The 56,768-nt window shown below is 73.1% G+C and carries 45 protein-coding genes (1 of these 45 running past the window's edge); 24 read left to right on the top strand and 21 right to left on the bottom strand.

The window, feature by feature from the left end; genetic code table 11:
• The 3 genes from JNO44_RS14805 to JNO44_RS14795 all read right to left on the bottom strand — a co-directional run.
• Positions 1-500, bottom strand: partial view of an RICIN domain-containing protein gene (locus JNO44_RS14805; RefSeq protein ID WP_205364546.1) — the 5' portion only. It extends 55 nt beyond the left edge of the window; 500 of the gene's 555 nt are visible here — the first part of the coding sequence; it begins with the start codon at positions 498-500; the stop codon falls past the left edge of the window.
• Positions 501-585: 85 nt separating this feature from the next.
• The gene (locus JNO44_RS14800; RefSeq protein WP_240167544.1) at positions 586-2,175 is read right to left on the bottom strand and encodes an AbfB domain-containing protein; all 1,590 of its coding nucleotides are present in this window, start codon (positions 2,173-2,175) and stop codon (positions 586-588) included.
• A 1,060-nt stretch (positions 2,176-3,235) separates the two neighbouring features.
• Entirely contained in the window at positions 3,236-4,228 is a 993-nt protein-coding gene (locus JNO44_RS14795; protein ID WP_205364545.1) for an FG-GAP repeat domain-containing protein, read from the bottom strand.
• A 508-nt stretch (positions 4,229-4,736) separates the two neighbouring features.
• Between JNO44_RS14795 and JNO44_RS14790 the strand changes: the two genes are divergently transcribed.
• Positions 4,737-5,894, top strand: a complete 1,158-nt coding sequence (locus tag JNO44_RS14790; RefSeq protein WP_205364544.1) for a PLL family lectin — start codon at positions 4,737-4,739, stop codon at positions 5,892-5,894.
• Between the two features lie 389 nt (positions 5,895-6,283).
• Here the strand turns inward: JNO44_RS14790 and JNO44_RS14785 are convergent, their stop codons facing one another.
• From JNO44_RS14785 to JNO44_RS14770, 4 genes are all read right to left on the bottom strand, one after another.
• On the bottom strand, positions 6,284-7,333 hold the full coding sequence (locus JNO44_RS14785; RefSeq protein WP_205364543.1) for an LCP family protein: 1,050 nt from the start codon (positions 7,331-7,333) through the stop codon (positions 6,284-6,286).
• Positions 7,334-7,400: 67 nt separating this feature from the next.
• Entirely contained in the window at positions 7,401-10,262 is a 2,862-nt protein-coding gene (locus tag JNO44_RS14780) for a stealth conserved region 3 domain-containing protein (protein ID WP_205364542.1), read from the bottom strand.
• Positions 10,259-11,263, bottom strand: coding sequence for a hypothetical protein (locus JNO44_RS14775; protein ID WP_205364541.1), 1,005 nt, complete (start codon positions 11,261-11,263; stop codon positions 10,259-10,261). The genes JNO44_RS14780 and JNO44_RS14775 overlap by 4 nt, the downstream gene beginning before the upstream one ends.
• Before the next feature lie 429 nt (positions 11,264-11,692).
• Positions 11,693-13,708, bottom strand: coding sequence for a DUF8189 domain-containing protein (locus JNO44_RS14770; protein ID WP_205364540.1), 2,016 nt, complete (start codon positions 13,706-13,708; stop codon positions 11,693-11,695).
• Between the two features lie 293 nt (positions 13,709-14,001).
• Between JNO44_RS14770 and JNO44_RS43425 the strand changes: the two genes are divergently transcribed.
• Entirely contained in the window at positions 14,002-14,586 is a 585-nt protein-coding gene (locus JNO44_RS43425; protein ID WP_240167543.1) for a hypothetical protein, read from the top strand.
• 393 nt (positions 14,587-14,979) lie between these two features.
• On the opposite strand, the gene JNO44_RS14760 is transcribed toward JNO44_RS43425, so the two are convergent.
• Entirely contained in the window at positions 14,980-15,702 is a 723-nt protein-coding gene (locus JNO44_RS14760) for a DUF4328 domain-containing protein (protein ID WP_205364538.1), read from the bottom strand.
• Positions 15,703-16,448: 746 nt separating this feature from the next.
• On the opposite strand from JNO44_RS14760, the gene JNO44_RS14755 reads away from it, so the two are divergent.
• Positions 16,449-17,642, top strand: coding sequence for an acyltransferase family protein (locus tag JNO44_RS14755; protein WP_240167542.1), 1,194 nt, complete (start codon positions 16,449-16,451; stop codon positions 17,640-17,642).
• Positions 17,643-17,701: 59 nt separating this feature from the next.
• Here the strand turns inward: JNO44_RS14755 and JNO44_RS14750 are convergent, their stop codons facing one another.
• Together JNO44_RS14750 and JNO44_RS14745 are read right to left on the bottom strand one after the other, a co-directional pair.
• Positions 17,702-20,533, bottom strand: coding sequence for a stealth conserved region 3 domain-containing protein (locus tag JNO44_RS14750; protein ID WP_205364536.1), 2,832 nt, complete (start codon positions 20,531-20,533; stop codon positions 17,702-17,704).
• Complete coding sequence (locus JNO44_RS14745) at positions 20,533-21,528, bottom strand: hypothetical protein (RefSeq protein WP_205364534.1); 996 nt, start codon at positions 21,526-21,528, stop codon at positions 20,533-20,535. Before JNO44_RS14745 ends, JNO44_RS14750 begins: the two co-directional genes overlap by 1 nt.
• A 437-nt stretch (positions 21,529-21,965) precedes the next feature.
• On the opposite strand from JNO44_RS14745, the gene JNO44_RS44425 reads away from it, so the two are divergent.
• The 4 genes from JNO44_RS44425 (at position 21,966) to JNO44_RS14725 (ending at position 27,060) form a co-directional block, all read left to right on the top strand.
• Positions 21,966-23,639, top strand: a complete 1,674-nt coding sequence (locus JNO44_RS44425; protein ID WP_275695805.1) for a stealth family protein — start codon at positions 21,966-21,968, stop codon at positions 23,637-23,639.
• A gap of 17 nt (positions 23,640-23,656) precedes the next feature.
• Positions 23,657-25,705: a PIG-L family deacetylase gene (locus JNO44_RS14735; RefSeq protein WP_205364532.1), complete on the top strand. Its 2,049-nt coding sequence runs from the start codon at positions 23,657-23,659 to the stop codon at positions 25,703-25,705.
• A gap of 190 nt (positions 25,706-25,895) precedes the next feature.
• Positions 25,896-26,429 (top strand): hypothetical protein, encoded by a 534-nt coding sequence (locus JNO44_RS14730; RefSeq protein WP_235093171.1) that lies wholly within the window; start codon positions 25,896-25,898, stop codon positions 26,427-26,429.
• Between the two features lie 229 nt (positions 26,430-26,658).
• A complete protein-coding gene (locus tag JNO44_RS14725) occupies positions 26,659-27,060 on the top strand; it encodes a hypothetical protein (RefSeq protein WP_205364531.1) in 402 nt (133 codons plus the stop codon).
• Between the two features lie 76 nt (positions 27,061-27,136).
• On the opposite strand, the gene JNO44_RS14720 is transcribed toward JNO44_RS14725, so the two are convergent.
• Together JNO44_RS14720 and JNO44_RS14715 are read right to left on the bottom strand one after the other, a co-directional pair.
• On the bottom strand, positions 27,137-28,039 hold the full coding sequence (locus tag JNO44_RS14720) for a PhzF family phenazine biosynthesis protein (RefSeq protein ID WP_205364530.1): 903 nt from the start codon (positions 28,037-28,039) through the stop codon (positions 27,137-27,139).
• A gap of 53 nt (positions 28,040-28,092) precedes the next feature.
• On the bottom strand, positions 28,093-29,025 hold the full coding sequence (locus JNO44_RS14715) for an SDR family oxidoreductase (RefSeq protein ID WP_235093169.1): 933 nt from the start codon (positions 29,023-29,025) through the stop codon (positions 28,093-28,095).
• A 154-nt stretch (positions 29,026-29,179) separates the two neighbouring features.
• Here JNO44_RS14715 and JNO44_RS14710 point away from each other — a divergent pair, with 154 nt between their 5' ends.
• From JNO44_RS14710 to JNO44_RS14690, 5 genes are all read left to right on the top strand, one after another.
• The gene (locus JNO44_RS14710; RefSeq protein ID WP_205364529.1) at positions 29,180-30,505 is read left to right on the top strand and encodes a multidrug effflux MFS transporter; all 1,326 of its coding nucleotides are present in this window, start codon (positions 29,180-29,182) and stop codon (positions 30,503-30,505) included.
• 65 nt (positions 30,506-30,570) lie between these two features.
• The gene (locus JNO44_RS14705) at positions 30,571-31,662 is read left to right on the top strand and encodes a serine hydrolase domain-containing protein (protein ID WP_240167541.1); all 1,092 of its coding nucleotides are present in this window, start codon (positions 30,571-30,573) and stop codon (positions 31,660-31,662) included.
• 53 nt (positions 31,663-31,715) lie between these two features.
• Positions 31,716-32,669 (top strand): small ribosomal subunit Rsm22 family protein, encoded by a 954-nt coding sequence (locus JNO44_RS14700; RefSeq protein WP_205364528.1) that lies wholly within the window; start codon positions 31,716-31,718, stop codon positions 32,667-32,669.
• A 107-nt stretch (positions 32,670-32,776) separates the two neighbouring features.
• Entirely contained in the window at positions 32,777-33,406 is a 630-nt protein-coding gene (locus JNO44_RS14695; RefSeq protein WP_039637077.1) for a TetR/AcrR family transcriptional regulator, read from the top strand.
• 140 nt (positions 33,407-33,546) lie between these two features.
• On the top strand, positions 33,547-34,287 hold the full coding sequence (locus JNO44_RS14690) for a bifunctional DNA primase/polymerase (RefSeq protein WP_205364527.1): 741 nt from the start codon (positions 33,547-33,549) through the stop codon (positions 34,285-34,287).
• 93 nt (positions 34,288-34,380) lie between these two features.
• Here the strand turns inward: JNO44_RS14690 and JNO44_RS14685 are convergent, their stop codons facing one another.
• Positions 34,381-35,364, bottom strand: a complete 984-nt coding sequence (locus JNO44_RS14685) for an SCO2278 family lipoprotein (RefSeq protein WP_235093164.1) — start codon at positions 35,362-35,364, stop codon at positions 34,381-34,383.
• Between the two features lie 192 nt (positions 35,365-35,556).
• Between JNO44_RS14685 and JNO44_RS14680 the strand changes: the two genes are divergently transcribed.
• Positions 35,557-36,327, top strand: a complete 771-nt coding sequence (locus tag JNO44_RS14680; RefSeq protein WP_240167540.1) for a PhzF family phenazine biosynthesis protein — start codon at positions 35,557-35,559, stop codon at positions 36,325-36,327.
• A 10-nt stretch (positions 36,328-36,337) separates the two neighbouring features.
• Here the strand turns inward: JNO44_RS14680 and JNO44_RS14675 are convergent, their stop codons facing one another.
• Complete coding sequence (locus tag JNO44_RS14675; RefSeq protein WP_205364526.1) at positions 36,338-37,003, bottom strand: biliverdin-producing heme oxygenase; 666 nt, start codon at positions 37,001-37,003, stop codon at positions 36,338-36,340.
• A gap of 174 nt (positions 37,004-37,177) precedes the next feature.
• On the bottom strand, positions 37,178-38,035 hold the full coding sequence (gene map / locus JNO44_RS14670) for a type I methionyl aminopeptidase (RefSeq protein ID WP_205364524.1): 858 nt from the start codon (positions 38,033-38,035) through the stop codon (positions 37,178-37,180).
• Positions 38,036-38,102: 67 nt separating this feature from the next.
• Here map and JNO44_RS14665 point away from each other — a divergent pair, with 67 nt between their 5' ends.
• Positions 38,103-38,354: a hypothetical protein gene (locus JNO44_RS14665; RefSeq protein ID WP_205364522.1), complete on the top strand. Its 252-nt coding sequence runs from the start codon at positions 38,103-38,105 to the stop codon at positions 38,352-38,354.
• A 60-nt stretch (positions 38,355-38,414) separates the two neighbouring features.
• Here the strand turns inward: JNO44_RS14665 and JNO44_RS14660 are convergent, their stop codons facing one another.
• Complete coding sequence (locus JNO44_RS14660) at positions 38,415-39,056, bottom strand: hypothetical protein (protein WP_205364520.1); 642 nt, start codon at positions 39,054-39,056, stop codon at positions 38,415-38,417.
• 115 nt (positions 39,057-39,171) lie between these two features.
• Positions 39,172-40,131: a dihydrodipicolinate synthase family protein gene (locus JNO44_RS14655; RefSeq protein ID WP_205364518.1), complete on the bottom strand. Its 960-nt coding sequence runs from the start codon at positions 40,129-40,131 to the stop codon at positions 39,172-39,174.
• Positions 40,132-40,304: 173 nt separating this feature from the next.
• On the opposite strand from JNO44_RS14655, the gene JNO44_RS14650 reads away from it, so the two are divergent.
• From JNO44_RS14650 to JNO44_RS14625, 6 genes are all read left to right on the top strand, one after another.
• Positions 40,305-40,988: a FadR/GntR family transcriptional regulator gene (locus JNO44_RS14650; protein WP_039641802.1), complete on the top strand. Its 684-nt coding sequence runs from the start codon at positions 40,305-40,307 to the stop codon at positions 40,986-40,988.
• A 220-nt stretch (positions 40,989-41,208) separates the two neighbouring features.
• Entirely contained in the window at positions 41,209-42,552 is a 1,344-nt protein-coding gene (locus tag JNO44_RS14645; RefSeq protein ID WP_205364516.1) for an ABC transporter substrate-binding protein, read from the top strand.
• Entirely contained in the window at positions 42,549-43,508 is a 960-nt protein-coding gene (locus tag JNO44_RS14640) for a carbohydrate ABC transporter permease (RefSeq protein WP_205364514.1), read from the top strand. The genes JNO44_RS14645 and JNO44_RS14640 overlap by 4 nt, the downstream gene beginning before the upstream one ends.
• On the top strand, positions 43,505-44,395 hold the full coding sequence (locus JNO44_RS14635) for a carbohydrate ABC transporter permease (protein ID WP_420882644.1): 891 nt from the start codon (positions 43,505-43,507) through the stop codon (positions 44,393-44,395). The genes JNO44_RS14640 and JNO44_RS14635 overlap by 4 nt, the downstream gene beginning before the upstream one ends.
• Positions 44,396-44,438: 43 nt before the next feature.
• Positions 44,439-45,206, top strand: a complete 768-nt coding sequence (gene npdG, locus JNO44_RS14630; RefSeq protein ID WP_205364513.1) for an NADPH-dependent F420 reductase — start codon at positions 44,439-44,441, stop codon at positions 45,204-45,206.
• Positions 45,207-45,321: 115 nt separating this feature from the next.
• Entirely contained in the window at positions 45,322-45,540 is a 219-nt protein-coding gene (locus JNO44_RS14625) for a hypothetical protein (protein ID WP_073447868.1), read from the top strand.
• 15 nt (positions 45,541-45,555) lie between these two features.
• On the opposite strand, the gene JNO44_RS14620 is transcribed toward JNO44_RS14625, so the two are convergent.
• Positions 45,556-46,362: a site-2 protease family protein gene (locus JNO44_RS14620; RefSeq protein ID WP_205364512.1), complete on the bottom strand. Its 807-nt coding sequence runs from the start codon at positions 46,360-46,362 to the stop codon at positions 45,556-45,558.
• 178 nt (positions 46,363-46,540) lie between these two features.
• Between JNO44_RS14620 and JNO44_RS14615 the strand changes: the two genes are divergently transcribed.
• On the top strand, positions 46,541-49,945 hold the full coding sequence (locus tag JNO44_RS14615) for an AfsR/SARP family transcriptional regulator (RefSeq protein ID WP_205369814.1): 3,405 nt from the start codon (positions 46,541-46,543) through the stop codon (positions 49,943-49,945).
• A 54-nt stretch (positions 49,946-49,999) separates the two neighbouring features.
• Here JNO44_RS14615 and JNO44_RS14610 read toward each other — a convergent pair whose 3' ends face one another.
• The 3 genes from JNO44_RS14610 to panB all read right to left on the bottom strand — a co-directional run bounded on the left by JNO44_RS14610 (position 50,000) and on the right by panB (position 52,870).
• Positions 50,000-50,830: an ABC transporter permease gene (locus JNO44_RS14610; protein ID WP_205364511.1), complete on the bottom strand. Its 831-nt coding sequence runs from the start codon at positions 50,828-50,830 to the stop codon at positions 50,000-50,002.
• Positions 50,827-51,873: an ATP-binding cassette domain-containing protein gene (locus JNO44_RS14605; protein WP_205364510.1), complete on the bottom strand. Its 1,047-nt coding sequence runs from the start codon at positions 51,871-51,873 to the stop codon at positions 50,827-50,829. The genes JNO44_RS14610 and JNO44_RS14605 overlap by 4 nt, the downstream gene beginning before the upstream one ends.
• Before the next feature lie 91 nt (positions 51,874-51,964).
• Positions 51,965-52,870 (bottom strand): 3-methyl-2-oxobutanoate hydroxymethyltransferase, encoded by a 906-nt coding sequence (gene panB, locus JNO44_RS14600; protein ID WP_067352330.1) that lies wholly within the window; start codon positions 52,868-52,870, stop codon positions 51,965-51,967.
• A gap of 216 nt (positions 52,871-53,086) precedes the next feature.
• Here panB and JNO44_RS14595 point away from each other — a divergent pair, with 216 nt between their 5' ends.
• From JNO44_RS14595 to JNO44_RS14585, 3 genes are all read left to right on the top strand, one after another.
• A complete protein-coding gene (locus tag JNO44_RS14595; protein ID WP_205364509.1) occupies positions 53,087-54,718 on the top strand; it encodes an MFS transporter in 1,632 nt (543 codons plus the stop codon).
• Complete coding sequence (locus JNO44_RS14590) at positions 54,715-55,410, top strand: TetR/AcrR family transcriptional regulator (RefSeq protein ID WP_205364508.1); 696 nt, start codon at positions 54,715-54,717, stop codon at positions 55,408-55,410. The genes JNO44_RS14595 and JNO44_RS14590 overlap by 4 nt, the downstream gene beginning before the upstream one ends.
• Positions 55,411-55,749: 339 nt before the next feature.
• Positions 55,750-56,670 (top strand): endonuclease/exonuclease/phosphatase family protein, encoded by a 921-nt coding sequence (locus tag JNO44_RS14585; protein WP_420882748.1) that lies wholly within the window; start codon positions 55,750-55,752, stop codon positions 56,668-56,670.
• The last annotated feature ends 98 nt before the right edge of the window (positions 56,671-56,768 follow it).

Raw genomic sequence — 56,768 nt, 5'->3', positions numbered from 1 at the left:
CAGCTCTGCGCGTTGGCGCCTTCCTTGAGGCTGGCGCTCTTGATGTCCAGGCAGCGCAGGTCCGTGTGCAGGGGCCGCAGCTCGTAGAGCTCCTTGGCGACGTCGACCATCACCAGGCGCCAGCGCATCTGGTTGTTGCCGGTGCACCACCATTGCTGGACGTTGGCGCCGGCCTGGGTGCCGCTGTTCTCCACCTCAAGGCACTTGCCGCTGTGCTTGGCCCGCACCTCGAAGGTCGCCGAACCGGTGGAGACCAGCTCGAAGAGCTGACCGTCCGCCCCGTCGGCGCACTTCGACTGCACCGCGTTGGCGCCGTTGCGGAAGCTGCCGTCGGCGATGGCCAGGCACTGGCCGCTGTGGGCCGCCTGGAGTTGGACGACGGTCGGCGAAACGGCGGCGGCGCGGGGCTCGGCCCCGTCCGCGTGTGCCGTGGTGACGCTGCCGGCCAGCGCGGCGACGCCGGCGCCGATGGCCAGCGCGACTCGGGTGATCCGGGACATGGGGGTGTTCCGTCCTTCTTGCTTCGTGCTTCGTGAGGACTTGCTCGGTCGGGAGAGGCGTGGATGCGCCGGGAGAGGGGGAGCGTCAGCGCGCGAGCGGCGTGGAGATCTTCCAGGTGGCGTCCTGGGCGAAGTCCTTCTCGGCCTCGTAGCGCTGCTTGCCGCCCTTGTCGGCCGCGTAGAGGTCGCCCTGGAACTGCCGCAGCCACCGCCCCTGCTGGTTCGCCGACTCAAAAGACGTGCCGGAGCCGGCCAGGCCCTTGCGGGCGCACCAGGTGGCGTCCTTGCGGAACGCGCCGCTCTTGTCGTCGGCGCCCAGCCGGACCCGGCGGTCCTTCTGCGCCAGGTAGTAGCCGGGCTTGCGGGCCGACTCGAAGGAGTAGCAACCGGACTGGCCGGTGAGAGCGGGCGTGATGACCCAGGTGGCGTCCTCGCGGGCGGTCTGCTTGTCCTTGCTGCCGACGGGGGCGAGGAAGGCCTCTCCGTTGTCCGCGTCGGACTGGCGGACGTACCACCCGGCGAGTTGGGCACCGCTCGCCTGGAAGGACTGCCGCAGTGCGCGGTACTGGCCCTCCATGAGGAACCGCGCGACGTCCTGGTCGCTGCCCGCCAGCGCCTTCTTCGCCGCGGCGACCAGATGGGGGTGGACCCCGGTCTTCTCGGCGCGGGTCTGGATCTGCAGTGCCAGCCTGCGGTCCGCCTCGGCCCGCTTCTTGCGGAGGTTCTCGGCGTCGAGGTTGTTGGCCTCCATGGCGCCGGAGTGCAGGAACGCCTTCCAGTCCGCCGGGTTGGAGCTGAGCACGGCCCGCTGGGCCGCGGCGTACAGCTCGGTGCGCTGGCCGTCGGCGGGGGTGCGACGCAGCAGTTCGCGGATGAAGTTGTCGTCGCTGAGCTCGTAGACGGACTCGGGGAACGAGAGGTCGAAGCGCGTCTCGAACAGCGTCGCGGTGCCCTTGCGGTCCTTGAGCTCCTCGCGGCGCTTGAGTTCCTGGGCCTCCTTCTCCGCCTTCTCCTTGAGCTCGTTGGCCACGTCCCGGTCGCGCGCCTCACGCGCACCGGTGGCGATGAACTCCTGCCAGGAGGCGGCGTCACCGGCCAACGCGCGGGCAGCCGCGTCCCGGACCTCCGGCCCGGAGGCCGCGTCCTTCATGACGGCGCGGATGAAGTTGTCGTCACTGAGCCCCAGCAGTTCCGGGGTGACCGATATACCGATCTTGATCAGGACCTGCTGCTTGGCGGTCCGCGCCGCACGGTCGGCGGCGGCGTGGTCCTTCTCCCGCTGCTTGTCGACCTCGTACGCCTCGTGGATGCCGGTGGTGATGAACCGGACCTGGTCCTCGGCCGAGGTGCCGACCATCATGACCTCTTCGGCGGCCGTACGCACCGCTTGCAGGGACTCGCCGGCGTCCCTGGCCTTCTGCCACAGCGCGTGGATGAAGTCGCCGTCGCTGAGCAGCATCACGTCGGGGCTCGGGTCGAGGTGGACCACGGCCGCGGCGTCCACCCGCTGCTTGTCGTTGGTCCCGATCTCCGCTGCCCTGGCCACCGAGTCCGTCGGAGCGGCGAAGGAAACCGGTGCGGCCACGCCGGTGACCGCCGCGAGCGCGGTGGCGGTCACGATGCCCCGCTTGACGGCCCTCCGCATTCCCGCGTTGTGGGTACGGCTCTTGTCCATTCTGTGTTCAGTAACCCTTCCAGCGTCTCGTGGGCGCGGCCCGGAGTGTGCGGGCAGACGGAAACGCAACTCGGAGATTTCGATTGCCGTCGGTCGACGGACAGAGGGGAGGGAGCGGCGGTCTTTCCCCGCTCGTCCCGCTCAAGGTCCTTTGCGGACCGGGGTGTGCGGCGAGTTCGGGAATACCGGAGCCGGCCCGGAGTCCCCGGGGCCGGTCACGGCGCCCAGGGCCATTCCCTCGGGAACGGTGTGCCTTCCAGGGCGTGCCGTTCAGTCCCTGTGGTGCTTTTGCCGGCGCGTCGGCCCGCTCGTGGAACGGGGAATCCGACGTGTCGGTGACCGGTGACTTCCGGAGTGCTCACACATTCCCGAAGACCGGCCGGGACGGTGCCGCCGCACGGCGCCTGCGTCCGCAGTCCGGAACTGCCGACGCCTTCGCCGCGGCGCATCCGCCGGAGCGGTGCGGCGCCTTGCCGGCGCCCTGCGTGGTGTTTCTCCTGCCCGTTACTCCTCGCCCCCACGGAATCGGGACATGAGGCGGGACCGGCCCGATCGCTCCTGGTCGGTGCCCGGAGCGGGGGGTACTGGCACGGCCTCCGTGATCACGACTGGTCGAATCCCCCGCTGAGCGCCGCCCGTTGACGGCGGGCGGTATCCGTAAATGTCTGGTTAAGTAAGTACCAGGTCTGGACCAAGAGATTCAATGCCCCGCGTTGACGCGAAAGGGCCGCCCATCCCCCCGAAAGTTCCCTTCCGGCCTGTCGCCACAGGGGCTGGGGCAAACTGACGCTCAGTCACAAAAAGTTCCACTCTTTATCAAATCTTGATCAGGGTGGGGTGACATGTCGCCTATGTAGCCTCATGGCGGCGTCCCTCATGGGGAGATGCTTACCATTTCTTGGCGTTCGGGGATAGCCGTCGCCACGGCTCCGCCGACGACTCCGGCAGCGCGAGTGGCCCGGAGGCGCCGGGGCCGGTGGACGAGGGGTCGGTGGACGAGGGGCCGTACTCCTCGAAGGGAGCGCGACCCCCGGCGTCCACGGCGAGGGGTGGTGCGGCGTCAGAACATCAGTCGGTAGGTGTCGTAGTTCCAGCCGATCTTGACGGGCTTGTCGTGCACGCCCGCGGCCCTGCCGTTGCCCTTGTAGAGCATCAGGTCGCCGCTGGGGGTGCGGGCCAGCAGGTCGGCGTTGCCGTCGCCGTCCACGTCGCCGGTGGAGAGCAGGCGGTCGTACATGTTCCAGCCGCCGCCGATCTTCTCGCGCGGCTCGAAGGGGGCCCGCCAGTTTCCGGTGCCCTTGTAGAGCCACAGGATCCCCGACGTATCGCGGGCGACGATGTCGGCCTTGCCGTCGCCGGTGACGTCGCCCTGGCCGGCTATCTGGGTGTACTGGTCCCAGCCGCCGCCGATCGTGGCGCGCCCGGTCAGTCGGCCGTCGGAGTAGGCGAGGTAGACGTGCATCACGCCCGCCTTGTCGACGGCCATGATGTCGGGCTCCGTGCCGCCGCCGAGGTCGCCGGGCGAGAGGACCTTGTCGTAGATGTTCCAGCCGCCGCCGACGAGGCTGGTCTCGGTCTCGAACTCGTTCTTCGGGGCCGTGAAGCGCAGGTTGCCTTCGGTGTCCCAGGTGTAGAGCCCGTCGGCGAAACCGTCCTTGTCGCGGTCGACGTTCTGCGCCGCCTTGAAGATGCCCCAGCCGGGCGCCACGCGGGTGCGGGGTTCGAACCCGCTGCGGTTCGGCAACTGCTGGTAGAGGTCGCCGTTGTGGGCCACGCCCGAGAAGTGGAAGGACGGGGCGCTCACCGCGCCCGGGGTGGAGAGCGCGGGCGCCGCCATGCGGCTCTCCGGGGCGTCCGCGGCCTTGCCCTTGGCGGCCCAGGGGACGGTCAGTCCGAGCGTCTGGGGTGGGACGTTCTGCAGGGGCGCCGGAACGGGCGCGGGGCTGTCGGCGACCGCGGTGCCCCCGGCCGCGCCCAGCAGGGTCGTTGTGAGCGCCGCGGTGGCGATCTGGGTGAGTGCGCGGCCACGCTGACGGCCGAGACGGAAACCCACGTACTTCTCCACTTACTTGGACATTGGTTTCACCACGCCTGATAAGGCGTGATGACCCATTATTAACTCAATCTTTACGCAAGGAATCCACATGTCGACTGAGTCACTGGTCTGCTGAGGGTCGCCCTGTCGGCGCCGCTTGGCGGAAACGCCCTGGATTCCCGTAGGGCGGCCGACGCTGCTGTTTCTGAACGAACCGTCAATTTCCTTGTGAGAACGAGGCATTGTCAGGAAATGGAGGGCTTTCGGGGCAGGGATGTGCTTCTCGGGGGACGGGGCGCGACCGGCCGGCCGCGGGGTCACCCCGCCCCTGGAGCGGATCCGCCCCCAATGCCCCTTACCAGGCAAAATGGTATTGTCTGCGGCCTACAGGGAACGTTGGCGTGCCTGGGGCGTGTTCGGCGGATCAGGCGGACGTTCGTGTCGTTCGTGCCGTTCATGTCGTGCGTATCGCGGTGGCCGGTGCTTCCTCCCAGGGCACGGAAGTACGGAAGGTTGGCGGCGAGCGATGGGATTGCGGTCCGCGCGCAGGTCCGGCCGGAGGCGGGTGCCCCCGTCCGGCGCCCCGCGGCGCGCCGCCGACCGTCCCGCTCCCGTCCCGCGCCCGGCCGGCCCGTCCCCCGCCGCGGCTCGGCCTGCCGCCGGGCGCTGGCTGCTGCGGGGCAAGGACGACCGGCTCACCGCCTACGCCCTGGCCCCCGGCGCCGTGCTCCGCTGGACCGAGGTCCGTCCCGGCGGCCCTGAATGGAGCGGCCCGGACGTCTTCCCCCTCCCTGGCGCGGACCACCTCGCCGTCGCCCAAGGGAGCGACGGCTACGCGCACTTGGTGGCACGGTGCAGCCGGCCGGGTCCCGAGGGCGGCGCGGAGGTGGACCTCGCGCACGCCACCCAGTTCCAGTCCGGACGCCCGCTCGTCGCCTGGCGCCGCGTGGACAACCCGCACGAGGAGCCGGAGCTCGCCGCGCAACTCGGCGTCCCCACGGCCGCCGTGGGCGCCGACGGGGCGCTGCACGTGTTCGCCCGCAACGCCGGGGGAGGCGTGTTCGCACTGCGGCAGGGTGCCGCGGGGGAGTGGGCGCAGTGGGAGGACATCCGCGGCTGGCGGGTGCTGGGCGCGATGGCCGCGGTCGCCACGGGCGCAGGACGGGTCGAGCTGCTGGCGCCGGCCGAGACCTCGGTGCTGCGCTGGTGCCAGCCCACGCCGCGCGGCGCGTTCGAGCGGGCCGAGGACGTTCCGGCCGTGCCGCACGACGGCTCCGCGGTCGCGCTGGAGACCGGCCCGGACCGGCTCACGTACTACTGGAGCGACGCCGAGGCCGGGGGGCTCGTCGCCCATCGCCCGGGGGAGGGGACGTTCGCGCTCGGCGGCACGCCCGGCGGCGGGCCGCTCTCCGCGGTCCGTGCCGAGGTCGACGGCCATGACTGCACGGTCCTGGCCTACCGCGGCGCGGACGGCCGCCCGACGCTGGGTGCCTGCGTGACCGGCGCCGAGGCGGGAGGTCTGTGGTGGACGGCGACGGGCGAGGAGTGCGCGGGCCACCCCGCGCTGGCGGTGGACGCGTTCGGCCGCCTGGTGCTCGCGGCCCTCGGCGCGGACGGCGCACTCCGGGTGACCCGGCAACGTCCGGAACGGGGCCTGGCGCTGGAGGCGTGGCAGCGGGCGTAGGGCGTGCGCCGGTGCGTGCCGCCTGTGCCGTGATGACGCGCCACCGCCGCGGCCGGGGCCCGTCCGATGGGGTGGCGTTGCTCCATCACGGCATTGGGCGGGGTGGACGCCGAACGGCATTGGACGGGGTGGACGCCGAGATCGTCACCCGCCAAGCCCACCGCCAGGTGATCGAGTCGATCGTCGTCCGGACGGACTGGCCCACGACGGAATGGCCGACGACGGAATGGCCGACGCGGGAGCCGGGCCGGGCGGAGGCGTTCCCTGGCTTCCCGCGTACGGCGAAGTCCTGCGGGCGCTGGACGCGGCCGGGTGCCCATGGGAGCACTACGAGCCGCTGACCGATCCTGCGCCCAGGGGCGGTCCGATGGGGCAGGGTCGGACAGACCCTAACCCCCGTGCGCCGGCGACTTCTTGGAGCCGGCGGGGACGGGGCGGTCCTCGCGCAGGGCGTTCCACAGGTCGCGGGCCTGGGGTTCGGCGGCGACCACGCGGTTGGGGTCGGTGGTGTCGTAGTCGACCGGGAGCATCACCGTCTCCATCGTGGAGGTGTCCAGGCCCTTGAGGGACCTGGCGAAGTCGGCGAGCTTGGTGAGGGAGCCCAGTTCGGAGTCGGTGGTGAGCGCCTTGGTGGCGGCGTTGGCGGTGTTGTAGAGCTTGGCGGGGTTGCCGAGGACGTTCTGGCGCTTTATCTCGGACAGCAGCGCGAGGATGAACTTCTGCTGGAGGCCGATGCGTCCCAGGTCGCTGCCGTCCCCGATGCCGTGCCGGGTGCGGACGAACGCCAGCGCGCGGGTGCCGTCCAGCCGGTGCGTCCCGGCCGAGAGGTCCAGGCCGCTCTCCTTGTCGTGGATCGGCCGGTCGAGGGTGACGGGCACGCCGCCCAGGGCGTCCACCAGGCCCTTGAAGCCCGTGAAGTCCAGCTCGACGTAGTGGTCCATGCGCACGCCGGACATCGACTCCACGGTCTTGACCACGCAGGCCGGGCCGCCGCTGGTGTAGACCGAGTTGAACATCACGCGGTCCGCTGCGGGCAGGGCGGAGCCGCTCGCCGTGGTGCACGCGGGGCGGCTGACGAGGGTGTCGCGCGGGATGCTCACCGCGGTCGCCTTCTTCCGGCCCTGCGGGAGGTGGACGACCATCGCGGTGTCCGAGCGGGCCGTGCCGCCGGTGTCGCCGCCCGCCAGGTCCTTGTTGGCGCCCGAGCGGGAGTCCGATCCGAGGATCAGGATGTTGCGCGCGCCGTCGTCCACGTCCTTGGGGCGGTCCTTGCCCAGCGCCTGGTTGATGTCGACGGTGCTGAGGTTGTTGTTCAGGTGCGTGTACGCCCAGTAGCCCAGACCGCCGCCGGCGACCGCGAGGGCCAGGAAGGTCCAGCCCAGTATCCGGCGTATCCGTGCGCCGCGGGTGCGGGGCTTGCGGCGGGTGTGCTTGGTCATGCGGTCGGTGTCCTTAGGGGTGCGGCGAGGTGGCTGGTGTCCCGTGCTCAGGAGGGTCGGCGGGCCGTCAGGCGGCGCGGCCGTAGGCGTTGCCGAGGCGGGTGTTGCGGGCGCTGCCCCGCTCGAACTGGCTCGCGATGGGGAAGTAGCTGGGCAGGAACGCCGCCAGGATGGCGCTCTGTTCGTCGGCGGGGACGTCCCCGTCGTGGTAGTCGTTCAGGCAGAACACGTCGTGCGGGCGGCTGATGAGCAGCCGGTTGAGCCGGGTGTGGTGCTCGCGCAGACCGACGTTGACGAAGCCGCAGTTGACGCTGCCGGGCACGCTGCGCCCGGTGTGGTAGCCGAGGTAGTGGTGCAGCGAGGAGGCGACGGAGATGTCGGTGTGGCTGCGCAGCTGGTTCGCCGCGGTCCGGGCCCATGCCTGGGGGTAGTACGCCGCCACGTCCGCCAGGACGCTGCGCCGCAGCGGGTGCGGGGCGTGCAGGAAGGCGTGGGTGAGGGTGCGCCCGAAGCCCTGCTCCAGCAGGGCGCGGTTGTTCTTGGCCGCGCTGATGTTGAAGTCGTCGTCGGCGGAGACCGGGGTCATGGGGACGGGCGTGGGCGACAGGAAGTGCTTGGCGACGCCGTTGCCGTGGAAGAACAGGTGGGGCTGGAGCGCCCGGCCCAGGAACACGTCGTCGTTGAAGTAGAGGAAGTGCTCCGACAGGCCCGGGATGCGGTGCAGCTGGCTCTCGATCGCGTGCGAGTTGAACGTCGGGAGCGCACCGTCCTCGCCGAAGATCTCGCTGTGGTCCACGATGCGCACCCGCGGGTGGGTGAGGTCGAGCCACGGCGGCACCTGGCGGTCCGTCACGATGTAGATGGTGCGGATCCAGGGCGCGAACATGTCGAGGGAGCGCAGCGAGTAGCGCAGCTCGTCGCGGTTGCGGAAGCGCGCGGAGTCGGTGGCGGCCGCCGCGGGGGCCAGCCCGCGCGCGGTCAGCACCGCGTTCTTGCGCGCCAGCCAGCCGGGGTCGTTGCCGTCCACCCAGGTGTAGACCGCGTCGATGGGGAAGCCGATGTCGTCGGTGAGGGTGCGGGTGTAGGGCTCGATGGTGCTGTAGCTGCGGCCCGCCACCGTGGTCCGGGCCCGCACCAGGGCGTCGCGCGGCACGGTGTCCCCGATCCGGGTACGGGTCGGGGAGCGGAAGACCTCGGGGTCCTCGGGGTCGTCCTCCCAGAAGGCGATGTCGCAGCCGTACACCGCGCCGTAGCGCAGGGTCTGCGAGGGCGTGGTGACCGGCCGGTAGACGCGCACCAGCGGGTGCTGGGGGCCGACGGCCCGCTCGGCCAGGCCCGCCAGCGCGGTGCTCTGGACGGCCTGCCGGGCGTTGAGCGCCGCCACGTAGACCGCGGCGTCGCGGTGGTGCGCGGCGAGCGCGGTGAGCACCGCCTCGCGGTGGGAGGCGTGCACGGCCACGGTGTGGCGCAGTGCGTTGTCCCGTACGAGCAGATGGGCGATGCCCGCGGCCTCCAGGGCGCCCACGACCAGGTCGAGGTTGGCCTGCATGACGTCGAACGGTGTCGCGGTGTCGGTCAGCTGCGCCAACTGGCCTCCGCTGGCGACGAGTCCGGGATGCCGTCGGGCCACCCGCTCCTGGTGTGCACGCTGTTCGCGCGGTGCGACGCCGGTGGGGGTGACCGGCGCGCTCTGCGGCATCCCGCCCGCCCCGGCCGTGGCCGCCTGGAGCGCCTGCCGGTCGGTCTTGGCCGCGGCGCCCGGGCCGCGGCGGGCGGCCAGCAGTTCGCGGAAGAGCGCCTCCCAGCGCTCGGTGACGGCCGGTTCGGAGATCCGGTGGACGGCGACGGCGGCGGCCCGGCCCATCGCGTGCCGCAGCGGCGCGTCCTCGATCAGCCGCAGCAGCGCGGCGGCCAGGCCGTCGATGTCGCCCGGCGGCACCAGCAGACCGGTCTCGCCGTCGGCGATGATCTCCCGCGGGCCGTTGGGGCAGTCGTAGGACACCACGGGCACGGCGGCGGCCTGCGCCTCGCCGAGCACCAGCGGGTACGCCTCGTTGCGGGAGGTCAGCAGGGCGATCCCGGCCTTGGCCCACTCCTCGGCCAGATGGGGGGAGTTGCCGTTGAGCTGGACGCAGTCGTGCAGCCCGAGCTGGTCGATCTGGCGGCGCAGCAACCCGCTGCAGGGGCCGTCGCCGAAGATCCGCAGCGTCCAGAGCGGCTGCCGGCGCGCGACGACGGCCCATGCCTGGAGCGCGTGGTCGATCTGCTTCTCGGCGACGAGCCGGCCGGCGAGCACGACGGTGCGCGATTCGCGGCTGGACTGGGGGCGGTAGCCGGAGGGCAGCGCGTTGGGGATGACGTCCAGCCGCGGTGCCCACTGGCCCAGCACCTCGGCGAACCAGTCCTTGGTCCGGTGGGTGAGCAGCACCAGCGCGTCCAGCTGGGAGGAGAACCGCATCAGCGGTTCGCCGGAGCTGCCGCGCAGTTCGGAGACGCGGTGCTCCTGGTGGACGGTGACGACGTGGGGCGGTGCGAGCTGGACGGCCAGCGCCATCAGCGCCGGGGTGGTGGAGACCAGGATGTCGGTGTCGGTGTGGCGCAGCGCGTGCTGGAGCTCGAAGTCGGTGAGCCGGTTGAAGGCGGCCTCCCAACTGTGGTCGACGAGTTGGCTCGGCTGGGCGGCCAGCGCGGCGCATGCCTCGTCGGACAGCTGCGAGGGCCGCAGCACCCGCGGGGCGGCGCCGCTGGTGTCGACGAGGTGCTCGATGCGCACCCGCGGGTCGGCGTCGAAGAACCGCTCGGCGGAGGTCTTGAAGACGCTCAGCACGCGCACGTCGTGCCGGCCGGCCAGCGCGCCCGCCTGGTTGAGGATGGCCCGTTCGGTCCCGCCGATGGTGTCGGCCGATGTCAGAAGAAAGGTGATCTTCACCGTCGTACCTCGTGCATCTCGGGCATCTGCTCGCAGGTGAAGCGCAGCGTGCCGGCGGTCGTGTAGCGCGGCTGTACGCGCATGATCCGGCCCTCGCCGACCGCCATCACGATGTGCCGGATGGCGAAGACCCGCAGCGGGTTGCGGACGTCGTGCAGGCGGCGGCCGAGCGCGACGCGCGGCCCGCCCTTGACGGGCCGGGCGTAGAGCGTCCAGTTCTCCCTGGGCCGGCGCGGGAACATCTCCTCGACGGGCAGGCCGACGCGCAGCAGCCCGTCCCCGAGGTGGGCGGCGCGCCGGGTCAGGCTGCGGCCGCCCGAGACGAACTCCACCTCCCAGCGCGACCGTCGGGTGCCCAGCACCCGGAACTCCACGTCCGCACCGGTGTAGCGCAGTTCGGTACGGGCGACCTCGGCCTGTGCGGCGGGCGCCGCGCACACCAGCCGCAGCCGCCCGGTGACGGTGCGGCCCGCGCGGTGCCGCATGCCCGTCCTCGGGCAGGTCGTCATGGGGCGGGTGGGCCCGCCGTACGGGGTCGCCGGCACGGCGAACGCGAGGGGGATGCGCCTGCGCCCGCGCGGCCCGCGCAGCACCAGCGTGAGCCGCCAGCGCCCCGGCCGCACCGGTACGCCGTCGAGGTCGGAGCCCAGCAGCACCGTCGCGTCCATGGCCAGGCGGCTGTCGCGGTCGCGGTAGACCCGCACCGGTACCCGGTGGCGCTTCCCCCTTCGGGACACCGTCAGTTGGGCCGCGCGGCCCTCGGCGCCCTCGCGTACACCGGGCGGCAGCACGGCGTGCAGGCTGAGCGTGTGGCCGTCGAGCACGGCCGCGTACCGCACCGCGGCGGACCAGCGGGAGCGCACCGGGTAGCACACCTTCGCGATCAGGCGGGCGCGCGCCGGTGCGAGCGCGGCGATCAACTTGCGCCGGGCCGCGCGCGGCAGCGCCGACGGCTTTCTGAGGTGCTTGACGGCAGCCGTGGCACGGGACTTGGAACTCAATGGGCCGTATTCGTCGTGGGTGTGGGGGCGGATGAACAGTCGGGTGGAGCCGGCGACTCGGCGGCGCGCGGCGACGGCGACACCGCCATGGCAAGGGGCGCGGCGCGGGGCCGCGCCGGCGTGGAGCGGGGTGGACGGCGAACGAGCGATCAGTTGTCGATCAATGCCTCTAATGCATCCAACACGTCATCCATCGGTCAAGAAGTCTTCTGTTCTGCGTAAACTCGTGAAACCCTAACAAGGCCCTTATTGGCGCCTAATTCTCAATACAGGCAAATCGGACGCCCGTGTAGGTAACGAATGAGGATCAGGTGCATCAAGCCGGAGTGACCCTGTCATCGGTGATGAGGGGGGCAGAAGGGTCATAAGGGGGCGGACGGAGGCGGAAGGGCGGGGCGCGCCGGCCCCGTCCGCTGCCTCAGCCGACCTTCAGCCGACCCTCAGCCATGGCGAGAACACCGGTGCCGCCAGGGTGGTCTGGCGGGCGAGGTACAGATGGGCATCGGCGCCGATCGCGCCGACCATGCCCCGCCCCAGCGAGTCCGTGCTCACCGACGGTGCCCCGATCAGGCCGCCCGCGATGCCGTCCAGGTCGAGGTCGGCCCAGTTCGCCCCGTCGGGGGTGAGGACCGCGCAGCTGACCCCGCCGAAGTCGTTGCGGGTGGCGAGCAGCGCACAGTCCTCCATTCCACCGGTCGTCAGGGCGGTGGCCGCGACCGGGCCGTAACCGCCGCGCCCGCCCCGGCTCTGCGGACCGTGCGGCCAGCCGCCGCCCGGGTCGCCCTGCCGTCCGACGAGCGTCACCGCGCGCTCGGGCTTGCGGTAGACCGTGATCATCCGCCCGTTGGCCTGTACCGCGCTGCTCGTCGCCCCCGCGGGCGTGGACAGCTTGAAGCGCGGCGTCAGGCGCAGCAGCGGCCCGTCCTCGTCCTGGACCCAGTGGGCCACCCGGTCGCGGGCGGGGGCGAACAGCTCGATCCGCCCGTCGTGATTGACCGCCGCGCTCAGCCCCTCCTGGAGCTGCGAGCCGCGCAGATCGATCCACCCGCTCCACCCGCCCGCCGGTTCCCGCACCCGGGAGCTGACGCCCTTGCCCCAGTTGCGCGCGAACACATGCAGCCGGCCCTGCCCGTCCACCGCCGCCACCGGTGCCCCCAACTGCCGTACGCGGTCCGCGGAGTCGGCCGGGTTGCCCAGGTCCCGCCACGGCCCGAACGCGCCGCCGGGCTCGGTCTGCGCCAGATGGACGAGCTGGCGGTGGTGCGCGTCGGCGCCCGCCCCCAGGGCCGCGTACCGCAGGCCGACGACGTGCAGCCGCCCGTCCGGGGTGGCGCACACGGACAGCTGGGGTGCCAGCGGCCCGCCGCCCAGCCGCCACGGGCCGCCCCACTGCCCGGTGCCCGGCCCGGTCTCCTGCCACATCACGGCCTCGCCGCCCAGCACCCCGAACGCCGACAGCCGCCCGGCGGCGTCGCGCCGGAGCCAGTCGGTGCCCCCGGCGTACCGGTGCGTGGTGCTCTGCACCCAGCCAGTGCCCCGCGCGCCGAACCCGACCGAGTAGTCGCCGCTGCCGGCCGGGTCGCCGCAGTCGTAGCCGTCGGCGGCGCCGTAGACGTTGAGGTAGTGCTCCTTGCGCGAGCTCGCGTACACACCGAGGTTGTGCGGCCAGCGCTCGTTGTAGTAGCCGCGGTAGGACGTGACGGTGAACGGTCGGGCCGCCCCCGAGGAGCGGTGGCGCTCGATCGCCTCCAGCGAGAACAGCGCGGCGTAGGTGTGGTCCTGGTGGTCGGAGTGGTCCCCGTAGTCGTGCCGCTGCGGGAACTGCGCGTTGTGCTCCTGGTGGTCGGGGTCGGGATCCATGATGCGGACGGCCGTGGGGCGGAAGTGCTCCAGCAGCCCGGCCAGCACGTCGATGAGCGCCTCCCGGTCGTAGACGCACTCCGCCTCGACCGCGCCGCCCGTCGGCACGAGGGTGCGCACGGACGGGGCCTGCCCCGTCCACAGCGTGCGCAGTCGCACCTGGGGGTCCTCGGGCGCGTACTGGCGGAGGTTGAGGAAGACCAGCGTGATGTGCGGGGCGCGCTCCAGCCGGCACGTCTCCAGCACCGTCCCGTGCGGCCCGCGCAGCGTGGTGCGCGTCCACCGCGCGGCGCGGTCGGCCAGCGCCATCGCGGCGTACGCGCCCAGCAGGCCGTTCTGCCGCGCCCTGGCGTACGCCTCGCGGTCGGCCGGCACCTGGTCGCGCGGCTCCCATGGGCGCGGATTGCGCCCGTCGGACTCGCCGTTGGTGAGATAGACGCTGGTCGTGGGCGCCCCGGAGCGGATCGCCTGCAGGACCTCCGGGTTCATGAAGTACAGGTCGTCGTCGGGGTGGGCGAGGATGCTCAGGTGCGCCGCCCGCAGCGGGGGCCGGTGGTCGGGGTGCGCGTGCGGGTGCGAAGACATGGAGTGGAAGTCCTGGAGGTACGAGCCCGACGGCCCGCGGCACGACGGCGCACGGGGCGCGGGCCGCGCCCTTCGGTCGAGCGGTTGCTGGCGAATCGCAAATCATACAGAACGCCCTCCGAAGGTGAATTCGGATATATGGGGGTTCGCGTCCGTCGCTCGTCGCCGAGGTGCCCGGCGCGCCGGTGCGCGGACCCGGGGGCGGCGAGTGCGCCACCTGCCACAAACGCGGACAGAATGCATGAGTAGAACTACTCATGACCGGCATCCGCAATGCAGGACACGATGGCCGCATGGCCATGACCAGGAATACCGGAGCGCGGATCGGCCTCCTGTCGATAGCGGCGCTGTCCCTGCTCACCGCGGGATGCGGAACCGAGCGGCCCGGACACGACATCGCCGCCGGCGCCCCTTCGCGCGCCGCGGCGGCCGAGCCGAGCAGGCCGAGCGCGCCGGTGGACTTCCCCTGTCCCGGCGAAAGCCCCAGCACGGCTCCGGCGCACACCGCAGGCACGTCGGGACCCGCCACGCCCCCTTCCGACCACTACGCCGAAAACCACGGCTTTCGGGACCCGCTGCCCCTCCACGGCCAGCGCCGCTGCGACGGAATCGCCGCCGTCGAGCGCATCAAGAACGCGCTCGAACCCCTGCGCACGCACAACGACATCAGCGCGGACAGCACCCGCCGCGCACTCACCGCTCTCGGCTACCCCGCCGCAAAGGTGGAGTCCTACGCCGTTGATCCCGGCGTCGGATTCCTCGTCGACGGATCCGCGCTGTGTATCGAGGGCAAGGTCAACCCCCACTTCATCGAGGCGAACGCCTTCGCCGGTTACCCCGACGGCACCGACTGCAAGCCCCCCAGGGGAGGGCATTAGCGGCCCGCGCGCACCGCCCGCCTCCGTTACGAGCCGACGTGAAGTGTCGTGTGACGCCTGCGCAGGATCAGGCGGTACGCGACCCGGGCGACGCCGAGGGCGACCCCTGGGGGAGCCGAGGGCCCGCAGGCGGGGAGCGGTGGAGCCGTCCGTGCCGAATCCGATCCACAGCCCCGGCACATACGCGCAGCGCGCCGCACCCGTCGCGAGTGCCACCAGTTCCACACCGTTTCGGAGCCGGTTGCGGGAGAACCAGAGGCGGTGGGCCGCCAGCAGGTGCACCGCTTTCACCGTCAGCAGGAGCGCGGCCGGCGCGAGGGCCAGGTGCGCTGCGACGAAGAGGCTTTCGAAGGTGATCACGTGAGGACTTCCCGGTCGTGCGCACAGGGTGGGTCAGGCAGCCGGCCCCGGCCCCCGCAGTGCCTTCTCGTGCTGCATGCGGGTGAGGCGCAGCACGAAGAACACGGCGAGAACGGCCGCCGCGATGTCGACGAGGTCGCTCGCCATGAGCCCGGCGACCGCGCCCCTGATCTCCTCCAGGCCCTCGGCCCTCGCGTAGCGCCGACCTGCAACGCGTCCGAAGAGCAGATTCGCGATCCACAGCGCCCACCACCAGTTGAGCAGGGCCGTGGACCGGGAGCTCCGGTCGGCGCTGGCGTCCCAGATGTCGAGGGCTATCCGTCGGGGAAACCACAGGTTGACCACCGGCACGATCCAGCCCCAAATCGTCCAACCGCGCTTCTTCTCATGGCCGTCGGGGGCGAAGACCTCGGCGTTGACGCGGGTCCGGTGGAACCAGACGACGAAGAGCACGGCGGTCGCGAGGGACGCCGCGTCCTGCATGATCCCGGAAGCTCGGTACAGCGTGTCCGCTGCCGCGACCTCCCGTGAGGTGACGGAGCCGAAGTCCTGCATGAGTCTGCCGGCCAGCTGGTACCAGTGGTTGCCCTGCCACACCGCGAACACATCGGTCACGATGACGAGGCCGAGCAGGATCATCACGGCCTGGGAGAGCCTGACGGGCGAGCGGAGTACGGCCTGCGGGGCGGGTGGGGCGGACCAGCCGGGCGGCGGTGGCGATGACGACGGTGATGGCGCGCCGGGCAGGTGGGACATGCGAAATCCCCCGTGGATTCTGGTTCGTTGCGTTGCTGTGCGTGGGGGCCGCCCCCGAGGCGGCCCCTACGCATAAGGAACCTACGTGCCGTAATTGATCTTGTCCATTCAAAAAGGGGCAGATGTCATCGCGGTGCCTGCCATGCCTCAATCACCCCTGGATGGGGAGAGGTTGCCCCGCCCCGCCCTCCAGGGCCCTGGCGGCAACTGCACGGCGTCCGCCCCCGCCTCCCGTCGGGGAGTTCATGGGCGTGAGCGAGGGTGTGGGTGTGAGAACGGGAATGGGGGTGGAAACGGGAATGGAGACGGGAATGGAGGCGGGAATGGAGACGGGAATGGGAATGGGAATGGATGTGGGCGTCCGAGGAGATGTCCCTATTCCTGCCTCTGGGGGTGTGAGGCGGGGATTCGGTCGCCCTCGCGAGAGCGGAAATCCGTTGATTTCGGTCGACGATCCGTTTGCTCCGAGAATGTGAACCGATGGTCGTCCGGCTGGAGTTGGGTGGTCGTCCGGGCTGTGCGGTGGGTGCTGATCCGGTTAAGGCGTGAGGGAAAGGGGGGTGGAGTCCGGAACGCGCGTGTGCGTTCAGTATTCGTGCTGTGGTTTTTGCCACATGGAACAGGTGTTGGCTGTCCTGCGGTCTGTGAAAGCATGAAAAGTGGACAACTCGCTCACCGGTTGACCGGAAGTGGTGAGCTTCTTCGACCATGGGGCGCCCTGACCTGGGCGCTACGGGGGATACACAATGGCCGAGCGCCGCATAGGGAACAGGCTTGCCGTACTGGACGGGCTGCGGTTGCTTGCCGCGCTGATGGTGGTCTTCTACCACTACGTCGCCCTGGCCCGACCATGGGGCCACGGCACGGACACGATCTTTCCGACCGCCCACCGGCTGGCCCAGTACGGGTGGTTGGGCGTGGAGGTCTTCTTCCTGATCAGCGGCTTCGTCATTTGCATGAGCGTGTGGGGCCGCACGGTGGGCGAATTCGCCGTCTCCCGTCTGACCAGGCTGTTCCCCGCCTACTGGGTCGGGATTCTGCTCACCGTCCTGGTGGTGAAGATGTGGCCGGAGGTCGCTTCTCTCCGTGGCTGGGACACGGTGATCACCAATCTGACCATGCTGCAGGGCGGCAACAACACGCCGAATGTCGATCCGGTGTACTGGACGCTCTTCGTGGAGCTGAAGTTCTACCTGATCATGGTCGTGGTGGTGCTGTTCGGTGTCACCTACCGCAACTGCCTGATCCTGTGCGGCGTATGGACCGCGGCCGCCGCGCTCGCCCCGGTCATGAACACGCCGCTGCTCACCGCGTTCGCGATGCCGCAGTACGCGCCGTTCTTCATAGCCGGTATCGCCTTCTATTTGATGCGGCGCTTCCGGCCGAACGCGATCCTGTGGGCGATCGTGATCCTGCAACTGCTGCTCGCCCAGCGCTATATCGACTACCGCCTGGCCACCAACCTCGGCAAGGCCGCCGTGGACGCCCTGCCCACCTGGCCCGCCCGCTTCCTGATCACCGCGGCCTTCGCCGTCGTCGGCGCGATCGCGCTCGGCGCCTTCGACCGCATCCAGTGGAAGTGGCTCACCACCGCGGGAGCCCTCACCTACCCGCTCTACGTCATCCACATGAACATCGGCATGACCCTCATCCACCACTACCGGAACAGGATTCCCGCGCCGGTCCTGGTGGCCTCGGTGGTCGCACTCATGCTGGTGGCCGCCTGGCTCATCCACCGCTTCGTCGAACGCCCCCTCGGCAAGTGGCTGCGTACCACGATGCGTCGCGGCATCGACGACGTCCGTCGGAACGTCGCACCGCGCCGCCGGCACGCCCGGCCTGCCACCACCCCGCCCCCGCCCCCGCCGCCGCCCGCTGTGGCGCACGCCGCGCAGGACGAGCGGACACCGGAGCACGCCCGGGCGGCCGACTCGGCCTAGGGCCTGTCCGACGGGCCGACGGGCCGGCGGGCCGGCGGACGGACGGTCGGAGCGGCGGATCAGGACCGTTCGAACGGCGAACGCACCGGGAAGTACGCGCTGAGGAAGGCGCGCAGCACGCGGTCCTGCTCGTCGGCGGGCACCTCCGCGTCCGCCGACTCGCCTATGCAGAACACGCCGTGGCTGCGGGTGGCCAGCATGCGGCTGAGCCTGGTGTGGTGGGTGTAGTCGCCCGCGTTGACGAACGAGCAGGTCAGGGACGCCGGGGTGGAGCGCCCCGTCAGATAGCCGTAGTGGTGGTGCAGCGAGGACGCCACGGACAGGTCCGTGGTCGCGCGGAACCGGCTGGCCGCGGTGGCCGTGATCTCCTCCGGGAACTTCTCGGCGATCTCCGCCAGCACGCTGCGCCGCAGTGGGTGCGGGGCGTGCAGGAAGCCGTGGGTGGCGGTGCGTCCGTACTCCCGCTGGAGCAGGCCGCGGTTGTTCTTCGCCGCGGCGAAGTACCCCTCGTCGTCCTCGGCGAGCGGGCTGGGCGGGACGGCGGTGGGCGAACGGAAGAAGTGCGCCATGCCGTTGCTGTCGAAGAACGAGCGCGGGGTGAGCGGACGTCCGAGGAAGACGTCGTCGTTGAAGTAGAGGAAGTGTTCGGACAGGCCGTCGATGCGGTGGAGTTGGCTTTCGATGGCGTGGGAGTTGAAGGTGGGCAGCAGGGCGGGGTCGTCGAAGATCTCGCGGTGGCTGACGACCTTGATGCCGGGCCGGGAGGTGTCCAGCCAGGCGGGGGTCTGGTCGTCGGTGACGAGGTAGACGTTGCGCACCCACGGGGCGTACATCGCCAACGATCGCAGCGAGAACCGCAGTTCGTCGCGGTTGCGGAACCGCACGTCACCGCTGTCCGCGCCGCCGTCGGCGAGTCCCGCGGCGCGCTTGGCGGCGTCGCGGCGCGCGCGCCACTCCGGGTCGCTGTCGTCGACCCAGGTGTAGACCACGTCGATGGGGAAGGTGACGTCCCACATGAGGCGGTCGGTGAAGCCGGCCAGGGTGGGGTGGTCGCGCTCGCCGACGCGCAGGGTCGCGTCCGCCTCCAGCGAGGGCAGCCGGGGGCCGAGGAGGGTGGAGCCGCGGGGGGTGCTGCGCCAGCCGGGCATCTCCTCGTCCTCGGCGTTCTCGGTCCAGAACTCCACGGTGCAGCCGAACGCGGGCCCGTAGCGCAGCGTGCGGCTCTCGGTGGTCAGCGGCTTGAAGACGCGCAGGCCCGCCACGTCGCCGGCCTCGCGCAGCCGTTCGGCGAGCACGGCTCCGGGCGCCGCCCCGCGCGGAGTGATCAGTTCCGCGTAGACGGGTTTGCCGTGGAGCTCCGTGGCGAGGGCTTCGAGGACCTGCTCGCGACGCTCGACCTCGACGGCGACGCGGTAGGAGGTTCCGCCGTCGCGCAGCAGGACGTAGGGGATGCCGTGCGCGGTCAGCGCGGAGGTGGCGATCTCCAGGTTCCACTCGGCCATGCGCGGCGCGAGGACGTCGTCGCGCACCTCCGCCAGCCGGCCCGCGGAGCGCACCAGGGCGCCGGTGCGGTCCTGCGCCTGGAGCAGCACCTCGCGCGCCTTCTGCTCGTCCGCGGAGCCGGACAGCACGCTGATCGGCGCGGCCACGTTGAAGCTGCGGCTGCCGCCGGCCGCGATGCGGCGGGCGGTGCGGTCGGCGCGGTCGGCCAGCCGCCGGGGGTCCTCGCGACGGGCCACCAGGCGCGTGAAGAGCTCCTCCCAGCGCGCGGTGATCAGCTCGGCCGAGAAGCGCTCGTGGACGCCCTCGCGGGCGGCCCTGCCGTAGGCCCGTCGGGTCTCGTCGTCGCCCATCAGCTTGTCCATGGCGACGGCGAGGGAGTCCTTGTCGCCGGCCGGGACGAGCAGGCCGTCGACGCCGTGCCGGACGATCTCGGCCGGGCCGGTGACGATGTCGTAGGCGATGACCGGCACACCGGCGGCGAAGACCTCCAGCAGCACCAGCGGGAACGCCTCGTTGCGGGAGGGCAGCAGGGCCAGGCCGGCCTTGGCCCACTCCTGCTCCATCTCCGGTGAACGGCCCAGGAGCTCGACGCGGTCGTGCAGGGCCAGGCCGTCGATGATGCGCCGCAGCCGCACTTCCTGCGGCCCGTCGCCGAAGATGCGCATCGTCCAGTCGGGGTGCTGGTCGGCGAGGGTGGCGAACGCCTCGATGGCGTGGTCGAGTTGCTTCTCCGGCGTCATGCGGGCGGCCAGCACGACGGTCTTGCCGTCCAGGTCGGAGCGCGGCCGGAAGCCGCTGGGGACGGCGTTGGGGATGACCGCCAGCTCGGGAGCCGTGGCGCCGAGCGAATCGGCGAACCAGTCGTTGGTGCGCTCGGTCAGGGAGACCAGCGCGTCGATCCGGGGCGCGTACACCAGCAGCGGTTCGCCACTGACGCCGCGCAGTTGGGACGCGCGGTGCTCCTGGTGGACCGTGATGACGCGGGAGGGCACCAGCTCGGCCGCGGCGGCCATCAGCGCGGGTGTGGTGGTGACCAGTACATCGGTGTCCAGCGCGCCCAGCGCGGCGGTCATCTCGATGTCGGTGAGCCGGTCGAAGGTGGCCTCCCAGGCCGGCTTGATCAGTTCGCTGGGCAGCGAGGTGAGCGTGCGGCACGCCTGCTCGTCCAGGCCGCTGTCGCGCACCGGGCGGCCGTACGGGCCGGTGCGGTCGACCAGGTACCGGCGCGGGATCGCGCGCCCGGCGGTGAAGAAGGGTTCCTCCCGCGTCTTGAGGACGCTCAGGACCTCGACGTCGTGGCGCGGGGCCAGATGTGCCGCCTGGGTGTAGGTGGCCATCTCGGTGCCACCCATCTCGTCGCCCCAGGTGAGCAGGAACGTGATCTTCATCAGGCGGAATCCTCGGTGGTGGGGAAGGGGGCGCAGCTGACCGCGAAGGTGCCGGCCGCGGAGAGGTGGGCGTGGACGCGCAGGAGCGCGCCGTCCTCCGTCGCGATCGTCCGGAAGGGGGTGCGGAAGACCTTCTTGGGGCGGCGCACGTCGGTCAGTCGACGCGCGATCCTGAGGCGGGTCCGTCCGCGGCGCAGCTGGAAGTCCCACATGCGCTGGGTCGCGACGCCGCGGGTCATGGCGTCGAGCGGCACGTCGAAGACGAAGCGGTCGCCGTCCCAGGCGGGGGTGAGGGCGAGGACCGTTCCCGAGCCGCGGCGCACCGCCTCCACCGCGTAGTCGTCGGGCGGCGAGCCGGCGGCGATCAGGCGGCCGTGCACGGTGACCCGGTCCCAGCGCAGGTCGAAGCGGATCAGCTCGGCGTGCTCGCGCGGGCCGGTCACCTTGAGCATGGCGTGGCCGTCGACGGACCGCACGGGCCGGAAGGAGGCACCGCTGGTCGCGCTGGGCGGGGAGGGGAGCGTGGGGCCGTCCGAGGCCGGCACGTCAGGTGCGGCGATCCCGTAGTGGGTCTCCTGCCCGTCGGCGTCGGTCGCCGCGACGGTCAACCGCCAGATGCCGTCGTCGAGTCGGGGGCCGGGGGCGGTGGCGTCGTCGTGCCGTGCGTGGCGCAACGGCGCGGTGGCGGTGAGCAGGAGCCGGCCGTCCGGCTGCGGTTCCCGTTCCAGGGGGATGCTCTGCCGCCGGCCCCGGCGCTCCAGTACGAGGCGGGCCTCCGTCACGGCGGTGGCGCCCGGAGGCCAGGGCACCGCGAGGTTGAGGGTGCGGCCGAGGAGTACCGAGAGGTGCGCCGGGCGCAGGGCCGGTCGGGGGCGGGCGCGGGCGCCGAGCACCGGGACGGTGTTGATCTGCTCCACACGGCGTCGGACCCGGCCCGCGGTGCGGCGGGCGCGCTTGGCCGCCGCCACCGCATGGGACAGCAGGGCTTCACTCATGGCGCTTCGTCATCTCTCCTCTTGGCGCGGTGGCCGGCGCCCAGTGTCGGGCATGTGCATGGCGGCGGCAAAAAAATCACCTGATTCACCAGGATCACGTGATTCGAATCACTCACACCAGATGCATCCACATCGCCCGATTCGCCCTCTTCCGTGACGGTGAAGCAAGATCACCTTAACGTTCATTTACGTTTCGTGCTAAAGGTAGTGTACTTGTAAAGATTACGTCATTTGCCATAAAAACGGTCTTCGTGGCCGGGGGATTGCAAGAGGGAATGAAGCAGATCGAGAGCGTGCGGCCCACGGAGCAGCGCGCAGCAGCAGCCGGACGCCGGCCCGAGCCGCGCGCGACCGGCGCGGTCCCCGGCGGCGACGGCGGGGTCAACACCGAGGCGTCGCCCGTGGTCGCCGTCTACCGCAAGGTCGTTCCCCGGCGGATGCGGCGCGCGATAGCCGGCCGGTACTCCCCCGAAATGCGGCGCAGCGTCAAGCGGTTCGTCAGCGCCGCGGCCGTCGGCCGCAGCGTCCAGCGGGTGGGCTGCGCCGGCCACGCCATCCAGCACCGCGTCCTGGTCGAGGCTTCGGAAGGCGTCGTCCTGGCCGTGGACGGCCGCCCGCGGATCGCCTGTGTCGAGGAGCGGCTCTCGCCGGAGACGGCCCGCCGCGCCAACCTGGGCGCGATCACCGCCGCGTTGGAGGCCGCGGACATCGACCACTTCTGCGTGCGCGCCGAGTCCGGCGGGACCACGGTGGCGGTCTCCACCGAGGACCGGGGGCGCGTGCTGCGTGCCCTCGCCGACCTCTGCCGGACGCGCCCCGTGTACTTCGGCCCGCGCGGCGAGGACGGCGGGCGCGTCATGCCCGCGTACCGGCTGGCGAGTTGGCGGCGCTACGCCAAGGCCACGTCGCTGCGCCTGTTCTGGTACCGCACCGACCCGGCCCACCGCCTCGTGCTGGGCCCGGAGCACGGCTGCGACATCGAGTTCTGGAAGCGCGAGGGCGACCGGCTGACCGCCCCGCGGCGCAACGCGATCACCGACTCCGTGCCCGCCGAGGCCCCCTACCTCCGGGTCCCGATGACCGACTTCACCGCCCCCTTCGGGACGCGGGACACCTCACCGGTGCGGGTGCGCACCCGTCAGGAGTTCACCACGGCGGTGCCCCAGGACATCACCTTCCCCATCGACGTCGTCTACACCTGGGTCGACGGCGCCGACCCCGCGTGGCAGCGGCGCCGGGCCGGGTTCGCCGGCGCGGCGTACCACGAGGAGGCGGCCAACGCCGCGCGCTACGCCGACCACGAGGAACTGCGGTTCTCGCTGCGGTCGTTGGCGATGTACGCCCCGTGGGTGCGCAACGTCTACCTCGTCACCGACGACCAGACCCCCGCCTGGCTGGACACCTCCCGGCCCGGCATCAAGGTCGTCAGCCACCGCGAGATCTTCGACGACCCCGCCCTGCTGCCCACCTTCAACTCCCACGCCATCGAAAGCCAACTCCACCGCATCGACGGCCTGTCCGAGCACTTCCTCTACTTCAACGACGACGTCTTCCTCGGCGCCGAGCTGACCCCCAAGGACTTCTTCCTCGCCAACGGGCTGACCAAGTTCTTCCCCTCGCCCGCCCTCGTCCCGCTCGGCCCGCCCTCGCCGGAGGACGTACCGGTCTCCGTCGCGGGGAAGAACAACCGCGCGCTGATACAGGAGCGCTTCGGCACGACCCCGGTCCGCAAGATGCGCCATGTGCCGCACGCGCTGACCCGGAGCGTCCTGGGCGAGATCGAGCGGGAGTTCGGCGAGCAGCACCGCAGGACGGCCGCACAGCGGTTCCGCAGCGGGACGGACCTGTCCATCCCGTCGTCGCTGTACCACTACTACGCCTTCCACACCCGGCGGGCGCTGCCCGGCGACGTGGAGTACGTCTACCTGGACGTCGCCCACCCCAACACCGCCAACCGGCTCGACCGGCTCCTGCTCCGGCGCGACAAGGGGGTGTTCTGCCTCAACGACACCCTCTCCACGGAGGACGACCTGGAGCGGAGCACGGCTCTGCTGCGGCCCTTCCTGGAGTCGTACTTCCCGGTGCCCAGCCGCTACGAACTACCCCGCTGACCCACAAGAGAGCTCCTGTGCGACCACAGCCCACCCGCCGCACCCTCGTCGCCGGCCTTGTCGCCCTCACCGCGGCGGGGTGCAGCGGCGCCACGCGGACGGCCTCCCTGCCCTCCGCCGGACGCGGCGCGGTGGCGGCCGCCGACGACGGCCGGAGCGGCAGCCGGGTCATGCAGATACTCGCCCACCCGGACGACGACCTGTACTTCATGAACCCGGAGGTCCAGCAGACCATCGGGGCCAACGACCAACTCGTCAGCGTCTACCTGAACTGCGGCGAGACCGGCGGCGTCAACAAGGTGCCGGGCCGGCCGAAGCCCGAGCCCAACCTCGCGGCCTACGCGGGCGCCCGCCGCCAGGGCCTGCGCCAGGCGTACGCGCTCATGGCCACCGGCGACCCGCACGCGGGCTGGGGGATGCAGGCGCTGGCCCTGCCCGACGGCACGCTCATCGAGGTGAACACCCTCGCCGGCCACACCGGCGTCCAGCTGATCTTCCTGGGTGTGCACCAGCACTTCGCCGTCGGGCGCGGCCGCAAGCGCGGCCTGCCGGACCTGTGGGCGGACCCCGCGATGGTCACCAGCACCCTGGTCAGCACGGGCTCTCCCGTGCGCCGCTCCCAGAAGATCACCCGGTCCGGGCTGATCGACGTCCTCGTCCAGCTCCTCGACCGGTACCGGCCCACGCTGGTGCGGACCCTGGACCCCGACCCGGACATGCAGGTGCACGACGGAGCGCACCGGCGCCACCACGACCAGGCCGGCTACTCCGACCACCCCGACCACACGGCCGCCGCGCTGTTCACCTACGCCGCCCTGGCGCGCTACAAGGGCCCCGGCGAGGGCCGCCTGCACGCCGTCATGGCGTACCGCGGCTACTACAACGAGCGTTGGCCCGACAACCTTCCCGCGCAGCTCGTCCGCGACAAGGCCGTGGCGCTCAACGCCTATGGCGGAGCGCCGGATTCCTGCGACTTCCCCGCCGGCTGCGGAGACTACGACGTCGGCCGGAACCGCTCCTACCGCACCGGCTGGCTCCAGCGCACCAGCCTGCGCTATCCCACCGCCGCCCCACAGGTGCGGCAGGGCCCCGACGGTCGACTGACCGCCTTCGCCGTGCTCGCCGGACAGGCCGTCAGATGGCAGCAGACCGGCAAGGGCGACGGCAGCTGGACGACGCCCGAACCCCTGGGCGGCAACGGGCTGCTGCCGGGGCTGTCCGCCACCCTCACCGAGGACGGCCGCTGGCAGCTGTTCGCCGAACGCATCGCGGCCCTGGGCCCCAAGGCGGCGGACAACCGCCGCGAGATCGTCATGGCCGAACAGCCGCGCCCAGGCGGCCCGTTCCGCCCCTGGACCTCGCTCGGCACCCCCGACCGCACCCCCGATCACGGCCGCCGGGTCGGCGGTCCCGTCGTGGCCCGGGACGCCGACGGCACGACGTGGCTGTTCGCCCGCAACTGGGCCAAGGGCGTCTCCGCCCGTCAGCGGCGCGGCGACGGCACCTGGAGCGACTGGGCGGACCTGGAGCCCGCCGAGGTCCAGGAGGGCCTTTCCGCCGTCACCGACGGCAAGGGGTGCGTCCATGTCTTCGGGTCCGGGCACAACACCGTCCACCACTGGCAGCAGGAGCACCCCGGTGGGAGGTTCTTCCTCCGCCGTACCGGCCTGCCGAGCCCCGCCGACCCGCCCACCGCGCTGGCCCGGCCGGACGGTTCGCTCCTCCTCGCCTTCCGCGAGGCCAAGTCCGCCCGCCCGCTGGTCCATCGGCTGCCGGCCGGCGGCGCGACCTGGCAGGGCGAGCGCGTCGGTCTGGTCGCCCGCGGCTACGGGGTCCTCGCCCTGCATCCCGTGGCCGGCGACGTGCTCCTGGCCGCCGGCAACAACGACGGCACCACCAGCCTGGCCACCCTGGGCGCCGGGCACGCCCCGCGGTGGCAGACCCTCACCGGCGCGGTGGTCGGCGCCGCCGCCCTGGCCACCGATGCCGCCGGCCGTCCCGTCCTCGCCCGCCTGGCGCCGAACGCGACGCTGACGACCTCACTGGTACCGCAGAACCGCCGCTGACCAGGAGGTTCGTGGGGGAGGGGCGCGGCGTCGGGCGTTCGGGCGCACGCCCGGCCCGGTCCCGGCGTGTGCGCCGACGCGTCCGCCCCCTCGCCGTCCTGCGCGCCGCACCGGTGGGGATCGGGCGTGTCCGGGTGCGCAGCTCATCGTTCTCATCACACAAGCACATCTCATTCCTTGAGGAGCCTTGATGCGACGAGTTCTGACGGCAGTGGGCATGGCCGCGGCTGCGATGACGCTGGGGTCGGCTGCCGGAGCCCACGCCGCCGACGTACCGAAGACCCCCGACCTGGGCGGGCTGAGCAACGTGGACCCCGGGGCCCTGGGGAGCGTGGCGGACGGGGCCGCGCAGCAGGCCACGCAGGTCGCGGGCGGGGTCCAGGGCAAGGCCGTCGACAAGGTGGTGCCCGCGGAGACCGCGGCGGTCGGCGGGGCCGCGGCGAAGGTGACGCCGCCGGCGGCGGAGGCGGCGGGCGCGACGGCCGGTGCGGCCGGGGACCTGCTGGGACAGACGGCGAAGGCGGCCACCGCCGACGGCGGACTGCTCGGTGGACTGCCCACCGACGCGCTGCCCGGGAAGGGCGGGCAGGGGCTGACCGACGGGCTGCCGGGGAAGGCGGTGACGGACGCGCTGTCCGGGAAGGCGGCGACCGGCGCCCTGCCCACCAAGGGGCTGCCGTCCACGGACCAGCTGCCGCTCAAGGGGCTGCCCGGCCTCGGCTGACGGCGGGTGCCGTACCGGCCCCGTTCCGCCCCCGCCTGCTCAGGGGGTCGGAGCGGGGCCGTTCTCATGAGGAGGCCGGTCGCCGTCTCCGCGGCCGTGCCGACCGCCGGGCCGCCGGGTGTCCATCGGGGCGTGCGGGCGGGCCCGGTGCCGGCACGAGCGGGCGCCGGGGGCGCCGGCGGGCAGTACCCTCGTGGCTTCCCGGGCAGTCACACGAGGGGGAGCCGAGGTGCTGAAGCACTACTACCGGCTGGTGTATTGGAAGAGACGGATCGCGCGGGCGCTGGGACGGCACCGCGGTCCGGGGACGAGGACGCGGGCGGGGACGGCGCCGGGGAGGGCGCCGGGGAGGGCCGCGGGGGGCCGGACGGCGAACCGCGGCTCCGGGCGGGTGCGTCAACTGCTCGTACGGGCCCGGCCGTTGCTGATCTTCGTGGTGCTGGTGCTGATAGTGGTGGTGGCGTCGGCGCTGCTGGGGTGGCGGGACGACACCTTCGGCGCGGGGCACCGGGAGGGCGGGGCGGGCGTCCGGCCGGCCGGCGGCGCCGGGCAGGGCGTGATCACGGTGTCCTGCGCGCCGCGGGGCGGGGCGTGCGGGGGGCCGGGAGGGGACCTGCCGGGCGCCGGGTGAACGGGCGGCGGGGCCGCCGCGTCCACCCGCACCCGCACGCCCCGGCGCCGATCCGCGCCCCGAGGCCCCCGCGTCCTCAGGCGTCCGTCGCCGAGATCCGGGCGGCGGTGCCGCTGACGTGCGAGCGGGGGTCGCCGGACCGCAGCTCCACCGTCAACAGGCCCGGGCGGCCGAGGTCGTGGCCCTGGTGGAGGGTGAGCGTCACCGGGGCGGTGACCAGGCCCAGGGCGCGGGTGTAGGCGCCGAAGGCGGCGGCCGCGGCGCCCGTCGCGGGGTCCTCCACCACGCCGCCGACCGGGAACGGGTCGCGGACGTGGAAGACCGTGTCGCCCTCCCGCCACACCAGCTGAAGGGTCGTCAGATCGAGGCGGCGCATCAGGGCAGCCAGCCGGTCGAAGTCGTAGTCGAGCTTGCCCAGTCGAGCGCGGGTGGCGGCGCCGAGGACCAGGTGGCGCGCGCCGGCGTAGGCGATCCGGGGCGGCAGCGCCGGGTCGAGATCGGCGGCCGGCCAGTCCAGCGCGGCCAGCGCCTCGGTGAGGTCGGCCGGGGCGATCGGCTCGATGCGCGGTTCGACGCTGGTGAGGGTGGCCCGCAGGGCGCCGTCGTGCCGGGCGACGGTGACCGGGACCGGGCCGGCCTGGGTGGCGAAGACCAGGTCGCCGGGGCCCTGGCGCTCGGCCAGCGCGACCGCGGTGGCGACCGTGGCGTGGCCGCAGAAGGCGACCTCGGCGAGCGGGCTGAAGTACCGGATGGTGAACGCCCGACCGGGCTCGCCCAGCCCTTCCGGCGGCGCGGTGAGGAACGCGGTCTCGGAGTAGCCCAGTTCGGCGGCGATGGCGAGTTGGGCGGCGTCGTCCAGCCCGGTGGCGTCCAGGACGACCCCGGCCGGATTGCCGCCAGCGGGGTCGGCGGAGAACGCGGTGTAGCGCAGGATCTCGGGAGTGCGGGCCGGGCCCCCGGCGGCGGTGTCGAGTGTCATGGCCGGGGAACCATCCGTCACCGCCCGGCTATTCCCGGGCGGGCCGCGGTGCGTCAGCCCCGCCCGATGTAGGGCATCGCGGTCGCCATCACCGTCGCGAACTGCACATTGGCCTCCAACGGGAGCGCCGCCATGTGCGCGACCGTACGGGCGACGTCGGCGGCGTCCATCACCGGTTCGATCTCGGTGCGGCCGTTGGCCTGGAGGATCCCGGCCTGCATCCGGCCGGTCATCTCGGTGGCCGCGTTGCCGATGTCGATCTGGCCGCAGGCGATCCGGTACGGACGGCCGTCCAGGGACAGCGACTTGGTGAGGCCGGTCATCGCGTGCTTGGTGGCGGTGTACGCGATCGAGTGCGGCCGGGGCACATGGGCGGAGACGGAGCCGTTGTTGATGATCCGGCCGCCCTGCGGGTCCTGTTCCTTCATCGTCCGGAACGCGGCCTGGGCGCACAGGAAGGCGCCGCCGAGGTTGACGTCGACCACCGCCCGCCAGTCGTCGTAGGAGAGTTCCTCCACCGGGACCGGGGGGCCGAAGGCGCCCGCGTTGTTGAAGAGCAGGTCCAGCCGGCCGAACCGGTCGCGGATCGTGGTGAAGAGGGCGCCGACCTCCTCGGGGCGGGTGACGTCGGTCGGGACGGGCAGCACCGCGGGGCCCTCGATGCCCGCGTACCCGACCTGGCGGGCGGTCTCCTCCAGGGCGTCGGGTCGCCGGCCGGCCAGGACCACCGTCCAGTTGTCGGCGACCAGTGCCAGGGCGACCGCCCGGCCGATGCCCGAACCCGCGCCGGTGACCAGCGCCACCTTGCGGCCCGCCGCGCCGTCCTCCCTGGCCTCCTTCGGCAGCGCGGCCGTCCGCGGGGCCCGGCCCCGAGAGGAGGGCGCCGGGAGCGTCGGCCGGGCCGCGGTCGCGGTACTGCCCACCTGCCCGGCCCGTGCCACCGGTGTCGCCTGTGCCGACCCTGCCCGCTCTGTGTCATATGCCATGCCGGCAGAGTAACGGCGGACGGGGCGCGAACCGGGCGCGAACCGGGCGGCAGTTGACGGCGGGCTTAGGACCAAAGGACTGCGTCCTGGCGCCCCGGGCGGTGTCCGCCGCGTGCCACCATGGTGCCGCCATCACCGACTCATGGAGACGCTCATGACAGAGTCCGGCGCCCCCGCCGCCGAGACCCGGGACGACGCCCCCGGCCAGCCCGCCATATCCGGGCGGGACGCGCCCGCCGCTCCGGTCGCCGCCCGCCGCACCAGCTTGCTCGTCACCCTCGTCCTCGGCGGTCTCACCGCGGTCCCGCCGCTCTCCATGGACATGTACCTGCCGGCCCTGCCGCAGGTCACCGCCGCCCTGCACAGCCCGGCCGCCACCGTCCAACTCACCCTCACCACCTGCCTGGCGGGCATGGCCCTGGGGCAGATGATCGTCGGCCCGATGAGCGACAAGTGGGGCCGCCGCCGGCCGCTGCTCATCGGCATGGTCGTCTACGTGCTCGCCACCGCCCTGTGCGCGCTCGCCACCGACGCCGAACTCCTCATCGCCTTCCGCCTGCTGCAGGGGCTGGCCGGCGCGGCCGGCATCGTCATCGCGCGGGCGGTGGTGCGCGACCTGTACGACGGGGTGGCGATGGCCCGCTTCTTCGCCACGCTGATGCTGATCTCCGGGGTGGCGCCGGTGGTCGCCCCGCTGATCGGCGGCCAGATCCTCCGGGTCACCGACTGGCGCGGCGTCTTCGTCGTGCTGACCGTGGTCGGGGTGCTGCTCACCCTCCTCGTCTGGCGCCGGCTGGACGAGACGCTGCCGCCGGAGCGCCGACAGCCCGGCGGCCTCGGCCCGGCCCTGCGCACCATGCGCGACCTCCTCGCCGACCGGGTCTTCTCCGGCTACCTCCTGGTCGGCGCGTTCGCCTTCGCCGCGCTCTTCGCCTACATCTCCGCCTCGCCGTTCGTCGTCCAGGAGATCTACGGCGCCTCCCCGCAGACCTTCAGCCTGCTCTTCGGCCTGAACTCCGTCGGGCTGGTCGCGGTCGGCCAGGTCAACGGCAAGCTGCTGGTCGGCCGGGTCGGCCTGGACAAGGTCCTCGGCGTCGGCCTGGTGGCGATCGCGCTGGCCGGCGCGGCCCTGCTGCTGATGTCGTCCGGGACCTTCGGGAAGGTCGGGCTGGTGCCCATCGCCGCCGGGCTGTTCGTGCTGATGTCCGCCATGGGCCTGGTCATGCCGAGCACCAACACCCTGGCGCTGCTGCGCACCCCGCACGCGGCCGGCTCCGCCTCCGCGCTGCTGGGCACCTCGACGTTCCTGCTCGGTGCGGTGGCCTCGCCGCTGGTGGGCATCGCCGGCGAACGGACGGCCGTTCCGATGGCCGTCGTGCAACTGTCGTGCGCCGTTCTCGCGCTCGTGAGCTTCCTGGGAATGTGCCGTCCGTGGCAGCGTAAGGAGGAACGCACCGCCGGCGAGAGGAATGGGCTCTGAAAGCACCGAACGCCCCGAGACTGAAGCCCGGCACACCGGCCGCGGCGGGACTGCACCCCGCCTGGATGGATCGGCTGGTCAGCGGCGTGCGGGCACTGCCCGAAGGCCGTCCGCCATGGTGCGCCGGAGCGGTGGTGCTGGCCGGCCGGGGCCCGGTGGTCGCCGCCGAGGCCGCCGCCGGCTGGGCGGTGCGCTACCGCGGCTACGACCCCGAGCGGGACCGCGGCCTGGACCTGCCCCGCGACCTGTGGGAGCCGATGCGGGTGGGCACGGTCTTCGACCTCGCCTCGCTCAGCAAGCTCTTCACCGCGATCGCCGCGGTCCAGCAGGCCGAGCGGGGCCGGCTCGCCCTGGACGCGCCGGTCGCCGCCCACCTGCCGGCCTTCGTCCCCGGCATCACCGTCCGGGACCTGCTCCGGCACACCTCCGGCCTCGCCCCCGAGCTGCCCTTCCACGACCACCGGGGCCGCGCCGACCAACTGGCGCTGCTGTGGGCCGAGGCCGCGGCCCCCTCCGGCGGTCCGTACGGCGCGCACCGCTACTCCGACCTCAACCTCATCGCCCTCCAGCTGCTGCTGGAGCGGCTCACCGGCCGTCCCCTGGACGCCCTGGTCCGTGACGGCATCACCGGTCCGCTGGGCCTGACCAGCACCTGCTACGGCCCGCTGGCGCCGCAGGGGGTGGCCGCCACCGAGGACCAGCGGCGGCCGTGGGCCAAGGCGGACCGGGGCCTGCTGCGCGGCGAGGTGCACGACGAGAACGCCTGGGCGCTCGGCGGCGTCGCCGGGCACGCCGGGGTGTTCTCCACCGCCCAGGACCTGGCCGTGCTGTGCCGGACGCTGCTCAACGGCGGGGCGTACGGCACCGCACGGATCCTCGGCCCGGCCGCGGTCGCCGCCCTGCTCGACCCGCCCGGCCTCGGCTTCGCCGTCGACCAGCCGTACTTCATGGGCGAGCTGGCCGGCCGGGGCGCGGCCGGGCACACCGGGTTCACCGGCACCAGCCTGGTCCTGGACCGCGCCACCGACACCTTCCTGGTGCTGCTCGCCAACACCGTCCACCCCCGGCGCCGGTCGGGCGGCAGCGCGCCGCGGGCCGCGGCGGCCACCCACCTCGCCCGCGCGGTGGCGCACGCCGACCCCTCGGGCCGGTCCTGACCCCGTTCCGGCCCGGCGTGGCCCGGGCCCGGGACCCCCGTAGACTTTCCCGAATGCACGACGAACTGCGCGCCGCCCTGGCGGGCCTGCTCGACGGCCTGCCGCCCAAGCAGGCCGCGCAGGCCGTCGAGCGGCTGATCGCCAACTACCGTGGCCGCACCCCCACCGACGCCCCGGTGCTCCGGGACCGCGGCGATGTCGCCGCCTACGCCGCCTATCGGATGCCGGCCACCTTCGAGGCGGTGCGGGCCGCGCTGACCGCCTTCGCCGCCCGCGTCCCCGACTGGTCCCCGGCCACCCACGTCGACGTCGGCGGCGGGACCGGCGCGGCCACCTGGGCCACCGCCGCCACCTGGGACGGCCCGCGCAGCACGGTCCTGGACTGGGCGCAGCCCGCACTCGACCTGGGCCGCGAACTGGCCGGCGGGATCCTGCCGGACGTCACCTGGCGACGGCAGTCCCTCGGCGAGGGCCTCACCCTCCCCGAGGACACCGACCTGGTCACCGTCTCCTACGTGCTGGGCGAGCTGCGTCCGGAGGACCGTCGCGCGGTGGTCGGCGCGGCCGCTGCCGCCCGGTCCGTGGTCCTGATCGAACCGGGCACCCCCGAGGGCTATCTGCGGATCTGCGAAGCCCGTGAGCAGCTGGTCGCCGCCGGGCTGCGGATCGTCGCGCCGTGCCCGCACAGCGCCGCCTGCCCGGTCGTCCCGGGGGAAGACTGGTGTCACTTCTCCGCCCGGGTCAGCCGCTCCTCGCTGCACCGTCAGGTCAAGGGCGGCTCCCTGGCCTACGAGGACGAGAAGTTCAGCTATGTGGCCGCCACCCGCCTCCCGGCCGAGCCGGCCGCGGCGCGGGTCGTCCGCAGGCCGCAGATCCGCAAGGGCCAGGTGCTGCTGGACCTGTGCACCGCGGACGACGCCCTGCGCCGGGACACCGTCACCAAGCGGCACGGCGCCGCCTACCGCGAGGCCCGCGACGCGGCCTGGGGCGACGCCTGGCCGCACTGAACCGAGGTCGGCTGCGGGGGCGCGTCCGCCCGCCGCCCCCGGCTCGATCGAGACGACCCGTCTCGTTGAGACGATACGTCTCGCCTCTCCTCGTTACACTCCCGCCCATGGCCAACAAAGCAGCCCCCGACGCTCCCCCTGGCTCCGCCGGGGGCACCCCCACCCGCCGCTACAGCGAACGCTCCCGCCAGGCGATCTTCGAGGCCGCCCTCGCCCTGGTCGGCGAGGTCGGCTACGAGAAGCTCACCATCGAAGGCATCGCCGCCCGCGCCGGCGTCGGCAAGCAGACCATCTACCGCTGGTGGCCCTCCAAGGCCGCCGTCCTCCTCGACGCCTTCGGCTCCGCCGCCGACGCCTACGAGCACGAGGGACTCCCCGACACCGGCGACCTCGCCGCCGACCTCAAGGCCGTTCTGCGCGCCACCGTCGACGAGTTCAACGACGCGGCCTGGCAGGCCCCCTACCGTGCCCTGGTCGCGGCCGGCACCAACGACGAGGAGCTCTCCCGCAGCTTCGTCGGCCGCCTGATGGAACCGGGCATCCGCCTCTACGTCGAGCGGCTGCGCGCCGCCCGGGAGGCCGGCGAACTGGACCCGGACGTCGACCTCCGGATCGGCGCCGAGATGCTGCTGAGTCCCTTCTCACAGCGTTGGCTGATGCGCACCGGGGAGCTGACCCACGCCTTCGTCGACACCCTCGTCGACCAGGTGCTCCGCGGTCTGCGCCGGCGCGACTGACGCCCGGGGCGGCGGGCGGCGTTGGCGTGAAATGCCCTGTTCGCCCGTACCGCGTTCACCCCGGATCCGCACACCGGTCACCTGGCGCCCAGGATGGTGGCAGCATTGACCCCAGACCACCGCTCGAAGTGAGGGGATTGATGGAACGCAAGAGCAGGTTCTCCCAGTGGCTGCGCCGGCCGAGGAGCGGATCGGGCGGCGATACGGACACGGGATCGGCGGCCGCGCGCGGCCGCGAGGACCTGCTGATGGCGGCGGTGGACGCGGGTTTCCCGGTCGCCCCCGCCGCCCACCCCTCCGGCTACGGCTGTTCCTGTGAGCGCATCGGCTGTCCCACCCCCGGCCGCCACCCCGTCTCCTTCGGCTGGCAGACCGTCGCCACCACCGACCGCGACAAGGTCGCCGCCTGGGTCCGCACCCTCCCGCAGGCCAACTTCATCACCGCCACCGGCATGGCCCACGACGTCCTCGACGTCCCCGTCGAGGCCGGCCGCAGCGCCCTCGGCCGGCTGGAGGCGGCCGGCGTCGACGTCGGCCCGGTCAGCCTCAGCGGCGCCGGCTTCGGCGACGGCCGGATGCTGTTCTTCACCGCCACCCGCGGCACCCCCGACGACGAGGACGAGTGGTGGCCGTGCGAGCTGGACTGCCATCCCGAGACCCTCGACGAGCATCCCGGCTTCCGCTGGCACTGCCGCGGCAGCTACGTCCTCCTGCCGCCGTCCGCCCTCCCCGGCGACCAGCCGGCGGTGACCTGGCTGCGCGGCCCCGAGCTTCCGCTGCCGGACCCGCTGACGCTGCTGGAGACCCTCACCGACGCCTGCGCCGCGTTCGTCGACCACGAAGCGGACCACGAGACGGCGGCCTGGCCGATCGGCCGCTGACCCGCCCCCGGCAGCGGAAAAGGGCCGCCGGTCGCCCGACGGCCCCTCACTCCCGCGCACGCGCCGCTCGTCCGGCGGCGCCCGCCCCATCCTCTAGAGCGCCTTCGCCGCGGTCTTCGCCTCGATCCGGTTGAGCACCGTGATCTTGCCGCCGGCGCTCTTCGCCGGGACCGTGACCGCCTGGCCCGACACCGTCGTGAACGCCATCCGCATGGTCTTCTTCATCGGCCCCTCCACGATCCCGCGCAGCTCCGGCGGCACCGTGATCATCAGGCCCTGGGAGACCGTCTTCTGCTGGTGGTAGACGGTCGAGAAGAACACCAGCGCCCCGCCGTCGGTGGTCCGCAGTGCCACCGGCGGCAGATCCGACGCCTGGTCCTCCCACTGGATGCGCGCCCCGGGCTGGTTGGCGCCCTGGGCCCGCCGGGCCCGCCACTGGTCGGTCTCCTGGCCCGGCGCGAAGTCGCCCTTACCGGTGCTGAGATAGTCCACGTACGCCTGGCTCAGTTTGCCCGGATCGACGGTCAGCCCCGACGAGCCGTCCAGCGGCACCGGCTCCGCGTAGCCGCCGGTGACCTTCAGCTCCGGGGCGTTGTTGCCGGGGAACGTCGCGAGGTACGTCGCCCGCCACTTCGCGCGGATGCTGTCCCGGCTGAACACCAGGAACCAGCGGGTGTTCTCGCCGCTGCGGTCCCGGCGGTTGCTGAGCCCGTCCCCGATGAAGAACCGCGGCCAGCCCTTCTGCTTGGGCACGGTGAAGTGCGTGTCCGTGAACGAGAGCGGGTTGAAGTGGGGGTTGCCGTTGGGGCGGACGCCGTGTGCGGCCTTTATCTGCGCCTGGTCGATGGCGAGCAGCGCGCCGGACTCGATCGAGGTGTTCACCGTCGGATCCAGTGTGCGGTTGGCCTTGTTGAAGCCGTCGGTGAACTGCTTGAGCGCCTTGGCGGCGTCGGCCTGCGACACCGCGGGCAGCACCTCGCGCTCGCCGTGCACCGTCATGCATCCGCTCAGCATGACCAGCGCGGCGGCGGCCGACGTCACTGCTGCGGGCACCCGGAACGGCGACCTGCGTGTCATGGGGCTCGGGCTCCTTCGGGGCGACCGGGGCGACCGGGGCGGACGGACGGCCGCCGGGGTGGCACGGATTCGGCGCAACCATACCCGGTGGCCGACGGCGTACGCGGGGGTCGGGGGGCGTTCGCCCTCGCGCGGGCCCGAGGGGCGGGGCCCGCGGCGGGCGGTGCCCAGGCGGCGGCGGACAATGCGGGGGTGAACGAACGAAGCGAAGCGCACCGGCCCGGCACCGCCGCCCGCGTGGACCTGCTGCGGGTCTTCTGCGGACCGGACGGCGGCGGGGGCAACCCGCTGGCCGTCGTCCTGGACGGCGCCGCCCTTCCCGGCCGGGCCGATCGGGCTGCCCTCGCCGCCGAACTGGGCTACAGCGAAACGGTGTTCCTCGATCCGCCCGGTGCGCGCACCGGCTCCACTGGAGCGGCTGACGCCGCGCTCGACATCGGCGACGACCCGGCCGCCGGCGCCGTGGACATCCACACCCCCAGCGTCCGCCTGCCGTTCGCCGGGCACCCCCTGGTCGGTCTCGCCTGGCTGCTGCGGAGTTCGGGTCGGCCGGTGCGGTCGCTGCGCCCGCCGGCCGGCGAGGTGGCCGTCCGTCACGACGGCGACCTCACCTGGGTGCGGGCCCGCGCCGAGTGGGTCACCGCGCGCCGCACCGAGCGCCACGGCTCGGCCGCCGAGGTCGACGCGCTGCCCGCGCCACCGCCCGGCGACGGCTGGCTCTACGCCTGGGCCTGGCAGGACGAGGCGGCGGGCACGGTCCGCGCCCGGGGCTTCCCCCGGCGCGGCGACAACGTTGTGGAGGACGAGGCCACCGGCGCCGCCGCCCTTCTGCTGACGCATCAGCTGGGCCGCCCCCTGGACATCCGTCAGGGGGCCGGCTCGCAGTTGTTCACCCGGCCCCTTCCGGACGGGACGATCGAGATCGGCGGCCGGGTGCGCGCCGGGGTGCCGCAGGCGCCGTGAACGACGCCCCTCACGCGGTGCGCGGGAACTCCTCGCCCAACTCCCGGAAGACCGCGCTGTTCAGCGCGAACGCGCGCTTGCACTCGTCGATCACGCGCTGCTTCTCCAGGTCGTCCAGCGGCAGCCCGTCCAGCAGTTCGCGGTATTCGCGCTTGAAGGCGGCGGGGTTGCCGATGCCCTCGAAGACGTAGAACCGGACGCCGTCGCCCTTGCGCGCGAAGCCCCAGGTCTTCTCGGCCGTGCCGCGGATGATCTGGCCGCCGGAGAGATCGCCGAGGTAGCGGGTGTAGTGGTGGGCGACATAGCCGGCCGGCCAGTCGCGGGCGCAGTCGGCTATGCGCTCGGCGTAGGCGGCGGTGGCCGGCAGCGGCGCCAGGCCGGCGCGCCAGTCCGGGCCGCCGAGGTGGGCCAGATCGCGCTCCAGCTCGACGGTGCGGGCCAGCTCCGGGCGGAGGAAGGGGCCCGCGACCCGGTCCGCGGCGAGCTCCTGCGGGACGTCCTCCAGCGCGCGGTAGACGAACCACAACTGCTCGGTGTAGCGCCGGTAGGCGGCGACGCCGAGCTCGCCGCCCAGCAGGTGGCTCATGAACGCGGAGTTCTCGGCCTCGGTGTGCTGCTCGTGCGAGGCCGTGCGGATGGCCGTCGAGAACGACGGGGTCGGGCTGGACGCTTCCAAGGCGGACCTCCGGAGGCCGGGAGAGCGCGGACAGGGGCGGAGCGCGCGGTGCGGTCAGGGAACAGGCCGACGGGCGCGCGCAGCCGTCAGGTTAGGGTTACCTAACTACGCAGGGCGGTCCCTGGTCAACCTGTTCCCGACAGCCTGTCGGTAAAAACGCTACTCCCGTCCGGATCAGGGCAGCGTAAGAATTTCCGTCCCGGTCTCGGTGACCACCAGGGTGTGCTCGAACTGCGCGGTCCGCCTCCGGTCCTTGGTGACCACGGTCCAGCCGTCCTCCCACATGTCGTACTCGTACGTGCCCAGCGTCAGCATCGGCTCGATGGTGAAGGTCATGCCGGGCTTGATGTCGGTGGTGTGGTGCGGGCTGTCGTAGTGCGGGACGATCAGGCCGGAGTGGAAGGACGAGTTGATGCCGTGCCCGGTGAAGTCGCGGACCACGCCGTAGCCGAAGCGCTTGGCGTAGGACTCGATGACCCGGCCGATGATGTTGATCTGGCGGCCCGGCCGGACGGACTTGATCGCGCGGTTGAGCGCCTCCCGGGTGCGCTCCACCAGCAGCCGCGAGTCCTCGTCCACGTCACCGCACAGGTACGTGGCGTTGTTGTCGCCGTGCACGCCGTGGATGTACGCGGTCACGTCCAGGTTCACGATGTCGCCGTCCTTGAGGACGGTCGAGTCGGGGATGCCGTGGCAGATGACCTCGTTGACCGAGGAGCACAGGGACTTGGGGAAGCCGCGGTAGCCGAGCGTGGACGGGTACGCGCCGTGGTCGCACATGAACTCGTGGGCGACCCGGTCCAGTTCGTCGGTGGTCACGCCGGGCGCGATGTGCTTGGCGGCTTCCGCCATCGCCTGGGCGGCGATCCGGCCGGCGATCCGCATCCGCTCGATCGTTTCGGCGTCCTGCACCTCCGGTCCCGTATAGGGCGTGGGCGCGGCCTTCCCGACGTACTCGGGGCGCGCGATCGAGGCGGGGACGTGGCGGGTGGGGGAGATGCTCCCCGGGACAAGAAGCGACTGGCCAGACATGCCAGCGAGTGTATCCGCGGGCCGTCGGGCAGGATGGTGGCACGGGAGTCACGCACAGGAGGCGGCAATGGCGCTGTTCAAGCGGCGGACGGTCGGCAAGCCCGGCGAGTGGTTCTACTGCCTGGAGCACCGCACGGTCGAGGAGGGGCCCCAGTGCCGCGCCGCCGACCGCTTCGGCCCGTATGCCACCCGCGAGGAGGCGGCGCACGCCATGGAGACCGCACGCGAGCGGAATCTGGAGTGGGAGACCGACCCCCGGTGGCACGACATGGGCAAGGGTGACAAGGGCGGCAAGGGCGAGGGGGACGAGACGCCCTAGGTGTGCTGTCCCGGGACGCCCGGGGCGTGTCCGACCGACGGTTCGGGGTCGGGCCGCGGCTCACCAGCGCGGGGGCGGCGGGGCCGCCAGCGCCTCGGCGAGGCGGGCCAGGCGGTCGCGGAACCTTCGGTGGTGCCACGGCCCGGGCCGGCTGTTCTCGCCGGCGGCGGCGCTGACCAGGTGCTGGACGGTGTCCAGGTCGAGGTCCGGGGGCCGCGGCGGATCCGGGGCGGCCGTCCCGTCGCCCGGTGGTGGCGCGGCGATCAGCGCGTCGTGGGCCAGGGCGTGCAGATCGCGGTCGCCGGAGTCCAGGGCGAGCACCGTGGCGCCGTTGCGGCGCGCGTCGTGCACCTTCTCCAGCAGCCCGGCGTCCGGCGACTCCGGCGTCACCACCAGCAGCGTCGCACCGCGCCCGGCCGCCGCCAGCCGGCCCGGACCCACCGCGAGGTGCGCGGGCGCCCCGGCCGGGACCCGGTGACGGACCAGGGTCGGCGACAGCTCCGGCAGCCCCGACCAGGCCGCCTCGTCGTCCAGGTGGGCGGCCAGGTGCCAGGGCTCGTAGCCGGCGCTGCCGACCAGCAGCAGACCGCCGCCGTGCGGGGCGACGGCGGCCCGCAGCGAACCGGCGAAGCGGCGGGTGGCCTCGATCCACTCGGTCCCGGCCAGGACCTCGCGCAACAGGGCGACGCGTACGGCATCCATGGCGCGGCATGGTGCCGCACGGACGGGCCCCGAGGGGGCCGGGTGCGGTGGGTATCACCCGTTCGGGGCATCCGTTGCCGACCCGGCTCCGGTGGTGTAAGGGGCGCCGCCCGTCTCACGGGGCGGGCAGCAGCCCCGCCTCGGTCAGCCGACGTCCCACCTCTGCGACCGACTCCTCGCTCAGCGGGAGCTGCGGCACGGCCGTGTCGCGGCAGGCGATCACGCCGAGCAGTCGGAGCGCCGCCTTGAAGCCGCCGAGCGCCGAGGAGCCGCGGCCCATCTCGTCCTCCGGGCCGGTGTCGGTGAGGTCGAAGAGGCGGACCAGCCGCTCCTGCTCGGCGGTCGCCCGGGGCCAGTCGCCGGCGCGGGCGGCGTCGTAGAGCCGGACGTAGCCGGTCGGGTCGATGTTGCCCAGGCCCGGGACGACGCCGTCCGCGCCCGCCAACAGTGCGGCGTCCGCGGTGAGTTCGGAGCCGCTGAGGACGGCGAACGCCGGCGCGGGGCCGGTGCGCCGGGCGGTGCGGCCGCCGAGCGCGACCAGCAGCCGGCGCAGCGTCCCGTCGTCGCCGCTGGAGTCCTTGAGCCCGGCCAGGGTGCCGTCCTCGGCCAGTTCGCGGATCAGGGCCGGGGAGAGCTTGCTGTGCACGGACACCGGGATGTCGTAGGCGATCAGCGGCCGGCCGGTGGCGGTGCGCAGGTGCCGGAAGTGGGCGGCGATCTCGCGGGGGTGGGTGCGGGCGTAGAAGGGGGCGGTGGCGACCAGGGCGTCGGCGCCGAGTGCGACGGCGGTCCGGGCGTGCTCCAGGACGCGGGCGGTGGTGGTGTCGATGACCCCGGCGAGGACCGGGACCCGGCCGGCGGTGGCGGTGACCACCGTCTCCAGGACCGTGGCGCGCTGATGGTTGGTCAGATAGGCCGCCTCGCCGGTGGATCCCAGGGCGAACAGGCCGTGGACGCCGGCGTCGAGGAGGCGGCCGACCAGGCGGGTGAGGGAGGCGGTGTCGACCTCGCCGTGCGGGTCGAGCGGGGTGCAGACCGGAGGGATGACGCCGTGCAGCGGGGCGGTGAGTGCCATGGGGGCTCCAAGGGCTGCTCTGAGCTGGGACATCAGACATGGGATGTCCGATATCGCGGTTCACAATAGGCATGCGTGCAGGCACCCGGTCAAGGACTTCCGCCCCGGAACGGGCCGAACGGGGCGGCGGCGCGCGGCACATGAGGTGCGCGAGACGGAAGAGGGCGATGAGGATGGCGCGAGGGACGATGTCCGAGGACGTCCAGGCACGGATCAAGCAGCTGATCCTGGACCGCGGGTTGACGCCGGGCGATCCGCTGCCCACGGAGACCGAGCTGGTCGCCATGCTCGACGTCAGCCGCAACTCGGTGCGCGAGGCGCTCAAGGCGCTCCAGGCCATGCGGATCGTCGAGATCCGGCACGGCTTCGGCACCTACGTCGGCGCGCTCACCCTCGAACCGTTCGTCGAGGGCGTCGCCTTCCGGGCCGCGGTCCGCCACCATCAGGGGGAGTCCAGCCTGTACGAGCTGATGGAGGTCCGGGAGGCCCTGGAGGCGGGGCTGATCGGCACGGTGGCGCGCGGCCTGCCGGCCGAGGACCTCGCGGTCCTCAAGGGGCTGGTGCAGCGGATGGCCGAGGAGGCGCGCGGCGGCGAGGTGCTCAGCGCCACCGACCGGGCCTTCCACCTCGCGCTGTACCGGTCGCTCGGCAACCACCTGCTGAGCGAGGTGCTGGACGCGTTCTGGGCGGCGCTGCGCCGGGTCCGCGAGGACCTCGCCGACGTCCGGCCGGACCCGGAGGTGACCTACCGTCAGCACGCGGAGATCGTCGACGCCCTGGAGGCGGGCGACGGGGAGCGGGCGGTCGCGGCGATGCACCGGCACTTCGACGGCATCCGGCGCCGGCTGACCGCGTAGCCGCCGGCCGGGAACCGGGCGCCCCGGCGCCGGCCGCGGGGGCGTCGGGGTACCGGTTTTTGTCGCGATCATCCCATTCACCGGGATTTCACCCCGCGTCGGTGGTGCCGTTGCCGACACGAAAAAGCGTCATGTGCCGTGCCTTGACGGGCAGTTGGGCCCTTCTTATCGTCCGCAGGACAAGGGACGTCCTACGTCCTGGCCCGGCGGAGGGGGACCCGTGACGTACGAGAGCGCAGACAGCCCCCGCGGCGGCGTCCGCCGGAGAGCGGTCCTGGGCGGTGCGGCCGCGGCCGCCGCCGGCCTCGCGCTCGCCGGCTGCGGCGACGACGGCGACGCGCCCCGGGAACGGAGGAAGGGGCAGAAGATCACCCTCACCTTCTGGTCCTGGGTGCCGGGCATCGACCGCCCCGTGGACCTGTGGAACCGCACGCACCCCGAGGTCCAGGTCAAGGTCGAGAAGGTGTCGGCGGTCAACGGCGAGCAGTACGCCAAGATGCACGCCGCCGTCAAGGCCGGCAACCCGCCCGACCTGGGCCAGATCGAGTTCCCGGTGATCCCCGGCTTCCTTCTCGACGGCGGACTGCGCGACCTCGCCCCGCTCGGCGCCGCCCGGCACCGCGACGCGTTCTTCGCCTGGCAGTGGCGCCAGTCCGTCTTCGGCTCCGGGATCTACGCCATCCCGCAGGCCAGCGGCCCGATGGGGCTGTTCGTCCGGCAGGACCTCTTCGACCGGTGGGGCATCCCGGTACCGCGCACATGGGACGCGTACGAGGCCGCGGCCGAGGAGGTCCGCCGGCACGGCGCCTGGATCGAGACCTTCGCCCCGACCAACGGCAACCGCTTCGCCGGCCTGGCCTGGCAGGCCGGCGCCAAGTGGTACGCCACCCACGGCGACACCTGGGTGGTGCACCTCGACGACGCCCCCACCCGTCGGGTCGCCGACTACTGGGAGCAACTGGTCCGCAGGAAGCTCGTCAAGACCATCCCGGACCGCCGGGACGCCTGGTACAAGGACATCCAGACCGGCGCCATCCCGGCCTGGGTGGGCGCCAGTTGGGGCGACGCCCTGCTGGCCGGCAACGCGCCCGGCACCAAGGGGAAGTGGCGGGCCGCCCCGCTGCCCCAGTGGCAGCCCGGCGGCCGGGCGTACGCCAACTGGGGCGGCTCCACCACCGCCGTCTTCGCCAAGGCGAGCTACCCCAAGGACGCCCTGGACTTCGCCGTCTGGCTCAACACCGACCCGGGGTCGATCGCCCTGCTCCTCCAGGGCGGCTACGGCTTCCCCAGCGCCAAGGCCGGCTACACCGCCACCGCCCTCGACGCCGACAAGGACTTCTTCGGCGGCCAGCCGTACAGCAGGGTCTTCGCCGACGCCGGGGCGCACGTGGACACCAGCTGGCAGTGGGGGCCGGGCGTGGACACCCTCTTCCAGCGGCTCGGGGACGCCTTCACCGACGCGCTCGCCGACGGCAGTTCGTTCCGCTCGGTGCTGACGAAGGTGCAGCGTCAGACCGTCTCCGACCTGCGGGACAAGGGGCTGAAGGCGGAGAGCGGCCGGTGAGCGGGCACAGCGGGCTCCCGGCCGGCGCGGCCACCGCGCGACGCCCGCGCCGGGCCGGGCGCCCCGGTGGCCGCGACGCCCGGGCCGCGGCCGGTTTCGTGCTGCCCTTCCTCGCCGTCTTCGCCCTGTGCTACCTCGCCCCGGTCTGCTACGCCGTGTGGACCAGCCTGCGGCGCACCCGACGCACCGGGCCGCTCGGCCTGGGCACCGAGCACGACGCCTTCGCCGGCCTCGCCAACTACGCCCAGGCGCTCGCCGACGACCGGTTCCTGACCGGGTTCGGCCGGGTGCTGCTCTTCGGCGTCGTGCAGATCCCGCTGATGACGGTGCTCGCCACCGCGCTGGCGCTGCTCCTGGAGAGCGCCGCCGCCCGCTGGGTCACCTTCTTCCGCAGCGCCTTCTTCCTGCCCTACGGGGTGCCCGGGGTGATCGCCTCGATCCTGTGGGGCTTCCTCTACGTCCCCGGCCTCAGCCCACTGGTGCGGATCGCCCAGGAGGTCGGCTGGAACGTCGACTTCCTCTCCCGCGGCAGTGTGCTGTGGTCCGTCGCCAACATCGTCACCTGGCAGTTCACCGGCTACACCATGCTGGTGCTGATCGCCCAGCTGAAGTCCGTCCCCGGCGAGCTGTACGAGGCGGCGCGGATCGACGGCGCGAGCGCCTGGCAGGTGGCCCGGTACGTCAAGCTCCCGCTGCTCCGCCCGGCGCTGGTGCTCACCACCGTCTTCAGCATCATCGGCACCCTCCAGCTGTTCGCCGAGCCGATGGTGCTGCGCCCGCTCACCTCCTCCATCGACTCCGGCTACACCCCCAACCTGCACGCCTACAGCGAGGCGTTCGTCGGCAACAACCAGCACCGGGCGGCGGCCGAGGCGGTGCTGCTGGCGCTGGTGGCGTGCGCGGCCTCGTTCGGCTTCCTGCGGCTGGTCGGCGGGCGCGGGAAGGAGCGCGGATGACCCCGTTCCCCCGGCGGACGCGGACCGGAGCGGCGATGCCGACCCGGGCCCCCGTGCGGCACCGGATCATCATCGGTGCCCTCCTGGCCACCGCCGCCCTCTACTTCCTCGCGCCCGTCTACTGGCTGGTCGTCTCGGCCACCAAGAACAGCGCCGACCTCTTCGGCACCTTCGGCTTCTGGTTCTCCGACCATCCGCGGCCCCTGCGGTACCTCACCGACGTGCTCACCTACGACCACGGCGTCTACGCCCGCTGGTTCGCCAACTCCCTGCTCTACGCCGGCGTCGGCGCGGTCTGCGCCACCCTGCTGTCCGCCGCGGCGGGCTATGCGCTGGCCAAGTTCCCCTTCCGGGGGCGGGAGACGGTCTTCGGCCTGGTGCTGGCCGGGGTGCTGATCCCGAGCACCGCGCTGGCCCTGCCGCTGTACTTCCTCTTCAGCGCGCTGGGCCTGGCGAACACCTACGCGGCGGTGCTGATCCCCAGTGTGGTCAGCCCGTTCGGGGTCTACCTGTGCCGGATCTACGCGGCCGCCGCGGTGCCCGACTCGCTGCTGGAGGCGGCCCGGATCGACGGCGCGGGCGAGGCGCGGATCTTCGCCGGGCTGGGGCTGCGGCTGATGGGCCCGGCGCTGGTGACCGTCTTCCTGTTCCAGTTCGTGCACATCTGGAACAACTACTTCCTACCGCTGGTGATGCTCTCCGACTCCGGCCTCTACCCGGTCCAACTGGGGCTGACCACCTGGATCGGCTACGCCGACCGGCAGCCGGTGCTCTACCAGTACACGGTCGGCGGCGCGCTGCTGTCGGTGCTGCCGCTGATGGTCCTGATGACGGTGCTCCAGCGGTACTGGCGCACCGGTTTGACCGAGGGGAGCGTCAAGGCGTGACCGCGCGGCCGGTACCGGGACGGGGCGTGACAGGATCGCTGTCATGACTACTTCCGACGCTGCTGCGACCCCGTCCGCCACCCCGGCGGAGACCACGGCCGGGACCCCGGCCACGGCCGCCAAGCCCGCCGCCCGCGACCCCTGGGACCTGCCCGACGTCTCCGGTCTGGTGATCGGCGTCCTCGGCGGCACCGGTGACCAGGGCCGTGGCCTGGCCTACCGGTTCGCCCGGGCCGGCCACAAGGTGATCATCGGTTCCCGGGCCGCCGAGCGCGCCCGGGCCGCCGCGGACGAGCCCCAGCTGAGCAGCCTGGGCGTCGAGGGCGCCGCCAACGCCGACTGCGCCCGGCGCAGCGACGTGGTCATCGTCGCAGTGCCCTGGGAAGGCCACGCCAAGACGCTGGAGGCGCTGCGCGAGGAGCTGGCCGGCAAGCTGGTGATCGACTGCGTCAACCCGCTCGGCTTCGACAAGCAGGGCGCCTACGCGCTCAAGCCCGAGGAGGGCAGCGCCGCCGAACAGGCCGCCGCCCTGCTGCCGGACTCCCGGGTCACCGCCGCCTTCCACCACCTCTCCGCCGTCCTGCTCCAGGACCCCGAGATCGCCGAGATCGACACCGATGTGATGGTGCTCGGCGAGCGCCGCGCCGACACCGACGTGGTGCAGGCGCTGACCGCCCGCATCCCCGGCATGCGCGGCGTCTTCGCCGGCCGGCTGCGCAACGCCCACCAGGTCGAGTCGCTGGTCGCCAACCTGATCTCGGTCAACCGCCGCTACAAGGCGCACGCCGGGCTCCGGGTCACCGACGTCTGAGCCGACCCCTCACCGACGCCGGGGCCGGAGCGGGGGGGGGGGGAGGGGGCGGCGGGGCACCGCGGGGCGTAAGGGACACTGGAACGGACCGTACGACCCGACAGGAGCCGACCCCATGCCCTCCCTGCCCCCGCCCGGACCGGACCGGCGCCTCGCCACCCTCGCCCTCGCCGTCTGCCTGCTGGCCGTCGCCGCGGCGGTCGTGTCCTTCGTCGAGGGCAGTTTCGTGGGCATCGTGTGGATCCTGCTGGCCGGCGTCTCCAGCAACATGGCGTGGTTCTACGTCCGCAAGGCGAAGCTGGAGCGGGCCCGCCGGGCCGCGGCCTCCGGCTGACCCGCCGGGTCGGCGCTACCCCGCGGCGCCGATCTGCGGCACCTGCGGCTCGCCCTGCCAGAAGCGGAAGAACTCCTGCCCCCAGTAGCTGTCCCAGGCCGACACGCCCAGCCCTCGCAGGACGCTGTGCACCAGCTCGAAGAAGACCTGGCCGACCTCCGGCACCCACAGCAGCCCGAAGACCGCCAGCATGCCGAACGGCGCGTACGGCGCGATGCCCCGCCGCACCCGGTCCGACAGCCACGGCTCGATCACGCCGTAGCCGTCCAGCCCCGGCACCGGGAGGAAGTTCAAGATCGCCGCGGTCACCTGGAGCAGCGCCAGGAACGCCAGCGCGTAGCGGAACGCGTCCGGGATCCCGTCCGCGGCGTGCAGCCAGAACGGCGCGCTGACCACCACGGCGAACAGCACGTTCGTCAGCGGCCCGGCCGCCGAGACCAGGCTGTGCCGCCAGCGGCCCCGGATCCGGCCGCGCTCGATGAACACCGCACCGCCCGGCAGCCCGATCCCGCCCATCAGCAGGAAGAGCACCGGCAGCACGATGCTCAGCAGCGCGTGCGAGTAGACGAACGGGTTGAGGGTCAGATAGCCCTTGCCGCCCACCGTGACGTCGCCGCCGTGCAGCGCGGTGCGGGCGTGCGCGTACTCGTGCAGGCACAGCGACACCACCCAGCCGGCGGTCACGAACAGGAAGACCGCGAAGCCGGTGCTGGCCGCGAGCGTCCCGCTCCACACGGCCCAGCCGGAGACCGCCAGGACGGCGACGAGCGCGAGGAAGACCGGGCTGACGCGGCGGTCGGCGCGCGGGATTGCGGTGGTCATCGGTAGGGGACTCCCAGGGGGTGGGTCGCGGTCGGGGATCCGGGCCACGGGCCGCGGCGGGCCGCCCCGACCGTATCCGCGGCGCGGGCGACCGCGCACGGGCCGGGTCGGATGCGCCCCGGTCCCGGAAACGTCGTGCGGTACCCGGAGAGTTCCGCCGGTGACCGACAATGGCCCGGTGCGCTACGGAATTCTCGGCACCACCCAGGCCGGCCTGGCCGACGGCACCCCCGTCGCCCTGGGCGGTGCCCGGCTGCGCGCCCTGCTCGCCGCGCTCGCGCTGCGCCCCGGCCGGGCGCTGCTCGCGGACGCCCTGATCACCGACGTCTGGGGCATGGACCCGCCGGCCGACGCGCCCGGCGCCCTCCAGGCGCTGGTCAGCCGGCTGCGCCGCGCCCTGGGCCGGTCCGCGATCGCCTCCGTGGCCGGCGGCTATCTGCTGTGCGCCGAGCCGGACGCGGTCGACCTGCACCGCTTCGAGCGGCTGACGGCGGAGGGCGGCCGGGCGCTGGACGCCGCCGACCCGGGCCGCGCCGCCGCCCTGCTCGACGAGGCGCTGGCCCTCTGGCGCGGCCCGGCCCTCGCCGACCTGCCCGACGCGGCCGTCGAGGCGGCCCGCGCCGAGAGCCGCCGGCTGGACGCCCTGCGCACCCGCTTCGCCGCCGACCTGGCCCTGGGCCGGGCCGCCCGGGCGCTGCCCTCCCTGGCGGTGCTGTGCCAGGACCACCCGTTGGACGAGCCCCTCCAGGCGCTGCGGCTGCGCGCCCTGCGCGACGCGGGCCGGACCGCCCAGGCGCTCGCCGCGTACGAGGAGATACGCACCGGCCTCGCCGACCGCCTGGGCGCCGACCCGGGCCCGGAGCTGCGCGCCCTGCACGCCGAGCTGCTCCGACCGGACCGCACGGCGGTGCCGGCGGCCCCGGTCGTCCCCGCGGTCCCGGCGGCTCCGGCGGTGGCCGCCGACGTGCTCACCGCCCCCGCCGGGCCGGGCGCCCCCGCCGCGCCCGCCCGGCCCGGGAACCTCCGCGCCCGGCTGACCTCCTTCGTCGGCCGGGAGCACGACCTGGCCGCGCTCCGCGCCGACCTCGCCGGGCACCGGCTGGTGACGCTGCTGGGGCCGGGCGGCGCCGGCAAGACCCGGCTGTCCCAGGAGGGCGCCGAGACCGCCGCGGCCGCCCTGCCGGATGCCTGGCCGCACGGCGTCTGGCTGGCCGAGCTGGCGCCGGTGGACGATCCGCGGACCGTGCCCGAGGCGGTGCTGACCGCGCTCGGGGCCCGCGAGACCGTCGTCCGCAGCACCACCGCCGAGGGGCTGCGGGCCGCCGCCGACCACGCCGTCCGCGACCCGCACGCCCGGCTCGCCGAACACTGCGCCGGCCGCCGGATGCTGCTGGTGCTGGACAACTGCGAGCATGTGATCGGCGCCGCCGCGGAGCTCGCCGAGCGGCTGCTGACCGCCTGCCCGGGCGTGACCGTGCTGGCCACCAGCCGGGAGCCGCTGGCCGTACCGGGCGAGGTGCTGCGGCCGGTGGAGCCGCTGCCCGACCCGGTCGCCCTGCGGCTGCTCGCCGACCGCGGGGCCGCCGCCCGCCCCGGTTTCCGCGTCGACGCCGACGAGGAGACCGCGGTGGCCTGCGCCGAGATCTGCCGCCGGCTGGACGGGCTGCCGCTGGCGATCGAACTCGCCGCCGCCCGGCTCCGCATGATGACGCCTCGCCAGATCGCCGATCGGCTCGACGACCGCTTCCGGCTGCTGACCAGCGGCAGCCGCACGCTGCTGCCGCGTCAGCAGACCCTGCGCGCGGTGGTGGACTGGTCCTGGGACCTCACCGACGAGCCCGAACGGGCGGTGCTGCGGCGGCTGTCGGTGTTCGCCGGGGGCTGCGACCTGGCCGCCGCGGAGGAGGTCTGCGCGGGCGGCGGCGTCGCCGCCGTCGAGGTCGCCGGGCTGCTCGGCTCGCTGATCGACAAGTCGCTGGTGGTCGCGGCCCCGGACGTCCCCGGGCCCGCCGGCGGGCCCGCGGGCCAGATGCGCTACCGGCTGCTGGAGACCGTCGCCGAGTACGCCGGCGAGCGGCTGGACGAGGCCGCGGAACGGGCCGACGCCGAGCGCCGCCACCTGGTCTGCTACCGCGAACTGGCCCGCACCGCCGACCCGTTGCTGCGCGGCCCCCGGCAGCGCGCCGCGATCGACCGGCTGGAACGGGAGCACGACAACCTGCGCACCGCGCTGCGCCGGGCCGTCGCCGCCGGCGACGAGCACGAGGCGCTGTGCCTGGTGCTCTCGCTCCAGTGGTTCTGGTCCCTGCGCGACCACCGCCGCGACGCCCACACCTGGTCCCTCGCCGTCGGCGCCCTGGGCCCCAGCCCGTTCGCCCCGCCCGTCGCCCCCGCCCCCGACCTGCACGAGCGGCCCATCGACGCACCCCCGCCGATGGACCCCGAGCAGTTCGCGGAGGCCCGTCGCCAGGTCCGGCTGGTGGCGCTGTCCACCCTGGACAGCGACATGGAGGCGCTGCGCAGCCCTCAGATGCAGGAGGAGCTGTCCGGGATCATCGCCGCCTACCGGGGCGGGATGCCGCAGACCTGCAAGGTGCCCGGGGTGCTGTGGTACTTCGCGGTGCTGCTCACCGGCCGGTGGGAGAACCTGACCGGGCTCCTCGACGACGCGGTCGAGGCGTGCCGCGGCTACGGCTACGACTGGGAGCTGGCCTACGTCCTCCAGCTGCGCTCCAGGGTGCTCAACGACCGCCGCGGCAGGCTGGACCAGGCGACCCGGGACGCCGACGAGGCACTGCGGATCTTCCTCGGGCTGGGCGACGCCTGGGGCGCGTCCGAGGCGCTGGCCGGCCGCGGCGAGACCGCCGAGAAGCGCGGCGAGTACGAGGCCGCGGCGCGCGACTTCAAGGCCGCGATGGCGCAGGCCGAGGAGTTGGGCGCGCACGGCCAGACCCTGATGCTGCGCGCCCGGCTGGGCGGCGTGATGACCGAGGTCGGCCGGCCGGAGGAGGGCGAGCGGATGCTGCGGGAGGTGCTGGCCGATGCGCAGGACCGCAACAGCGGCCGGGACGCGGTGCCGTTCACCCGCATGGCGCTGGCCGTGCAGCTGTCGCTCACCGGGCGCACCCAGGAGGCCCGCCGGGAACTCCTCCTCGTGCGGGAGGCGTTCGCCTCGTACGGCCCGGAGCTCTTCCTGGGGCTGCTGGACGGCCTGTTGGTCGCGTTGGACGTGGACGAGGGGCAGCACGGGGCGGAGCTCCTCCCACGGCTCCGTCAGGCGCTGGAACTGACCCGGGACCCGCTGACGGAGATGGTCGACCCGGATCTGCCGGTGGTGCAGCTGCTGACCGGCGCCCGGGTGCTGGTGGCGGTCCGCGGCGCGGCCGGGGCCCGGGACGCGGCGCGGCTGATCGGTGCGTTCGACGCCCTGCGGGCCGGCGCGCTGGTGCCGGCGCTGTCCATCCGCGAGGGCCGGTCCCGCGCCGAGGCGGCCGTCCGCGCGCTGCTGGCCGACCCGGACTACACGGCCGCCCACGCCGAGGGCGGCGGGCTCTCGCTCGACGAGGCCGCCGCCCTCCTCTGACGCGGGCCGGGCGGGCGTCGGCCGCCCGCGGGGAGGTTCCCCGCGGACGGTGCGTCAGGTCTTGGAGCGGAACTTCCGCACCGCGAGCGGCATGGTGACGGCGGTGATGACGACCGTCCAGCCCAGGGTGATCAGCGCCGGATGGGCCAGCGCGCCCTGGCCGTTGATCAGCGCTCGGGCCGCGTCGGCGAGGTTGGACAGCGGGTTGACCTTGGTGAAGCCCTCCAGCCAGCCGGGCATCGACGTCGTCGGCGCGAAGATCGACGAGCCGAACTGGAGCGGCATCAGCACCAGCATCGCCATCCCCTGCACCGCCTGCGGCGTCTTCACGCTGAGCCCCAGCAGGATGAAGATCCACATCAGGGCGGCGCCGAAGACCGTGGACAGCAGGACCGAACCGGCGAACTCCAGCAGCGAGCCGCGTATTTCGAGGCCCAGCAGGAGGCCCATGGCCAGCAGGATCGCGGTGGCCAGCAGCATCCGGAGGATCTCGACCACGATCTTGGCTATCAGGACCGAGGACCGGGCGATCGGCATCGTCCGGAAGCGGTCCATCACGCCCTTGCGGAAGTCCTCGTTGACGCCGGTGCCCACCGCCATGGCGACGTTCATGCCCATCATCGCCATCATGCCGGGCACCAGATACTGCACGTACTCCTGCTGATTGCCCTTGCCGGCGATGGCGCCGCCGAAGACGTAGACGAACAGCAGGATGAAGATGATCGGCATCAGGAGGACGTCGAACAGCGTCTCCGGGTCGTTCTTGATCTGCACGAGGTTGCGGCGCACCAGCGCGCCGATGTGCCGCAGATTGCCCCTCAGGCCGATCCGGCCCTCGTCGGCGCCGGTCTTCCCGATCGGCGCCGTGATCGTCGCGGTGCTCATACCCCCACCTCCGCGTGGTGTGCGGCCTGCTCGTCGTGCGTGTCGGAAGCGGACTCCGGGGTGCCGGCCCCGGAGGTCTTCTGGCCCGTGATGGCCAGGAACACCTCGTCCAGGCTGGGCAGATGGGTGCTGATCCCGGCCAGCGCGAAGCCCCGGGCGCCGAGCAGCCCGACCACCGCGGTCAGCTGCTCGTCGCTGACGATGGGGACGTTGACCACACCCCCGTCATGGTCGGCGGTGGCCCCGGTGATGCCGTCCAGACCGGCCTGGGCGATGGCGCCCACCATCCGGTCCAGCTCGCCCGCCCCGGTCGGCCGGATCTGCAGCGTCCGACCGCCGACCTTGGCCTTCAGCTCGTCGACCCGGCCCTCGGCGATGACCCGGCCGCGGTCGACGACCGTCAGCTCGTCGGCGAGCTGCTCGGCCTCCTCCATGTACTGGGTGGTCAACAGGACCGTGGCGCCGTCGCGGACCATCCGCTGGACCTCGTCCCAGACCTCGTTGCGGGTGCGGGGGTCCAGGCCGGTGGTCGGCTCGTCCAGGAAGAGGACCGCCGGTCGGCCGATCATCGAGGCGGCCAGGTCGAGCCGGCGCCGCATGCCGCCGGAGTACTTCCCGGCCGGTCGCCTGGCGGCCTCGGTCAGCGAGAACCGCTCCAGCATCTCGTCGGCGCGGGTGCGGGCGTCCTTGCGGGGCAGGTCCAGCAGGCGCCCGATCATGTAGAGGTTCTCCCAGCCGGAGAGCTTCTCGTCGACCGAGGCGTACTGGCCGGTCAGGCCGATCCGGCGGCGCAGCGCGCGGGGCTGGCGCACCACGTCGCAGCCGGCCACCACGGCGCGGCCGGCGTCCGGCACCAGGAGGGTGGAGAGGCAGCGGACGAGCGTCGTCTTGCCCGCGCCGTTGGGGCCGAGGACACCGAGCACGGTGCCCTCCCGCACGTCCAGATCCACGCCGTCGACGGCCTTGACCGCGCCGAAGTGCTTGACCAGACCGCGCACCTCCACGGCGTTGCCGCCCCTGGTGGATATCGTCTGTCGCGTCATGCCCTCAAAGGTGCCAGCCGCCACCGACAACGCACCGACAGGCCGCCGACAGCCCGGGAGGACCGGTTGTCGGCGGCCCGTCGGTCGGGCCTCAGTGGAAGGTGTGCTCCTCGGCCGGGAAGGCGCCGCCGACCACGTCCTCGGCGAACGCCTTGGCCGCGCCGCCCAGCAGCTCGCGCAGCTGGAGGTACTGCTTGACGAACCGCGGCACCCGGCCGGCGGTGAAGCCCGCCATGTCGGTCCACACCAGCACCTGGGCGTCGCACTCGACCCCGGCGCCGATGCCGACGGTGGGGATGTGCAGCGAGCGGGTCACCTCGGCCGCCAGCTCGGCCGGCACCGCCTCCAGGACCACCGCGAAGGCCCCGGCGTCCTGCACCGCCTTGGCGTCCCGGAGCAGCTGCTGGGCGGCCTCCTCGCCGCGGCCCTGGACCGGGTAGCCGCCGTAGGCGTGCACCGACTGCGGGGTCAGCCCGACATGCGCCATGACGGGGATGCCGGACGAGACCAGCAGCTCCACCTGGTGCGCGGAGCGCTCCCCGCCCTCCAGCTTGACGGCGCCCGCCCCGGCCTCCTTGACCAGCCGGGTGGCGCTGCGCAGCGCCTGGACCGGGCCTTCCTGGTACGAGCCGAACGGCAGGTCGGCGACGACCAGGGCGCGCTTGGTGCCGCGGACCACCGCCGCGGACAGGATGGCGATCTCGTCCAGCGTGACCGGCACGGTGGACTCGTAGCCGAGGTGGCAGTTGCCCATCGAGTCGCCGACGAGCAGTACCGGGATCCCGGACTCGTCGAAGACCGAGGCGGTCATCGCGTCGTAGGCGGTGAGCATCGGCCACTTCTCGCCCCGCTCCTTGGCGGCGGCGATGTCGCGGACCGTGATCCGGCGCGAACTGGTGCCCCCGTAGAGCGACTTGGGGTTGTCCTTGACGGGCTTGGCGGTGGGCTCGGCGGTGGCCCCCGCGGCCGGCTTCTGGGCAGGCGAAAGCTGCGTCATGGTGACGGCTCCTGTTTCTTCATCTCGAAGCACCCTGACGGTGTCTCCGGACTCCCCTCCATGCTGGCACGCCCCGCCCGGGGAGCAAAAGGGGGCGGGGCGGGGGAGCCGAGGAGCCGGGGCGGCGGGCGGTCCGCTGCGGCGAACCGGTGGCCTTGGCCCGGCTCGCCACCAATACGAAACGGTTCCGTATCGATATAAGCGTATGGTGCCGTCATGGCCACCTCACCGACGCCACCGGACGCGTCCGGCGCCTCAGCCGCCTCCGGCATCCCCGCGCACATCCACCGCCGGCGCTGGCTGATCCTCTGCGTGCTGATGCTCAGCCTGCTGATCGTGGTGCTGGACAACTCCATCCTCAACGTCGCGATGAAGACCATCGCGACCCCGGCCCCCACCGGCCTCGGCGCCACCCAGAGCGAGCTGGAGTGGGCGATCAACTCCTACACGCTGGTTTTCGCCGGGCTGCTGTTCACCTCCGGCCTGCTCGGCGACCGCCTCGGCCGCAAGAAGGTGCTCCTCTTCGGCCTGGCGGTCTTCGGCACCGGCTCGGTGCTCGCCGCGGTCTCCGCCTCGCCCGCCGAACTCATCGCCTTCCGCGCCCTGATGGGCCTGGGCGGCGCGTTCGTCATGCCGGCCACCCTCGCCATCCTGATGAACGTCTTCGAACGCGAGGAGCAGCCCCGGGCGATCGGCGTCTGGGCCGGCGGCGTGGGACTGGCCATCGCGGTCGGCCCGATCGCCGGCGGGCTGCTGCTGGACCGCTTCTGGTGGGGCTCGGTCTTCCTGATCAACGTCCCGATCGTGGCGTGCGCGCTGGTCGCGATGGTCTTCCTGGTGCCCGACTCCAAGGACCCCGCCCCCGGCAAACTGGACCCGGTCGGGGTGCTGCTCTCGGTGGTCGGCCTGGTCCTGCTGGTCTACGGGATCATCAAGGGCGGGCAGCTCGCCGACTTCACCGTCCCCGAGGTGCTCGCCACGGTCCTCGGCGGCCTGGCGGTACTGGCCGGGTTCGTCGTCCACCAGAGGCGCAGCGACCACCCGTCCATCGACATCGGCTACTTCCGCAAGCCCGCCTTCTCGGCCGCCGTCGCCGCCATCGCGCTGGTCTTCTTCGCGCTGATGGGCGTCACGTTCTTCATCGTCTTCTACGTCCAGAGCGTGCGCGGCTACAGCCCGCTGGAGTCCGGGGTGCTGATCCTGCCGCTGGCCGCCGCCCAGCTGATCTTCGCGCCCCGGGCCCGGCTCGCGGTGGACCGCTTCGGCGCCCGCGCGGTGTGCACCGTCGGCATGCTGGTGGTGGCCGTCACGATGGCCGGGATGCTGCTGCTGGGCACGGACACCCCGATCTGGGTGCTGGAGGTGCTGTTCTTCCTCCAGGGCACCGGGATGGCGCACATCATGCCGCCGGTCACCGTCGCGATCATGCAGTCGCTGCCGCGCGAGAAGGCCGGCTCCGGCTCGGCGCTCAACAACATCTTCCGGCAGGTCGGCGGCACCCTCGGCGTGGCCGTCCTGGGCTCGCTGCTCTCCACCACCTACCGCACCGGCATCCAGGACTCCCTCGACGCGCTGCGCGGCGTGCCCGGCCCGGTGCGGAACGCGGCCGGCGAGTCCATCGAGGCCACCCTCGGCCTGGCCGCCCGGCTGCGCCCGCTCGCGGCCCGCGCGCTGACCGTCAAGGCCGACGACGCCTTCCTGCACGCCATGCACGTCACCGCGCTGGGTTCGGCGGCCGTCTCGGTGATCGGGGCCGTGGTGGTCGCGGCATTCCTGCCGGGCAAAATGGCCCCGGGTCCGCACGCGGCGGAGCCGCGGGACGGACAGAAGGCGGGCGCAACACGATGAGCCGGGTGGCGGAAGACCGCGGGCGGACGGCCGGGGCGCGAGCGGGGGCGGCGACCCCCCGCCGCCGTGGCCGCCCGCGCAGCGCCGCCGCCGATTCCGCCATCGTCGAGGCGGTGCTGCGCCTGATCGAGGACGGTGTCCCGATAGCCGAGCTGTCCATGGAGCGGATCGCCCGCGAGGCCGGGGTGGGCAAGGCCACGCTCTACCGCCGCTGGCCCGGCAAGAGCGCACTGCTGCTGGACGTGATGCGGTCCCAGGACACGCCCCCTCCGCCGCTGGACGGCGACTCGGTCCGCGAGGACCTGGTGCGGCTGCTGGAGTTCCTGCGCCACCGCGGCCTGGCCAAGCGCAGCTCGGCGGTGCTGCGCACCGTCGTCAGCCACGTCCAGGCCCAGCCCGAGCTGTGGGCGGAGTACCACGAGACGGTCGTCCGGGCCCGGCACGAGGCACTGCTCGGAGTGCTCCGGCGCGGGGTGGCCAGCGGTGAGATCCGCGCCGACCAGGACCTGGACACCCTCGCCGACCTCTTCGTCGGCCCGATGCTCGCCCGCGCCATCCTCCACGAGTGGAAGGAACTCCCCGAGGGGCTCGCCGAGGACATCGTCGACACCGTGCTGGAGGGCGTCCGGCCCCGGCCGGCGACGCGGCCGGCGGACGGACCCGCGACCGGGACCGCACCGGGCGCGGAGTGAGCGCCCGACGACCGGCGCCCGGCCCCGTATGACCGGACCATGCCCGTTGTGTCACAGCCGCTGTCACGAACGGCCCGATCGGAACCCGGGGCGGCGAACCCACCGTCTTCTCCTGCGGGAACGCGATGACGGGTCCGGCGGAACGCCGATCTAAGAATGCGTTTCACAGCCATCGCCTAGGGTCGAAGATCACAGGTGAGGCGCACCGGAGCAGGGCGGCAAGGCAGTGAGGACAGCGGTATGGCGCAGGCGTACATGACGGAGCCGGGACAGGGTCAGGGGTCCGAGCGGGCCGGTTCCCGGTCCGGACGCCTGCGGAACTGGTGGCGCCGCGAAGGGATGTGGCGGCGCGGCATCATCCTGGCGGTGCTCGCGGTCCTCCTCGGGCTGGCGATGCTGCTGCACGCCCGGATCCCCAACACCGTGGGGAACCTGGGGAGTTTGCTGGAGACCTTCCTGCCGTGGCTGGGACTGGGCGTCCCGCTGCTGCTGCTCTGCGCCCTGTTGCGCCGCTCGGCGACCGCGCTGGTGGCGCTGGTGCTGCCGGTCGTCGCCTGGGTGAGCCTCTTCGGCGGGCAGATCACCGACAAGTCCGGCACCGGCGGCAATCTGACCGTGCTCACCCACAACGTCGACGCGGGCAACGCCGATCCGGCGGGCACCGCCCGGGACATCGTGGCGTCCGGCGCCGACGTGGTCGCCCTGGAGGAGCTGACCGGCACCGCCCTGCCCGTGTACCGCAAGGGACTGGCCGAGGCGTACCCGTACCACACGGTGCAGGGCACCGTCGGCCTGTGGAGCAAGCGCCCGCTGGCCGACGCCCGGCCGGTGGACATCAAGATCGGCTGGGTGCGGGCGCTGCGCGCCACGGTCACCGCCCCCGACGGCCGGCAGGTCGCGGTCTACGTCGCCCACATGCCGTCCGTGCGGGTCTACGTCGACAAGGGCTTCACCGCCAACCAGCGGGACGGCAGCGCCCGGGCACTGGGCGAGGCGATCGCCGCCGACCCGGTCCGCCAGGTCATGCTCCTGGGCGACCTCAACGGCACCATGAACGACCGCTCGCTGGCCCCGCTGACCTCGCAGCTGCGCTCCGCCCAGGGTGCGGCGGGCGACGGCTTCGGCTTCAGCTGGCCGGCCGACTTCCCGACGGCCCGGATCGACCAGATCCTGGTGAAGGGGATCGACCCGGTCAAGGCGTGGGTGCTGCCGGCCACCGGCAGCGACCACCGGCCGGTGGCGGCCACCGTGAAGATCTGAGCGCGGCCGGGCGAGAGGCCCGCGTCGGCGGGACGGCCGTCCCGCCGACGCGGGCCTTTCACGTCCCGTTTTCACGTCGGAATACTCCGCCTGGGAGA

The sequence above is a fragment of the Streptomyces noursei genome, assembly GCF_016917755.1.
In the GTDB taxonomy this organism is placed as follows: Bacteria; Actinomycetota; Actinomycetes; order Streptomycetales; family Streptomycetaceae; genus Streptomyces; species Streptomyces yunnanensis.
Note: the sequence above shows the minus strand (reverse complement) of the source record. Positions and strands in the feature narration are given on the sequence as shown.

What these genes read in the sequence shown, in the direction of transcription:
- JNO44_RS14790 (WP_205364544.1), top strand. Translation starts at nt 4,737, where the DNA reads ATGGGATTGCGGTCCGCGCGCAGGTCCGGCCGGAGGCGGGTGCCCCCG.
- JNO44_RS14800 (WP_240167544.1), bottom strand. Translation starts at nt 2,175, where the DNA reads ATGGACAAGAGCCGTACCCACAACGCGGGAATGCGGAGGGCCGTCAAG.
- JNO44_RS14590 (WP_205364508.1), top strand. Translation starts at nt 54,715, where the DNA reads ATGAGCCGGGTGGCGGAAGACCGCGGGCGGACGGCCGGGGCGCGAGCG.
- JNO44_RS14700 (WP_205364528.1), top strand. Translation starts at nt 31,716, where the DNA reads ATGCACGACGAACTGCGCGCCGCCCTGGCGGGCCTGCTCGACGGCCTG.
- JNO44_RS14610 (WP_205364511.1), bottom strand. Translation starts at nt 50,830, where the DNA reads ATGAGCACCGCGACGATCACGGCGCCGATCGGGAAGACCGGCGCCGAC.
- JNO44_RS14715 (WP_235093169.1), bottom strand. Translation starts at nt 29,025, where the DNA reads ATGGCATATGACACAGAGCGGGCAGGGTCGGCACAGGCGACACCGGTG.
- JNO44_RS14690 (WP_205364527.1), top strand. Translation starts at nt 33,547, where the DNA reads ATGGAACGCAAGAGCAGGTTCTCCCAGTGGCTGCGCCGGCCGAGGAGC.
- JNO44_RS14710 (WP_205364529.1), top strand. Translation starts at nt 29,180, where the DNA reads ATGACAGAGTCCGGCGCCCCCGCCGCCGAGACCCGGGACGACGCCCCC.
- JNO44_RS14620 (WP_205364512.1), bottom strand. Translation starts at nt 46,362, where the DNA reads ATGACCACCGCAATCCCGCGCGCCGACCGCCGCGTCAGCCCGGTCTTC.
- JNO44_RS14750 (WP_205364536.1), bottom strand. Translation starts at nt 20,533, where the DNA reads ATGAAGATCACGTTCCTGCTCACCTGGGGCGACGAGATGGGTGGCACC.
- panB (WP_067352330.1), bottom strand. Translation starts at nt 52,870, where the DNA reads ATGACGCAGCTTTCGCCTGCCCAGAAGCCGGCCGCGGGGGCCACCGCC.
- JNO44_RS14685 (WP_235093164.1), bottom strand. Translation starts at nt 35,364, where the DNA reads ATGACACGCAGGTCGCCGTTCCGGGTGCCCGCAGCAGTGACGTCGGCC.
- JNO44_RS14785 (WP_205364543.1), bottom strand. Translation starts at nt 7,333, where the DNA reads ATGACCAAGCACACCCGCCGCAAGCCCCGCACCCGCGGCGCACGGATA.
- JNO44_RS14635 (WP_420882644.1), top strand. Translation starts at nt 43,505, where the DNA reads ATGACCCCGTTCCCCCGGCGGACGCGGACCGGAGCGGCGATGCCGACC.
- JNO44_RS14650 (WP_039641802.1), top strand. Translation starts at nt 40,305, where the DNA reads ATGGCGCGAGGGACGATGTCCGAGGACGTCCAGGCACGGATCAAGCAG.
- JNO44_RS14625 (WP_073447868.1), top strand. Translation starts at nt 45,322, where the DNA reads ATGCCCTCCCTGCCCCCGCCCGGACCGGACCGGCGCCTCGCCACCCTC.
- JNO44_RS14755 (WP_240167542.1), top strand. Translation starts at nt 16,449, where the DNA reads ATGGCCGAGCGCCGCATAGGGAACAGGCTTGCCGTACTGGACGGGCTG.
- npdG (WP_205364513.1), top strand. Translation starts at nt 44,439, where the DNA reads ATGACTACTTCCGACGCTGCTGCGACCCCGTCCGCCACCCCGGCGGAG.
- JNO44_RS14730 (WP_235093171.1), top strand. Translation starts at nt 25,896, where the DNA reads ATGCGACGAGTTCTGACGGCAGTGGGCATGGCCGCGGCTGCGATGACG.
- JNO44_RS14770 (WP_205364540.1), bottom strand. Translation starts at nt 13,708, where the DNA reads ATGTCTTCGCACCCGCACGCGCACCCCGACCACCGGCCCCCGCTGCGG.
- JNO44_RS43425 (WP_240167543.1), top strand. Translation starts at nt 14,002, where the DNA reads ATGGCCATGACCAGGAATACCGGAGCGCGGATCGGCCTCCTGTCGATA.
- JNO44_RS14660 (WP_205364520.1), bottom strand. Translation starts at nt 39,056, where the DNA reads ATGGATGCCGTACGCGTCGCCCTGTTGCGCGAGGTCCTGGCCGGGACC.
- JNO44_RS14595 (WP_205364509.1), top strand. Translation starts at nt 53,087, where the DNA reads ATGGCCACCTCACCGACGCCACCGGACGCGTCCGGCGCCTCAGCCGCC.
- JNO44_RS14695 (WP_039637077.1), top strand. Translation starts at nt 32,777, where the DNA reads ATGGCCAACAAAGCAGCCCCCGACGCTCCCCCTGGCTCCGCCGGGGGC.
- JNO44_RS14720 (WP_205364530.1), bottom strand. Translation starts at nt 28,039, where the DNA reads ATGACACTCGACACCGCCGCCGGGGGCCCGGCCCGCACTCCCGAGATC.
- JNO44_RS14665 (WP_205364522.1), top strand. Translation starts at nt 38,103, where the DNA reads ATGGCGCTGTTCAAGCGGCGGACGGTCGGCAAGCCCGGCGAGTGGTTC.
- JNO44_RS14585 (WP_420882748.1), top strand. Translation starts at nt 55,750, where the DNA reads ATGTGGCGGCGCGGCATCATCCTGGCGGTGCTCGCGGTCCTCCTCGGG.
- JNO44_RS14760 (WP_205364538.1), bottom strand. Translation starts at nt 15,702, where the DNA reads ATGTCCCACCTGCCCGGCGCGCCATCACCGTCGTCATCGCCACCGCCG.
- JNO44_RS14655 (WP_205364518.1), bottom strand. Translation starts at nt 40,131, where the DNA reads ATGGCACTCACCGCCCCGCTGCACGGCGTCATCCCTCCGGTCTGCACC.
- JNO44_RS14745 (WP_205364534.1), bottom strand. Translation starts at nt 21,528, where the DNA reads ATGAGTGAAGCCCTGCTGTCCCATGCGGTGGCGGCGGCCAAGCGCGCC.
- JNO44_RS14605 (WP_205364510.1), bottom strand. Translation starts at nt 51,873, where the DNA reads ATGACGCGACAGACGATATCCACCAGGGGCGGCAACGCCGTGGAGGTG.
- map (WP_205364524.1), bottom strand. Translation starts at nt 38,035, where the DNA reads ATGTCTGGCCAGTCGCTTCTTGTCCCGGGGAGCATCTCCCCCACCCGC.
- JNO44_RS44425 (WP_275695805.1), top strand. Translation starts at nt 21,966, where the DNA reads ATGCGGCGCGCGATAGCCGGCCGGTACTCCCCCGAAATGCGGCGCAGC.
- JNO44_RS14705 (WP_240167541.1), top strand. Translation starts at nt 30,571, where the DNA reads ATGGATCGGCTGGTCAGCGGCGTGCGGGCACTGCCCGAAGGCCGTCCG.